Origin of the sequence: Limnovirga soli (assembly GCF_013106755.1) — a bacterium.
GTDB lineage: Bacteria > Bacteroidota > Bacteroidia > Chitinophagales > Chitinophagaceae > Limnovirga > Limnovirga soli.
The window spans coordinates 173,015-230,685 of sequence record NZ_WHPF01000001.1 but is presented as its reverse complement, the minus strand read 5'-3'; the positions used below and the strand labels follow the sequence as shown (position 1 = coordinate 230,685).

Genomic DNA, 57,671 nt, shown 5'->3' with positions numbered 1-57,671 from the left:
GGTATTCCAAACTCCACTAATGTTATTATTCAAAGCATAAGAACCAGTTGCGGTGTTGCCATAGCCAATTGTATTGTTTTCTAATGCATTACTGCCCATAGCTGTATTGGATATAGAAGCATTATTTTTCAATGCACTTACACCAAAAGCGCTACTGAAAGATGCAGTTTCTGAAACATTTAATAAAGCTTCATAGCCCCATGATGTATTAAATGATGCGGCGCTTAAATACCCGGCTTTAATATTATTTATTTTAAACACAAGCGGTTGGTTATCTGTAGTTCCTATAAAATTTGTTGAAGGATTAGTACCCGCATTTCCATTTAAACTCCATGATGTTTTACCGCTTAATGATTTCCAGGTACTCCCATCAAAACCTTCGAAATCTATACCGGTCCAGCGAATATTTCCATTAATATTTTGCAATGAATTGCTTATTTGTAACCCGCCACTTAAAAATCCCTGACCATTATCTGCATGTACATAAAATACCGGTCGTGCTGCTGCATCTAATAATTCATAACGGGTAAGTGTACTATTAAAAAACATACCATAATTTGTACTGTTGAACCTAAAAGCATATTTATTGCCACTTACACTATAGCCACCTGTGCCGGAGAATTTAAGTATACCACTTCCATCTACCTGTGCATAGTTGGTGGCGCTTCCCATTCGGGTTGTACCTATTACCTGTAAAGTTGTTGCCGGCGCAAGCGTACCAATACCCACATTACCGGTTGCGGGAAAAGTGTTTTGTGCTTTTGTGTTTATTATGCATGCTGCACAAATGGCTGTAGTAAGCAAAAGTTTTGTTTTCATGGTTAATTTTTTTTGATAGATACGGTGTTTTAATTGAAAAGTGAATTTCAAATAAAGGCAGAAGATATAAAGTGCGGTTTAACGGATGCATGCTATTAATTAACGCAAGGGATATTCTATCGGAGATTTCTTTGTTATTGGCCAGGGTGCAATACTGCTATTAAGCATCCGTTGCGTCGCACTCTTGTACGTTCGTCAGGAAATGGGCAATGAGCCACAGCAATAATTTACTTCAAACTTGTTGAAGGTCTGATTTCATTGCTTTGCGCTGTGCCACAATGTTCTGAAAGTACAAGTGAGTGACACAACCGGCGATGCTATATGCACAATTGTTTGTTACAAAAACTTCCCTGTTAAAGTGTGGGGTTACTACAAATATTTTTTTAGCCATGCATGCACTTCGCTGTACCAGAAGCGGCTATTCTCAGCATTTAAAATCCAATGGTTTTCATCGGGGAATACCAGCAATTTGGATGGCACTTTCATGCGCTGCAATGCACTCCAGTTTTCCAATGAATTATTGATAGGTACACGAAAATCATTTTCACCAACGGTTACCATCATCGGTGTTTTAAACCTGGCTGCATAGCGTATTGGGTTTTGTTCTTTCCATGTTTTTGTTTGCGTCCAGGGTGCGCCACCATTCATTACTTCGCGTTGCCATATTACATCGCTGGTACCAAACTGCGCTTCGCTATTTACTAATCCGGCATGGCTTAAAAGGCACTTATAATGCGAGGTAGTGGCTTCCATCCAGTTGGCCAAATGGCCGCCATAACTGCCGCCGCCTGCGGCTTGCCTGCTGCCATCAATAAATGAAAAACGTTTAATCGCATCGGCTGCTGCTTCATTTATTTCGTCGGCTGGTCCTTTAAATGGATCGTACTGAATATCCTGTGCGAACTTTTCTCCATAACCGGTGGAGCCTGTATAATCTGTCAGCAACAATACATACCCAGGTGCCGCCAGTAAATGCTGGTTCCATCTGTAGCCCCAGTTTTCTTTCCAGGCGCCAGCGGGGCCGCCATGCATTACTACAAATAATGGGTATTTTTTAGTGCTGTCAAAACCTGCAGGTCTTACCAAAAGGCTCCTTATTTTTTTCCCACGGCTGCTGGTAAACCATATTTCTTCAACAGCGGGTAAATCAAGGGTTTTTAGTTTTTCATCATTAAAATGAGTGAGTGATTCAATGGTGCCACCAGAAATTTTTACAACTACTGCGGGCATTACCGCATTCTCATAATTGCTAATAATTACACCAGCATCAGCAGAGGCACTAATAGCGCTGAAAGAGCCGCGCATATTTGTGATGGACTTTAAAGCACCGCCAGCTACTGGCATAGAAAATAATTTATCGTTACCCTGGTCTTCCACACTTAATAGTATGGTGTTGTTTTTTATGGTGTATCCATTTACCGGCCTGTCTAACGATGGGGTTAGCAATGTTTTGTTTTGCATGGATGGGTAATCGAAACGGGTAAGTTTATTAAGGTTGTATACTTTGTAATTGTTGTTTGCAGTGGCATAACATACCAGATATTTGCCATCATTGCTTAATTGCGGTGCACCATAATCAGCTCCATCGCTCGTTAATTGTATACCATTGCTATCCTGTAAATTAAGGCTGTACAGGTTGGTGGTGGGTTCCTGATAGGCAGCTGTATTGGCATCTGTGCTTGCGGCAAAAATGAGGGAGTTGTTATTTGGTCCCCAGCAAACACCGCTAAAACTAAAACCTTCTTTTGTTACGGCAGAAACCCTGGTAAAAGCATCAACGGCTGTTGTGCTGTCAATCGGTTGTACAAAAACATGGGTTTGTTTATTATCCAGCCATACATCAAAATTGCGGATAGGAAAACCTGTATACACCCTGGCCTTATATTTTTGTTTCTTTTTTTCTTCGGCTATTTTTTTATTGGCAGAGTCAGAGAAGGCGCCGGGGAAAACTTTACTGGTAAATAATATTTTGCTCCCATCGGCACTCCATTGTGGCGAGGATGCGCCGGTATAAATATTGGTAAAACGTTGTGCCTCACCACCACTTTTCATATTAAGTAGGTAAATCTGTGCGGCTTCATCGCCTTCCCTTTTGGCTGTAAATGCAATTGTGTTGCCATTAGGGCTCCAGGTATAACCGCTTTCTGCATTTTTTCCGGTGGTTATTTTGCGTGGGGCAATGGTTCCATCAGTGGAAGCTATCCACAAATCAGTTATCTGTTCGCCCTCTGTATAAGATGGTTCTGTTACATTAAACACCACCCATTTACCATCCGGACTTACCTGCGGCGCACCCACCCGTTTCATTAGGTATAAGCCTTCATGCGTGATGGGTTGTTTGGTTTGAGCTTGTACAGTAACAAAACTGAGGCAAAATAGTATACAGCTAATGGTTTGCTTTAACATAAACAGTGGTTTTATAAGCAATAAAATTAAGTGAATTAATAATTGGCTGTTGTGTTGTTTAACCCACAAATCATGATGCTGATTTTTATTACAGGCACCGTTAATGCTATCACGCCATAAAAATGTGGATTTTTTGTACCGGGCTATTTGCTGCTATTGAACTTTGGTTGTGTCACTCACTTGTGCGTTCGTCAAAAAATGGGCAGTGTGTAACAGTAGTTATTATCTTCCAAACTGTTACATCTTTAGGTAGCTTACTCCGCAATGCTGCTCAAAGTTCCTGACGTAGAAGTGAGTGACACAACCGACGATGCCTAAAGACCTGAAGCTTGATACACAATACTATTAAAGTGATACAAAATTTTCCATTTGCGTTAACCATACACCATCTACTTTGCGCCAGATGGCTGTATATAAACCTTCGTAATGATAGGATGGGTATTTGAGTATTCCTTTTTCCAGGGCAAGGTTTCCTGAGGCGTTAAATGATATCTGCTGAGTTTGTCTTTCAAAGCTAATTTTCGGATCGGTTTTATACATTTTTTCCCAATCGCTTATAACGGCCTGCCTGCCTGAAATTAGACTGCCATCGCTGGATATTTCTACATAATCATTCATCCAGTATTTTGCAACACCTGCAATATCCTGTTTGGCAATGGACGCATTGGATGCATTTCTTGCATCACGTATTGCTTGTTCATCAACCTTTGTATTTTTTTGAGCAAAAACTGTATTGATACTGCAAACCAGCAGTAAGAGCATAGCATAATGTTTCATTGTTTTCATGTTTTTAATTATTTGTTATCTCTACGGGGAAATCATTACCAAAACCATAGCTTGCCGGGAATTGCGCTGTGCCATGGTATTTTTTCATTAACTCCGGAACGGTTTGCTGTAAATAATTTTTTAAGTTATTTACAGTAATCATTTTATTACTTGATGCTGCACCTTTCAGCGCTTCAAGTAATACGTATGTAAAAGCCCCATGACCAAGTGATGAAAACTCATTGGCAAATTGTTGTGCGCCACTGGCTGCAATCCAATGGGTGCCTGTACTACGGGCTACAACAGCAATGCTTTTTTGTTGGTTGGCATCCGAAGTAAGCATTGTTTGAAATGCACCTGCACTTTGACATGCGTCAAGTATAAATAATTGCTTTTGTGCTTGTATATCAATGGCATACTGCTGTAATAATTTTGCCGCAATACCTTTATTTTCCAATTCAGCCTGTACATTTTTAAGATCACTTACATCTGTTGGCACCAAATAGAATTCATTGTTTTTACCAATAACGCCGTGGCCGGCATAATAGAAAATAAATACATCCTTTGGTTTGGCATTTTGCTGCACCTGTTTTAATGCTTTGGTAATACCAATTTTATCCGCAGTATTATCAGTAACAAAGTATGTTTTTATATTGGAGATAATAGTTCTGGCATCCTTCTCTACTTCTTCCTTAAAAGCAGTTGCATCTGCCAGGGCATAATTTAAACTCATGCTTTTGTTTTGATATGCATTGATACCTACTACAACTAAATGAAGTGTGGCGTTTTTATCAACAGAAATTATGGGTGCTCCGGCTGTATTGTTGATCACTGGTATTATATCGTTATTGTTCGTATTGGATTCCTTATATACAACCGTAATTTCATCTGGCTTACTTTCTGTACGTTGCGAGTTTAGCGCTATTGCCCGGAATGTATTTACACCAGATTGTAAATTGATGGTGTATTTTTTTGTTGCCGTGTTTGATTTGTCATCGTCCGCTACAATTAAATTTCTTGTGGTAAGCGTTACCACTTTGCCATTATGGAATAAACGTATTTCATCTACCGCATCATCCGGTGCATTGGCTGTAATGCTGATCTCTGCTGCACCAGTTGTGTTTTGATAAGTGGGCATATCCTCCTCTACTTCTAAATTTCTTTGAGCCGCTGCATAGTTCATTTTTACATTCGGCCTTATTTTGATGTTGCCGATATCAGGCACAGGGTCAAAGGTTTCTCCGGCAATTAATCGTGAAATTAATTTTGGGGTATAATACTGTTCATATAATGCTTCCAGCGGTAATACATCTTTTCCTTTTGTATAATACAGGGTTTGCAACGCGCCGGGGGATGCATCGAACCTGCCATCGGGTGTAATAAACACCCAATCGTTACTGTCTTCAAAAGTAATGAGTGTGCCCAGTTCTTTTTGTTTGCCAATATCCCAGATGCGGGTAGTATTATCATCCGAAGCAGAGAACAGAAAATTACTGTTTGCTAAAAATGAAAGTTCATCGGGAATATAACTGTGGCCTTTTAAAACAGCCAGGTTTTTATTGTTTACAATATCCCAAACCTGTATGTAGCTGTTGTCTGCTATTAAATTATAACCAACACTGGTAAAGGCCAATTTCTTTAGGTCATTGCTAATATTGGCCGCATATATTCTCTGGAACGGAAGTGTTTTTTCGGAAACAGTATTGCCGGTTAATGCATCCACTGTAACCATTGCTGGTTGGTCTTTCCGCACCATAAAAACCTGCTTATCGTTATTGATGAATTTAAAACAACAAGCGATGACGGATTTCTCCCATAATATATTTCCGGTGGCAATATCATAGCACAAAACAGATCCGTTTCCGTTACTGTTTTCTTTTATAGAATAGGTAACCAGTTTTTTTCCATCGCTTGAAATACTTTCAATTTTATAGTTGTTGCCAAACCATAAAGCATAATATCCCGTTTTAAAGTTATTGATCAATTTTTTATTGGCCACATCAAATACAAGTGCTTTACCTCCATCAAGGGCCACCAACCATTTTCCATTGTCAGAAAAGGCCATTTCGTGCGGGTCTATATTTTCTTCGAGGCCAATGGTCTCCGGCATTTCCTCCATGGTTTCGGTATTAAAGAAATGTAGTGTATGCTGGAATAAATAGGCACCCAATTTGCCATCTTTTGAGATGGCACTTTTAGAAAAAATATTGTTAATATGAATTCCCTTTGAAGTAAAATTTGTTTTTCCAAAACGCAGGTTATTGATGTTCCCGTTTTTGCTGTTAAGCAATAATTGAAAACTGCTGTCATTGGCGGCTTGAATAGATTCTGTTGCAAATAAAGAGCTTCCATAAATATGTTTAATGCTCTGGTTTGATAAACTGTATTCAAATACTTCAGGCAGGTTGTTGCCAATGGTTATATATTTTCCATCTTTTGCAATGGCCACACCTTTATTGAATTCTTTTCCGCCATATTTTAATTGGGCAATTGTTCGGGTTGAAAAGTTCAGCGTAAAAATGCGCTTTTGTGAAGCCACTATTAAATCATTGTTGATTGGGTTCCAAACACATTGCTTTTTAAGATCGGTATGTTCATACCCCAGATAGTCAAAAATGCCATCCTTCTCTTTTTGGTAGTTTACCACAGCATTCCATTTTGATTGCAGGGTACCAGGATCGAGCCAATCAAAATTAACGAGATAGGTATCGGTTCCTTTGGTTATGCCAAGCAGGTTTCCTTCGGGTGTAAACGCGATCACTCTTTTTTCTGCAGGTATCATTTTTATCAGTTCCCCTGAATTGCTATTGAGTAGTGCAGAGCCATCTTTATTCATGCACACCAATAATTGGTTTCCATCACCATTCAAACTTATATTGCTGATATCACTTTCTTCTTTCACTTTTTTAAAGGAAAAAATGGTTGACGTATTACCTGCAATTACATCCACCGCTGCAACTGTTTTTATATTATCGCCCATGGCAACAAACAAATGGCGGCCATCTTTGCTATACAATACTTTTTCAATTTCGTCAAAATGCATTTCCTTTATTACTGTGAAATCTTCCAGGGATAATAAATGAATATTGCGGTAAGTGGCTATGGCAATGGTTTTACCGTCAGACGAGGCGTCCATGTCTACTACCATGGGTACTTTTTCTCCCCATTTGCAAACAATGTTTTTCAATAGCCTGCCAGATGATTTTTCCCAAATTTTCACCATGTTTTCGCTAGAGGATAAAATGAATTTTCCATCGGTTGTGTACAAAACATTTGTAACCGTTTTTGCATGACCTGTGGGTATAATGAGTTCTGGCTTTTGAGCAAAAACAATATTTGTTACAATACCAAAGACAAGCACTAATATCTTTTTCATATACATTGTTTTATTGCCCTGAATTTTATTTTGATTGCAAGTATTCTTGTGTTGCACTCCTAAACATTTGTCAAGTAGTAAGCATTTCCCAATATTCTTTATTCTCCTCTAAACTGATGTATACTTGGGTTCTTTCCTTTGAGTTGCCCATTCATATTCCTAAAGTACAAATGTCCTGGCACGGAGGAGGGACGATGCCCAAAGATCTTCTTTTTCTCAGTTCGTAATTTTTCGTTGCCTTTTATTTAATCAGCTCCACAGGAAAATCATTACCCAATCCATAACTTGCCGGGTACTGTGCGGCACCATTGTATTTTTTCATAAGAAGCGGCACTTGTACCTGCAAAAAAGTTTTCAAACCATTTACGGTAATCATTTTATTACTTGCTGCTTCTCCTTTTAATGCCTGCAATAAAACATAGGTAAACACTCCATGCCCAAGCGAAGCAAACTCATTTGCAAATTGCTGTGCACCACTTGCCGCCATCCAGTGTGTTCCGGTACTGCGGGCTACCACAGCCAAAGACTTTTGCTGATCTCCATCGTTGGCCAGTAATTTTTCAAAGGCGCCGGCGCTTTGGCAAGCATCTAGTATAAATAATTGTTTTTGTGCCTGTATATCGATGGCATATTGTTGCAGCAATTTTGAAGCGATCCCTTTTTGTTCCAATTCCGTTTGTACATTTTTTAAATCACTCACGTCTGTGGGAACCAGGTAAAATTCTTTGTCCTTGCTGATGACACCATGACCTGCATAATAAAAAATAAAAACATCCTGCGCTTTGGCCTCCTGCTGTACCTGTTTAAAGGCATTGGTAATACCCGTTTTATCTGCGGTGTTATTGGTTACAAAATAAGTTTTAGTGCTGCCAATAACTGTCTTTACATCTTTCTCCAGTTCTTCTTTGAACGCTGCGGCATCTGCCATTGCATAATTAAGACTCAAGCTTTTATTTTGATACTCATTGATGCCCACAACGATCAAATACAGCGTGGCATTTTTATTAATTGTTGCCACAGTGCCGGTATTGCTAACAGGTTTTACCACTGGGGCATTGTCTGTCGGCTGGCTGTAGTTTACCACTATTTCATCAGTATTACTTTCTGTGCGCTGAGTGTTTAATGCAACCGCCCTTACGGAGTTGTTGCCTGGCAGCAAGGCCAGCTGGTATTTTTTTGTTTGCGAGCCGCCTTCGTTGTCTGCCACTATCAAATTGCGCGTGGTAAGCGTTACAATTTTACCATTGTGAAACAATCGGATTTCATCAATGGCATCATCTTCTGAAGTGGCGGTCACTACAATATCTGCATAGCCGGTTTTATTTAAAAAAGTGGGCACATCTTCTTCCACCTCGAGGTTGCGGGTGGCTTCGGCATAATTGATCTTTACCTTTGGGGTTCCTTTGATGATGATATTGATGGGGTCAAATATTTCTCCATTCAACAAGCGCTGGTAAAGATTGGGTGTATAAAATTTTTCATAAATTTTATCCAGCGTTACTACCTTCCTGTCTTTTACATAATACAGTTTTTTTATTCCTTCGGGGGTGCCGTCAAACCTACCTGTAGGGTCAATGAAAACATAATCTTTAGAATCTTTAAAAATATACAACGTGCCAATTAATTTGCCGGTGGCTGTTCTGAATATTTTGATTGTATTGTCGCCACCTGCAGTGTAAATCAAATCGTCGTTGCCGGAATAATAAAGTTTGTTGATGCCGCCATCATGCGCCTGTATTGTTTGCCTGGGTGTAAGCATCGTGTCCTCGAACGACATTTCACCGGTGCTGTTGACCTCTGTGATCAAAGTAGCATTGTGGTTGATCACAAAATCATTTTCCAACGAGAGCAACACTTCATCGGTGGAACGCAGCAACATTCCATCCGCCACATTATATACCTGCAGGTATCTCATGCCAAGCACGGCAATTTTCTTCTGATCCTCAAAAAACCTTGCCGCCAGTAATTTCGGTTCTTCTCCTTTAAGGGGTATGATTTTATTGAAGATTTGTTTCCCGGTTGAAAGCTGCCAGCATTTCAGCACAAATCCGGTTGTTGTTTTATCATATCCCGCAATAAGGTCCTGCTGAATATCTATTTCAAGATTGTGCTGAAATGCGGCAATTTTTTTACTTAGGTTGGTGGCCAGGTTAATTTGATAAACAGTTTGTGCATCTCCTCCGTTTTGGTTCATGTTTTTTATGGCGTAGGCGTATTTACCTTCTTTGCCAAAAAATAGGTTGGGCCTGGGTTTGCTCTCAAAGGGGGCATCGCCAAACAAAGCAGGACTGATGGGGGTTTTCTTGCCATTTTTGGTATTTAGAAAATAAGCCTTGCCATAGTCATTCACCGTAATGGTGTCTCCGGAATTACTAAAATTGATTTCAAGGTTTGCTTCATTGGGATTGCTGATCAGCAAATTTTTCTCCACCACCATCCTGTTCAGATCAATGGACACATAATTGGAATAATCGGTTACCATCCGCAATTGCTGGTTTTGCTCATTGTGTTCATAATTGATGCTGATAGGGAATCCTGCAATTTCTCTTTTGTAATTAGTGGCGGTTTTCATCGATTGCACATCCAGCTCCTTTACATTTCCATTACTGTTGAAAAAAATAGTTTTGCCTTTCGCATTTACCACACCGGCTGTGAGCTCTTCGCCTTCTAATAAGCCCAATATTGATTTTTTAAATTTTTTTACAGTGCCGCCCGTTTTTATATCTATCAATTCCAGGTCTTCTGTGTATGAACCTGCATTCAGTAAAATATTGCCACCTGGCATGCCTGGCTGGATGGTCCAGTTACTGCCCACCTGTTTGGAAAATATTTTTTTGCCCGACAGTGCATCATAAAAAATAAGTTGCGCATACAGTTCACCTTTTTTTTGCTCTGTTGCTGTGATCAAACCGGTATTGGGCACCGGTGAAAATGATTTTTCTCTTTCATCTCCAAACAGCGTGGTCTTGGTATCTACCTCAGCTGTAAAAATAATTTTTTGTGCATCAAGGTCGGCAATCTGCCATCCTGTTTGATGTTTTAGCATCACCAGCCCGTTTTTCAATGCACTAAATTGATTATAATTACAACTGCTCGCAGGAGGGCAAATAAAGATGGGTTTGCGATCTGCGGAAAGCAGGTCGGCAGCAAGTATTCCCTCCAGCCGGCTATAGGTTTGGGGATCCTGCATCTCACCGGTGAAATATATTTTTTTACTGTCGGCCGAAAAGGTAGCTGAATAATGCAGCCGGTCTAATTCCAGTACCGGTTTGCCGGTAACTGTAGAAAAGCACTTGATGCCAAAAGCTCCGGTGGCTGCAACATAGTTGCCATCATTACTGAGTATAAATGAGCTTAGTGCCGCCGTTACACTCATGTCTACTGCCAACCCAAAGCTGTATAATTGCATATGAGCCTTTACATCCCACATGATGATCTTTTGATTATTTGCGGTATAGAGGTACTTGCCATCTGGCGACAGCAGCATTTTTTCAACGCCTACTGCATGTCCGTCGGGGATAACTATATTGCCTATTTGTGCAAATACCGATGTTGAAAAAGCAAGACAGATCAATATAATGCAGAACCCTTTTTTCATAAATTCAATTTTATACCGCTCTTTTTTTAATAGAATCTATTGTCAAAAAACACTTACATTCTTATTTTATAATTATTATTGGAAAATCATTTCCATACCCATAACTCGCCGGATACTGAGGTGTGCCCTTGTATTTTGAAGTTACTTCCGGTACATGCTCTTGTAAATAAAAATCAATTTCTTTTACCGTTATTTTTTTATCGCCTGTATCTGCTTTACCACTTAATGCTTCTAATAACACATAAGTAAAAGTGCCATGACCAAGTTGAGAAAATTCAGATGCAAATTGCTCACTGCCCGAAGCGGTTAGCCAATGCGTGCCAGTTGCTCTGGCAAGTTGTGCTATCGCTTTTTCTTCGGCGGCACCACGGGCTGCAGCAAGTACTTCCAATGCTCCGGCAGACTGGCATGCATCTAATATAAAAAGCTGTTTTTGCGCTTTTATATCTTTTGAAAATTGTTGTAACTGTCCGGAACTAAATCCTTTTTGAGCCAAAGCTCCATCGGAACCGTAGAGTTGAGTAACATCGTGAGGCACCAGGTAAAACTCATTTTTATCGTTCATTACACCATGGCCTGCATAATAAAAAATGAATACATCATTGGCTGTAGCATTGATTTTTATTTTGTCTAATTCTAACGAAATATTTGCTTTTGTGGCATTTTCATTATTGATGAAAACTATATTTGTTTTAGTAAAAATGCCGGAGCCGCCTTTCTCAATCGCTTCTTTAAAACCGGCAGCATCTGCTATGGCGTAATTCAAATTGTATTTGGGATTTTTATACTTATCAATGCCAATAACAAGAAGATGCAGGTTGACGCCTTCATTACTTTTGTTTACAATATTTGATGTTTTAAGTGGCTTATAATTTACTATCAACTTAGCTGGTTGACTTTCTGTACGTTGGGTATTAAATGCCAAAGCTTTAAAATCATTCTCCCCTACTTCTAAGCTTACAGTAAATATTTTAGTCATTGTTTTTTCACCAGTATTTTCATCTTCTACAACCAGATTACGGGAGGTTTGTACCAATTTCCCATTATTATACAAACGTATTTCCGTAACGGCATCACTTGGGCAATCGGCCTTTACCAGTAAATTAATTTGCTCTTTTTCAACTGTTAGGCTTACATTATCATCTTCTACAACCAAATTGCGGGATGTGTTATCAACCGAAATGTTAACTATAGGTGGAGCTTTTATGTTATCTACATTAACAGGTACCGGTTCAAAAGTTTCGCCTTCTAACAAGCGGTTTAATAATTTGGGAGTATAAAATTTTTCAAACAAAGAACCAAGCGGTATTATCTGTCCTTCCTTTACGTAATACATAAACTCCTGTGCTGCCTGCGATGCATCAAAACGTCCATCGGGTGTAGCAACAACCCACTCGTTGCTGTTTCCAAAAACATAGATTTGTGCAACGTCTCTTTTTTTATCAATGTTTACAATGTGAATGGTATTATCCCCGGAAGTAGCTGCCAAAAAATTGTCCTTACGGATAAAACAAATATTGCTTATCCCTTTTGGTAAATTAGCAACTACAGCAATAGCTGTTTTATTGACCAAATCAAAAACTGTGATATTATTGTTTGCAATGCCTGCACATTTTGTGCCGTCAATAGAAACAGATTCAGAAATATTTACGCCACTTGAAACATTAGCTGCAAAAGTATTTTTTACCTGACCGTTTGCCATATTGATGTAATAAAAAGTTCCATCTTGGGCTGAAAGCGCAACTAAAGTCTGATCATTATCCAAAGTGGTAATGGGCGACAAACCTTTTTTTGTGGTTAGTGGGCTTTCCCAGATTTTGCTACCCGAAAAAGCATCATAACAAATAAGATAATTGTCTTCGGTACCGATGTACTTATTGGGGCCTAAATAGCGGTATTCATTTACAATGATGTATTTGCCATTTTTTGAATAGATATGCTTACGTTGATAACCCACTGTACCTATATAGCGGCTTGTGTAAGCTAAACTGGTTGCATTTACATCGCCTCTTTGAAAGAGCGGACCAAATGAAAATGTTTTGCTATCTGGTGTCCACACTAAGTTTTCTGATTCCAGACTAATGTGTACAGGCGATTTGCCTTTACGAGGCATAGCTCCCAAATTTTTTGTATCCAAAATGCCGAATGTATCCTGTATTCCACTAAAATAGGCCACTTTTGATCCATCAGGCGACCAATTGATACGGCCATAATCGTTTATGCTGGTCCCATTAACTTTTATCTGGCCCGATGCTCCACCCATATCAAAAAAACGGGCATAACCTAAATTACTTACTAAAAGTACATCGTGGTTTGCGTTGTAGCGGATATAATTGGCACTAAAAGGTGTTGTTTCACCTAATACAATATCGGTTTTTAGTGATTTTCCATCTATAACAGACACATTTTTACTACCTCCACACAATATTTTTTTAGATTTAGGTAAAACAGTTACACAGCCATAATATGGTTTTTCAACCGCATCGGGCAATGCTGTTTTTACAATTCTTTGATTGGTAAGGTCTAATTGTAAAATATTATAACCATCATTATGGTTTCCGGAGGGATATATGAAAGTATTGCTGCTTTCATCATACAGGTATTTTGGACTTTGATGAAAAAACATTGAAACACCTTTTTCTAATGCGAAAGTTTTTATTACATGAAAATCGGATGTGTTAATTTCCCGGACTGTTGTTTGGCTGGTTTTTGTAGACTCTGTGTACTTTACATCTAAAGCCAATATTTTTTTATCGTTTAAAAAGTAAAAATAAGATGGATATTGTTTTGAGTTGGATTCAACCGTTCCGCTTCGGGTATTTAAAATAAATGAATAATCTAATTTTGGCTGCCTTTCATTGGCCTGACTGAATTTCACCAACAACTTTTCTCCATCTGGCGAAACCTGTATTTCCCAAAACTCTTCAGAAATTTTGGTATCGTTACCAAAGGGTGGAATTTTATAAAATACATTGGCAACGCCTGTACTTAAATCAATTTTATAAATAAAAGCACAACGCATTTGCCCTTCAAAATTGCTACCTGCCAAAAAAACATATTTTCCATCTTTGGAAGCGTCAATACATCTTGGGGCAAAGCCATAAGGAACAGTTGCTACCAAACGAGGTTGAAATTTAGGCGCTTCTGCAATAAAAAATTTATTATCGGCAATATACCCCACACCCTGGAGTGTAGGAATAGACACCAATAAATTCATTTGGTTTGCTTTTGTTTCAATAGTATTTATCAACCTGCCTGTGGCAATATCCCACAGTTTAACAATGCCAGATGAGCCGGAAGCGATGATACGTTCATCGGCTGTGTAAGCAATTGTGGAAATATAATCACTATGCCCGATAGGAATGGCTAGTTCGGCTTTTTGAGCAATGAGTTTAAAAGAAATAATGAATAATAATGTTGCTGCTACGATTGTTTTCATTGTTAAATTCATTTTATTTTTTATACCGATACTTCCAACAAAAAAATTTTTAAGTGTATATAAATTGTTTTTATTGTAAAATAATTACCGGAAAGTCATTTCCAAAACCATAGCTTGATGGATATTGCGCAGCGCCATGGTATTTTTTCATTAGTTCTGGTACGGTATGTTGTAAATAATTTTTAAGATTATTTACTGTAATCATTTTGTTGTTAGCGGCTGCCCCTTTTAAAGCTTCCAGTAAAACATAGGTAAATGCACCATGGCCCAATGAAGAAAATTCATTGGCAAACTGTTGTGCGCCACTCGCTGCAATCCAGTGCGTACCTGTGCTTCGTGCAACAACGGCAATACTTTTTTGTTGGTTGCCATCAGAAGTTAACATAGTTTCAAAAGCACCTGCACTTTGGCAGGCATCCAGAATAAATAATTGTTTTTGTGCAGGAATATCTATGGCATACTGTTGTAATAATTTTGCGGCAATGCCTTTATTTTCTAATTCGGCCTGTACATTTTTAAGATCACTTACATCGGTTGGTACCAAATAGAATTCATTGTTTTTTCCAATAACACCATGACCTGCATAATAGAAAATAAATACATCCTGTGGTTTGGCATATTGCTGTACCTGTTTTAATGCATTGGTAATGCCTGTTTTATCTGCAGTATTATCTGTAACAAAATATGTTTTTATATTGGTGATTATAGTTTTGGCATCTTTCTCTACCTCTTCTTTAAATGAGGTGGCATCTGCCAGAGCATAATTTAAACTCATGCTTTTATTCTGATATGCATTGATGCCTATCACTACCAAATGCATTGTAGCATTTTTATCTACCGGTGCAATAGGTGCACCATTGGTATTATTGTTCACCGGTTTTTTATTTGCAGGTACTGCATTAGCGCCGCTATTATAATTAACCACAATGTCGTCGGGCTGACTTTCAGTTCGTTGTGTATTTAATGCAACGGCACGAATGGTGTTTACACCAGGCAATAAGTTAAGCTGGTATTTTTTGATATCGGTACCGCTGCCGGCATCTGCTACAATTAGGTTGCGTGTAGTAAGTGTTTGAATTTTTCCATTGAGGAATAAACGTATTTCATCCACTGCGTCATCCTCGGCTATGGCGTTTACGGTAATATCTGCAAATCCTGTTTTATTTTGGTAAGTTGGTACCTCATCATCTTCTACCAGTAAATTACGGGTAGCTTCTGCATAGGATATTTTTACAAGCGGCGAAGGTTTAATGGCTACATCAATGGGGTCAAATTGTTCTCCGTTTATTAAACGTTGGTATAGATTGGGTGTATAAAATTTTTCATACACCACATCCAGTGGAATTTTTTTCCTGTCTTTTAAATAGTATAATTTTTTTATACCTGCTTCACTTCCATCAAAACGGCCATATTGATCAACAAAAACATAATCATTTCCATCGTTAAACAAATACAATGTACCCAATAATTTCCCGCTTTTTGGCTCCCAAACTTTTATGGTTTGATCGGTAGAAATGGTATACATCACCTTGCTATCAGGAGAAAACAATGCCCGGCGAATGGACGATGTATGTGCATTATCGGTATAAATATCCTTACCATCGGCATTCATTGCGGTAATGCTGCCAAAGTTGCCGCATTTAATTAGCAGAGAAAAATCCGGCGTACAATCATAAGATTTGTAAAATCCAAGATTTGAAAATTTTGGTGAGGTTGATATCAAATTACCAGCACGTATATCGTAGATCTCTTCGTAGAAGTCATAACTGTCAGCTGTTTTACTGCGCACCAGCATTAGCCTTTCTTTATCGTTAGAAATGGAAATAAAATCACATTTGCTTTCTCCCAGGTTTTTATCAAACAATAATTTACCTGTACTTATATCCCATACTTTGGCATGTGCATATTGGTACCCTTTTTCTATGATAGCCAGCATGTCTTTATCCGGATGTAGAGAAGCCCCATCCGAACCTTTGAAACTTACTACCTTTTCACTGATGCCTGTTTTTAATGAGATGCGGTTTAGGTTATTCACTTGATTGGGAATAGAGAAGGTGGTATAATAAACCTGTGTACCATCCTTACTAAAAAAGAAGTTTACCCTTTCATTGCTGGAAGCTTCATCTGTAAGCTTTATGGCTGGCTGAATAAATTTCCCTGTTGCAATATTTTTAATGTATCCCTTTTTCTCAATAAAGACTGCAATCGTATCACCTGTGGCACTAAAGGTGGTCATATCAGTATGTATAGGCAATGCCTTATGCCTAAAGGCAAACAGTTTGGTAAGATTAATGCTTTTATACACCGAGTCATCAGTTATTAGGTTTAATATTCCGGTGCTGTAATTGTACTCCATCGAACTAAATATATCAGAAAAGCCCAAATCTGCCACCTGCCTTTTATAGCCCATATCAATGGTATTTGATTTTGTGTTTATGGCAAACACATCTGAATAGTTGGATGCGTATACTGTATTCGTATTACCCGAAAAGCAGGCCTCTAAATAATTGAAGTCTTTAATGTCTTTTAGTTTCTGTTTTGTGGTAAAATTCTCCCCATTATAAATGGTATAATTTTCGCCATTATACAATATGAATTCTTTGGAATTTATGGATGATACAAGTTGCCCGAAGGGAAGTGTTTTAACCACTTTACCTGTATAAATATCCCTGAATTCAAGCTGATCTGCTTTGGTGGCCAGGTATTTTAGAGAGGGCAGGTATACGCGGGTAAAAGGTTCTTTCTCAAAAGCATATTTAAAGTCTATTTTCTTTTCTGGTATATTCCATATTTGCCAGCCAGTTTTATTAAGAAGCATAATATGCGATGGATCTACCATGTCTAGCGTGGCTCCACTTTCATCAAATTGTGTATAATCCAGTTTTATAAATTTCGTTTCCTGTTGTGAAGCAATGTTAATGGCAATAATGCCCGATGATAAAGTTAAAAGGGTACGGTCATCAGTTGAAAATTTGATACAGTTGCCATAGTATTGTTTTTTAGCACTAAACAAAAGTTTGCCGTTTATGGTAGAATAACATTCTACAGATGTTTTAAAGTTGTATGCTATTTTGGTGCCATCATTGCTTAAGGCAACATTGCGTTTATCATCTGTGCCAATAGAAAATGTATAAAGTTGTGCGTGGGTTTTTATATCCCACATAATGGTTTTGCTTCTTTCTATTGTATAAAAATATTTACCCTGGTTATCGGGCAATACCATTTCTATTTTTAAGGAGTTGCCATTGGGGACAATTATATTTCCGGTTTGAGCTAATAGGGGCAAATACACAATCATTAACAAGAGGGCGAAGCATAATTTTCTCATGATATTTTTTTTACTGTTACCGGGCATTAGTTTTAATAATTAAACATCCTTGCGTCGCACTCTTGTACTGTTGTATTTGTGGCAGCTGTTAAATACCAGAAATTCCATGCTTCTAAAAAATCCTTACCCTTTTGCAACCAATGGTGCTATTGTTTTTGGCCTCCACTTACATGATACACAATATTGTAATTTGGGGTAAGCATTTGTTTTTGTAATTCCAGCGTAAACCAATTGGTAATATCAAGTTGTTTTTCTATTTCGTCGGTATTGGTTAAGTTGGCAGGTAACTGTATGGCTTTGTTGTAAAAATAAATAATATAACGGGGCTTAAAACCTTCCTCAGTTTCATCCTGTAAGGTAATAATAGATGTGTAGCCTAGCTGGTTTCCAAAAGCCAATTTAAAATAATCTACCTGTTTGTTGTAATAGGCTGTTAATGTGTCTTTGTAGTCCTTCCATCCTTTTTCAAAGGGTATACGAATAGTTTCGCTGCGTATCCTCATTTTATTGATGGTATAGGCTGCATCTTTTACCAATATAGAGGTAAAATCCTTTGTGAAAAAAAACTCTACATCTTTGATGCCTTCATATTTGGCTACAGCTTCTGGTTTTAGTTTCCAGCCAAAATTTCGGATAGTATCTGGCATAAATGAAGGAAACCCAATATTAGTTTCATTCATACCCTGAACAATGAGATTGGCAACGTTTTTTTGCTGCGCAACAGAAGTTTGGAAAATACAAGCCATCAATACAATTATTATGGCTGATTTTTTAATAATCCATTTCATAAAATACACATTGTTTATTATATAGGTTAAAAACTACTTTCTGATGCTTTGTATGCAGCTTCCTGAATACCAAGAAAGGCCGCCCATAAATTCCCTATATTGATTTTTCCACCCGAATCGTTGTATGTTTTAACGGTATCATCAATTCGATTGAAGTCGCTGCGTATATTCATAAAAGCATCCATTTGTTTTTTTATAAAGGCGGCATATGCCGTATTGTTGGCAACAACTGATTTTATTTTGCTTTCATTATCCAGAATATAGTTTTTTAGTCCTTTATAGGTGTTTTCCAAATCCTTTATTATGCCATCAATTTCAGTAAGGGAAGGAGTAGTAAAAGCATGTAGTTTTGAGTTATTGTATTTTGCCGATTCATAAATTCTTTTCATCCTGGTGGTAAATTCTCTTGCTATGCCGGCAAATGCTTCGTATTGTTTATTTTTTTCTTTGCCTTTTTTCTCCAGGGCTGCATCTCTTTCCGCAAAAATGCCATTCCATTCATCCACTACTTTTTTGTTGGCAGCATAGCCTTTTTCATCTGGTCTTTTGGTGAGGAACATATAGATGGTGGCAGGGTTTTGAGCCACATCATGAACAATATCAAATGCATTAATTGGGCCGGTAAAACTCACCCGATACAACCTGAATCCATTACTGTTAAAGGTTTTTGTAGATTCGGAGGGAAGCGTTACAAATTTGTAGGTGTATACAGTATTGATTTCGATATCTGCTGCACTGTCTTTTACCCCAATATATAATGTGCGGTTTAGTTTTTCATCAAATTCAGCATTTATGATGGTTTGATTGTAATTACCCGGCTTCATTATAATCGCCGTATCAATCAGTAGCTTTTCTCCAGGTATCATTCTGGTTTTTACCAGAGCACGGATGGTTGCCAAATCCTTAATGGCTGCTGCCACTGCACCTACAGAATCATTGTATGCTTTTTTTCGTGCGGCTGTTACAGGGCCGTTTGGATTGCTAAATAATAGCACGGTTACGGGCATAGTGGCGGTTGAATAGGCATAACTAAAATTTACCTGCACATCTTTTATATTTCCCGCATATAAAAGGTTGTAAGCACTAATATTGTTTTCTGTTGTAAGGGTACTATCCAGGTAAATAAAATTTTCGTTGCCTGGTATTGGCTTTGTGGCATACGACAGTAAACTATCTTCGGGAGTTAGGATGTAAACTGTACAATCAGCTTTATCGCTAAGGGATTTTGTGCCTTTTCGGTTTAAATTGAGTAATTGATTTTTCGCCGGCAGTAGCAAAGTGTCAAATCTGGAAATTAATGAAAAGCCTTTTGCTTTTTGTTCTTCTATACACCTGCTTGCATAGGTAGAAACATAAGCAGCCTTGCCTGAATAATCATTTTTTCTAAATGCTTCAGCAGGATGGATAATATATTTTACCGTATTCGTAGCAGCGTCATAAACCTCTACGGTGTTATTGTTTAATTTAATATAAGTGCCATTGGCTTGTTTGGGATCTATGCGGGTATTTATTTTATCGTACCAATCTCCGCCATCAGAATAGGTTACAAATTGCTCTCCTGTTTTAAGTTTATACTGGTTGTATTTTTCAAAGACCGTATTCATTAATTTGCCTGTTGATACTTCCCAGATGGATGTATAATCATAATATTCAAAAGCGGGAGGATTGAAACCGGCTTTGTGATGAATGAGAATATAATTTCCCTCGTCGCTGTCATAAAATGCACGGTCAAAATCCCAGCCATTAAATAATGACTGGGATTTTATATAGTTGTTCTGCAACAGCAACATGATTATAAGTGCACATTTTATTGCGCTGTGCAAGTGAAATGCTTTCATACATTTCCTGTTATTGATTGAACTAAAGTTGAATGCAATGCTTTGTTTGATGTACTTTTTATGGGTATTACTATTGTTATGGTAAATCGCTTATTGCCGCATATTGAACCGAACGTACAAGAGTGCGACGCAAGTGATGCAACATTATTATTGCGCAGCCGGGCCAAACAATATATTAGTTGTGGCTTAACTCAACCATAATAGGTACTACCGTGCCACCACTGGTGGTATTGTCATTATCATCAGCTACATTTAAATTGCGTGAGCCATTGCCTGCCACACTAAAGCCGGGCTTGGTAGCATCGTATTTTATTTTATCGGTATTAATTAATTTATTACCCAGGGCAGATTTTATTTTTTTACTAAAACTACCTTTCATGCTGTTCATGGAAGCAGCAATATCAGCTGCATCCAGTTTTTCTCTGGAATAAAGAATTAATAAATAGTCGGTACCTTTTTGATCATCCATTTTGATAATTTTCTTATCAGATGGAAATGCCACAATACTATTGGCACCAATATGAGTAGAAATAAGATCGTCAAATGGTAATATCAGGTTTACTTTTCCTGTAAGATCACTGGCAAAAGCATAGATATAAGCCTCTTGTTCTGCATTTATATAAAACCTGAATTTTGTGCCTGAAGTATAGGTTTCGTTCATTCTGTATGCCACCAGGTCTTCTTTTTTATCGGTATCAGGTATGTCTTCATCTACTACCAGGTTGCGGGTAGAAATTTTATTTACTTCCATATTGCTGCCATCGTTTAACCTAAATTCTACACTACCACCAAGGGCCACATTGTTTTCTGGTTGTGGTGCAGGCTTTGGCTCAGGCTTTGGTTTTGGATCTGGTTTTGGGTCTGGCTGTGGGGTAGGTGTTGGGTCTACATGGTGTTTCTCGGCAGGCTCTCTGGTATAAGGGTCTGCATATACCTGTAAGGCCATAGCGCACCATTGGGCATAATCGTTATAACGTATCCATACATAACCATGATCGGCCCAATCGGTACCCCAGCTGTTTAATACCCTAAAAGCACCACCGGCTTTATTATCGTCATAGCCTACAATGGCCATGGCGTGGCCGCTGTGTTTCCAATCGCTTAAAGTATCTTCTGGTTTGGTATACCAAACATCAGATGTAATGTGGAAGAATGTTTCGGGCAAAAAGAAACCGGTTGACACGGGAGTGCCTTCTGATATTGCTTTTTTGGTAAGCTCAATTTTTTCGGCAGTGGTTTTCTCATATTTGCTGTCGCCCATCATATCGGTACTGGCAAATAAAATGGCTGCATCCTGAATTTTATAATTCACCGCTTCGGCTTTAGCTACATCGGTTAAAGTGGCACCACATTGGTAAGGTACCGTTGAAAATAAGGCATCGCCACCTTTTATCATTGTTACCAAAGCATTTATTGGATCACTACCATTTTGGCAGTCAACGTCGGATGCATCTTTTATTTGTTCGTACAGGTAAGTGGGAGAAAATGCATATTTATCAATCAATGCTTTATCGGTAAGGTCATGTGTTTGGGCATATAAAATGGTAGCTACCCCATAGCCATTGGCAAACGCCACACAGGTGCCGTGGTTGCCCTGGTTGCCTGGTGTTGGACAGTATTTTTCCAGTGAATAACTGGTAGGCAGGCTTTTAAAACTGCGAAACGATAGTTCTACTTTTCTGGGCGTTTTGGCAACGGTAGCCGGGTTAAAAATGGCGCCGGTTGAATATTTATTTTGTGCCTGTACCGATATGGTTAGGCCAAATAGTGCAATGGTTAATGCAGCTTTTATTGTGTTCATTGTATTACATTAAGGGAGTTCTTAAAATATACTGCAATATGAAGATTCCAGTACAGCAACGCAATACCCAATGGTACGTATTTTTTTAAAAACTAAAATCGTATTTCTAAAAACCTAATTCTTAATGCTGTATTTTTAGTGCTATGAAAGCCATAGCATTGATTATTACTGGTATAACATTTACCTTTTTTTTGAATGCCCAGCAGGTTAAACCCTTTGGGCCTGTTCCCAGCCCTATGCAACAGGCCTGGGCAGATAAAGAGTTTTATATTTTTACGCATTTTGGCCCCAATACATTTACCGATCTGGAATGGGGTAAGGGTACCGAACATGAAGAAGTCTTTAATCCCACCCAACTGGATTGTATGCAATGGTGCCGCATAGCCAAAGCCGCCGGCGCCAAAGGCATCATTATTACTGCCAAACACCACGATGGCTTTTGTTTATGGCCCAGCAAATACTCCACCCATACAGTAGCCCAAAGCAAGTGGAAGAATGGCAAAGGCGATGTATTGCAGGAGCTGGCAACGGCCTGTAAAAAATCAGGATTGTCTTTGGGAATCTATCTCTCCCCCTGGGACCGTAACCACCCCAAATATGGCACCGATGAATACAATGAGGTATTCATTAATATGATGAAGGAAGTAGTAAGCAGATATGGCCCGCTGTTCGAATTTTGGTGGGATGGCGCTAACGGCGAAGGCCCCAATGGTAAAAAGCAGGTGTATAACTGGCAGCGTTTCGAAGCCACCTTGCGCAGTATTGCACCCAACACCCCTGTGTTTAGCGATATTGGCCCGCACATACGTTGGGTAGGTAACGAAAGTGGCTTTGCTGGCAAAACCAACTGGAACCTGCTGGATACCGCCGGTTTTAGCCGTGGTGCCGGTGGCCCATCTACCGATACCCTTAACCAGGGTAACCAAAATGGTAAAGTATGGATACCTGCCGAGTGTGATGTAAGTATCCGCCCGGGCTGGTTTTACCATGCTACAGAAGATAATCAGGTAAAATCACCTGCAGCTTTGTTTAATCTGTATCTAAAATCGGTAGGGCGTGGTTCAAACCTTTTATTAAATGTGCCGCCCGACAGGCGTGGGTTGCTAAATGAAAACGACTCAGCCGCATTGGTTGGTTTTCGGGCTTTGTTAAATACCAATTTTGCTACCGATTTGCTGGCACATGCTTCATTTGCGTTTACCAGTAATAACAAAGCCTATCACAATGCGCTTATCAGCGATGGTAAGGCCAATACCTATATTCAACTGCCTGTAAATTCTGGCAATGGTGCCCAAATTACTTTTGCTGCAAACACAACACTAAACTGTATTATATTGCAGGAGCCAATACAAATGGGTCAGCGTGTTCAGTCATTTACCATCAACTTACAAAGCGGCGGTAAAACCATTGCTACTGTAACGGGCACCACTATTGGGCATAAGCGTATACTTACCTTCCCGTCGCAAACGGTAGACGGTTTTACGCTGATTATTAACGGGGCCAAAGCAACACCACTTATTAGCGAAATAGCAGCTTATCATATAGCTGAGTCGTTGGTAGAGCAGCCATAAATTTTTTAGGAGGCGGGCTATAGCAATGCTATGCAACTTCCCTTGTGTCACTCACTTGTACTACATCAAATAAAGCAGCAAAAAATGAACAGCAGGCAGCAACCTTACAGCACACTTAGTAATGGTATTCAAATGCCCTTATTGGGACTTGGTGTGTACGACATGTATAATGCGGAAGCAGAACAAGCCGTAACAGATGCTTTGGAAATTGGCTACCGGTTAATTGATACCGCCTCCCTGTACAATAACGAAACAGAAATAGGCAATGCCGTAAAAGCAAGCGCCCTGCGACGCAGCGATATTTTTGTAACCACAAAAGTGGGTAATCCGGATCAGGGTTATGATGCTACCCTAAAAGCATTTGAAGTTAGCCTTAAAAAGCTGCAAATGGATTATGTAGATCTTTACCTGGTACACTGGCCCATAAAAGGTAAAAGAAAAGATACATGGAAAGCACTCGAGCAATTATATGCAGATAAAAGGGTAAAAGCCATTGGTGTGGCCAATTATTTAGTGCCATTTCTGGATGAATTATATGGCTATGCTTCAACAGCACCCGTACTAAACCAGATAGAATTTACTCCCTGGCTGTATCAACAGCAACTGGTGAATTATTGCAAAGAGAAAAACATTCAACTGCAATCTTATTCACCCATTACAAGAGGCAAAAAATTAAACGATCCAAGGCTATTACAGCTATGCAGCAAATATGGAAAAACACCTGCTCAAGTTGTGTTGAGATGGAATATAGAACAGGGCATTTCTACTATACCAAAGTCATCCAAAAAAATACGACTGCAGGAAAATTTTGATATACTCGATTTTCAACTCTCCCCCGACGATGTTTTGTTGATGAACAGTTTTGATGAAGGTTACCGCATTTGCGATAACCCGATGGATATGTTGTAGGCGTTACAGTTAGCGTATCAGTATTATTGTTCCTTTTAGTTGATGTGTTTGACCTGCTTTTTTGTAGCTGCAGTACCATATATAACTACTGGCAGCCGGTTGCAGTTTGCCATTAATAGTGCCATCCCAGCCAACTGATGGGGTATTGGTTTCAAATACTTGTTGCCCCCAACGGTTATACACTTTAAAGTGGTATGCTTCAAAGCTGTAACTGGTTAATACTTTAAAATAATCATTCCTGCCATCCCCATTGGGCGTAAATGCCGTTGGAAAATTAATCTGGCAATCCTTGGCCAACACCTCTGCTGAAATACTGCTAATGCCACATGCATTAGAAACGGTAACCGAATAAATGCCGCTTTTCTTAACCGTAAAATGATGTTGGGTAGAACCATCCTGCCATAAATAACTAAGAAAATCACCGGGTGATAATACCAAAGAATCTCCCTCGCAAAATCCTTCATTGCCATTGAGTACAGGCTTGGGTAAGGATTCGGTGATTAAATGCAGGGTACGTATACTATCGCAACCATTGATGGTTGTGAAAGTATCTGTATAGGTGCCGGCTGTGTTATAACCCAAATAACTGCCTCCTTCGCATATAGATTGATTGATGGTGGTTGTAGCCCTTGCTTTAATAAATAGGTTAAGCGCTATGGTAGAATCGCAGCCGGATGAAGTATGGATGGTTTCAAAACTATAACCCGGCTTGCTAATATTGCTATTGCCCAACAGGTAGGTAGAGCCTTCACAAATGGTATCGGCAATATAGGTAGCAATGTTTTGGGGAAATACGGTAGATGCCTGTATTAGCACACCCGTTTGTGGCCCGCTGGAAGCTACTTCTATTACAATGGAATTATTGCCTGCCTTCCAGTTGTGGCATAAAGAAACAGATACCATGCCTTCTAACTTTTCTCCTACTGCATGGTATGGGTCATTCACAGGAAATAAACCGCCCAATGCCCTGCTTTGTGGTATGCCGTTTACATAAATTTCATAAACTGAGTTGTCGCATAAAATATCCAGACTAAGGCAAAAGCTGCCTTCATCGTTATAGCTTTTATTACAGGGTGTAAAACAGGGCAGGTCAAAATTCATTTTGTAAAAATAATTATGATCGCCACCATGTGCACCCGATTGGTTTATGGAAATCCAGGAACAATCCGTCCAGGTACTTACATAATAATCGGGTGGTAAGGTAGACATTACAATGGCTGGTAAGTAAGGGCCGTTTATATTGTCTTCGGCAACCTGCCAGTTACGGTCTGCCAATGCACCGGCCAGCTTGCCGCCAATACCATTGGAAGCAGTATTAAATAGTTGATTGGATGGTGGCGGCCCGTTTTGAACTGTACATTGCCCAATAGCATGTATGGCTGGTATTTGGGCCAGCAACAGAAAAGTGAGAAATATACTTATTTTATATGGCCAGCTCATTTAATGATAAAGTTATAGTTATGTAATCTAAGCGCAGCCTTTAATTATACAAACGGCTTAAAGGCTTTTGTGGCTTTATATACACTATTTTAAAAGCCGCATACACAATCAGAACGTACAAGTGTGCGACGCAAGTAAAGCTGCAATAGGTTAAATAGCCGGGTACATAATGGTATTTAAAAAGTGCAGGTTTCTACCGCCTGTAATAGTGCGGCAGATGCTGTGGTGGTGTATGTAGATTGTTCATTTCCCATTTATATCCCCAGTGCTTTCACGCCCGATTACGATGAACTAAACGATGTGTTTCGCTTACTTAATTTGCACAACCAGCATTTATAAGTATGGCAATTTTTAACCGCTTTGGCCAAAAAATATTTTATGCCAAAGACCCCCACAACAGGTTGGAATGGCACCAACAATGGTACCATGCAACCCAATGGTACCTATATTTACATGGTTGTCTATTCCGATATTAGCGGCCGTTATCACGAACAAAAGGGTACGTTGTTGTTATTGCGTAAATTAATGCATTGGTATGTTACCGGCACGGTAATGCTACCAGGCTTTACTTGTGTCACTCACTTCTACGTCTGCCACTTTACGCAGCTAAGGCAATCAATTTTTTTGCAGCCTAATTCAATATGTACTGAATTCAATAGAAAATAAGTTTGCTTTCGGCCGATAGTTGTACATTTAAAACGCCTCTACACATTTCTCAAACCAGCATTGTTATATGAAATTTTTTGCAGTAATATTATTGGTAGCCGGCTATTGTATGTGCGCCAATGCACATGCACAACAACCTGCTCCAAAGCTCGATAACATTAACCGCTCTTATAATGCCCTTGTAGAAAATACAAATACAGAAAAAGTGGTATTGCAAACCGATCGTAAGGTATATATAGCCGGTGAAAAAATTTGGTTTACCGCAAAAACCGTAAACACACTCACCCAAAAAATAAGCCAGCAAAATAAAAATCTGTTTGTAGATCTTGTAGATGATAAAGACAGTGCTATCGCAAAACTGGTATTAGATAACCGGCAGGCTACCACCAATGGCGCTATCAACCTTCCTGAAGATATCATCACCGGATTTTACTGGATGAGATCCTATACCGCCGCGATACTGGCCACAGATACCGGCAATATTACCATACAACCAGTATACATTCTAAACACCCGACTGCACGACGAAGCTGTGTATAACAAACAATTTATCAGTAAGGTGAATAAATCAGCATCGCAGCCGCCCATTATTCATTTTTTTCCTGAAAGACTAACAGCGCTTCCCGGCATTATTTCAACAGGTGTATTACAAATTACTGATGAAAATAACAGCCCGTTAATAGTTGCCGGGTCACTGGTAAACAGCAATAATGTAGCAATTGCCAACTTTACCACCAATCAGCTTGGGCTGGCCCGTATTAATTTTTTAAACGAAGCCAATGAAAAATACACAGCAATTTTTTCTGTAAATGGTAAAGCCATCCCATATGCATTGCCGCCTGCAGAAAAAGCCGCTGCGCAACTCTCTGTTGCCAACCAAACCGCTAATAGTATCAAGTTGTTTATTACACTTGAAGAGGGGTTGCCCGAAAATGCAAAAGCCACTGTGTTAGGGGTACATGGCGATAGCCTTTGTTATGCGGCCATAGGCGCTGGTACTTACGGTACCACCATTTCATTAGATAATTTCCCTGGCGGTATTGCTTCTTTCCTATTATTTAATGAGCAGCAGGAACTGCTTGCCGAAAGAAAAATCTTCATCAATAAAAACAATTATCAATTAAATATCCAAGCCGATAAATTGAACTATGGTGTAAGAGATAGCGTCAACCTCGCCATCAGCCTCAACAAACCGGACGGGACACCCATTCAAACTTCACTGGCAATTGCTGTGCAGGATGCCCGGCTTACTGTTTTTACCGATAGTATTGGTGTGCATCATTTGCCGCCTTTAGATCAATCCCAACTGGCCCAATGGCTGGCAGCCAACCACAACAATTATTCCGCTGCCGATATTGATTTGCTCATGATGGCTATTCCAGCGCTGCAAAAAAATGCTATAGCAACAAAAAACGCCAATACCACATCAGGTTTGGATGATGATACAAAAATCCTCAGCCTGATAGGTAAAATCACTACCAAAAAAGGCAAACCCGAACCCAACCTGGTGGTAACCGTATTAACAAAAAACACCAATAGCTTTTTTACCGATTTTGATATTACCAAACCAAATGGAAGTTTTGAAATTCCCTTACCGCAAAACATGGATAGCTTATTATTATCCATGCAGGTAATGGACAAATACAAATTTGTACGTACAGATGAATATATTACCCTCGATACATTTAATTATCCTCAATTTGCCACGCCTGTTTATCTAAAGCAACAATTTATGGCGGCCAATAGTAATACCCTTATTGCAATGCGTAAACGCAATATCGATACCGTGTTGGCCTATCAGGGCAGGGGTTGGTTAAAGCCTGTAATCGTAACGGCCGTGGCCAAACCAGAGCTCAATTACGATGCCTCCAAACGCATAAACTCTATTTCTCAAATTCTTACCAGCGATAAATTTAGGTATGGCGGCAAGGATGCCGTAACTAATGCCTTGCTAATGGTGCCCGGCGTTTCATTAATGAGTGATGGAAACATTACCATTTTTGGTGCCATGTCTATGGGCCCTAATGCCGATACCCGGCCCTTAGTGGTAGTGGATGGTATTGCCCAGGGCCCATTGGGCGCCGGTAGTTTGGATCTGAACCCCGCTGACATTGATTTTATAGAAGTGTTGCGTGGTGGCGAAGCAGGTATTTTTGGCAACAGGGCCGGCAATGGCGTTATATCCATAAATACCCGTCATGGGCCGCCGAGGGTATTAAATGCAAAATCTAATTTTCGCATTATTGCGCCTTTAACCTATCATCTTAACGCGGCTTTTTTTATGCCCGATTATACCAGCAGCGAGCAAAAAAATAATACCCAGCCAGATCCCCGTTCCACCATTTATTGGAACAGCGATTTGGCTACAGATACTGCCGGCAAGGCAACAGTGCATTTTTACACGGCAGATAATACAGCAACTTATACAGTAACGGTTACAGGGATTACTGCAGATGGAGAAATGATCTATAAGCGCATCACCATTAACAGAAATTAGCAGGGCTAGTAATTTTTTGTACCCGGCTGTAGAATAAAGAATAAGCTTCCCTTGTGTCACTCACTTGTACGGCAACAAAAAGGGCAGCTTATTTTTTTAAATAATTCATTTGCCCCAGGTGGTAGCTTTGGTGAATGGTTCTGCTAATAATCACATTTAGTTTATTGCGGTGTGGTTCTTTGGCAAAATCCTCGGCCGATACGGAATTGTGTCGCTCCATCCAATCCGTTGGCTGCATCGCATTAAAAATGGCAGAAAGCCCAGCGTTAATCTCATTCCAATAGGCTTTTAATTCAGTAGCAGAAGGCATGGGTTTACCCGATTTGTCTTTGCTATGCAAAAACACCACATCCAGCTCGGGGTGTAATCTTTCGCTGCTGGTAAGCAGTTTAAATAAATTATCGTTTACCGCAGCAAGATGGCCTAATAAATACATGCCCGTATTTCTGCCGGGTGCAGTTTCAGCTGCCAATTGCTCATCGGTAAGGTTGGTTATTAAATCGGTAATTCTTTTATTCTCGTTATGCCATGCGTTTAGCAGCATTTTTATTACAAGTGCATCGGGTGTTGTGGTATTCATTGCAGTACATTTTAATAAAAGTAAAAATATGCAGCAATGTAGCCTATTTTACCAGCTGACCGCTGTTAATGATTGTTGAAAAGCGAAAGAATTTTCAATCATATTTATTTTTCATAGCTTGTTTCAGCTCAGATTATTAAGGTTGCGCATTATGGCAATAGGGTATCAGCAAGGAAAAAAATAAATGAAGCCCTTTAAAAATTGTACAATTGCAATACAAACAAATTGTCTTTTCCTTTAACAGCTAAACTGCCTGCCATGAAACAAGTAAGCCTGCTTCTTTTTTTAAGTATTTTTTCTACGGTATTATTTGCCCAGGATTGGCGTTACGATAAAGCCAGAAGAGAATCACAAGGCGAGGCCCGTAAAGCCAAATTTGATGATTTGGATAAAGAATACCTGGCCTATATAGGCACCAGTAAATTAAATGCTGCACTATACAAAGAGGGCATTAGCACAAAGGATAATGACCTGCGGTTGGTTGGCCTTTTGTTTAGAAATAATAACCTGGATGTTAGTGAACTATATATTGTTATTGAAAGAGACGGAAAGGTGGTCGATTCATCTACCGTATCCTGTGGGGCGGATAAAAAATGGAAGGATTTTTATATCACTTTACCCAATGTGGTAGCCAGCGAAAATTATAACCTGTTGGTATATGCCGCCGCCGACAGAAAGTTACTGGACAATAAATTGTTTTATATTAGAAAAGAATAAGGCTTTTAAAACTTACCTGCTTTTTTTGATGCCATAATTATCCGCAGTACAAGAGTGCGACGCAACGGATGCCTCCCATTACTACAATAGTTTGGCTCAAAAAAATGGATCGCTTTTTTACACGCAACATACCTATTGGCTTTCACTTACATTTGTACAAAACCTGATAAACGATTGCATATGAAAATAAGGATGCGTTACTTTTTTACTCTATTGTTTTTTTCTGTGCTGGGTTGTGCTAAAAGCAATGGCGGCACTACTAACAATGGCAATACCGGCAACAACGGCAATACCGATACGGCTAAAAAAGGATTGCCCCTAAGTTTTTGGGTAACCACCGGTAACCAAACTGCGCTGCTGCAAAAACATACCGATATTTATTTTGGTACTACTGCCAATAATTTTCCTTTTATTGATGTAGATTCCACCAAAACCTTTCAAACCATTGATGGGTTTGGGTTTACCCTTACCGGTGGCAGTGCTGCCGTTATAAATAGCCTGAACGCTGCCGATAAAGCCGCCCTGTTGCAGGAGCTGTTTGCCACCACCGGCAATACCGCTATTGGCATTAGTTATTTGCGTATTTCTATTGGCGCTTCTGATTTGAATGCCACCGTTTTTTCTTACGACGATATGCCCGCCGGACAAACCGATGAAACCATGGCCCATTTTAGTTTGGCGAATGATGCTACCGATTTAATCCCCTTGCTTAAAGAAATTCTGGCCATTAACCCAGCTATAAAAATTATTGCCACACCTTGGTCGGCACCGGTGTGGATGAAAGACAATGGCAGCACCACCGGTGGTAGTTTGCTGCCGGCCTATTATGCAGCTTATGCCAGCTATTTTGTAAAATATATTCAGGCCATGCAGGCGCAGGGCATTGGCATTACAGCCGTTACGCCACAAAACGAGCCCTTAAACCCCAATAATAATCCCAGCCTGTACATGACGGCCTTGCAACAGGCCGCTTTTATAAAAAACAACCTGGGGCCGGCTTTTCAGCAGGCGGGTATTAGTACCAAGATTGTAGCGTATGACCATAATTGCGATGTGGCTGCTTATCCATTGGCCGTATTGGCCGATGCTGCTGCCAATGCCTATACCGATGGCAGCGCCTTTCACCTCTATGCCGGCGATATTAGCGCCCTAAGCAGCGTACACAATAGCTACCCTGATAAAAATATTTATTTCACTGAGCAGTACACGGCCTCCTCCGGCGATTTTGGTGGCGATCTTAACTGGCATATTAAGAATGTGGTAATCGGCTCCATGCGCAACTGGAGCCGCAATGCCCTGGAATGGAATTTAGCCAACGATGCGGCTTATGGTCCGCATACACCCGGTGGTTGTACTACCTGCAAAGGGGCATTAACCATTAATGGCAATGTTACCCGCAATGTGGCGTATTATATTATTGCCCATGCCTCCAAATTTGTACCGGCCGGCTCGGTACGTATAGAAAGTACTATTAGCGGCAACCTGAATAATGTAGCATTTCTAACCCCCGCCGGTAAAAAAGTATTGCTGGTGCAGAATACGGGTAGCGAAGTAGCCAGTTTTAATATACGCTATAAAAGTAGTTGGGTACCCACCACCCTTGCCGGCGGCGCCGTAGCTACCTATACCTGGTAAATAAACAATACAAATTATTGGCCCGGCATTGATCACCTCATGAAGCTTTACTTGCGTCGCACTCTTGTGCGGGGGGATGGGGTGGGGGCTGTTGCTTAGGGGGAGAGTATGAAAAGCCGTTTGGAATTATATAGTCAAGTATTATTACTTTTACTTTAAAATAAATAATTATGGTTTTGGTTTTGAAAAAAGGCGCTTCCAAAAAAGAGATTGAGTCAATTGAAAAGAAACTAAAGAATAAAACCGGCGTTGACACAGTAAAATATTGCGGCTTAATAAAGCTAAAGGAAGATGCATTAACAATACAAAAAGCGTTGAGAAATGAATGGCAATAGTTTACTATTAGATACCAATGCGGTTTTATATGTTTTGGCCGGAGATGAAACTTTAGCGGCATTTTTAAATGGCAAGGATCTTTATCTTTCCATCATTTCTGAGCTAGAACTGCTTTCTTATAAAAAATTAACCCAAAAAGAAACCAAAGCAATTACCTCCTTTTTAAAAGAGCTTAAGATTGAGGGTATTTCAGAAGAAATAAAGCATATTACCATCAATATCAGAAAAGCAACAAGTTTAAAACTTCCCGACTGTATCATCGCAGCAACTTCAAAAGCACTCAGTATACCTTTAGTTACTTCAGATAAACAGTTAGGCGCTGTTGAAGGTTTGGATGTAATACTCTATGAAAGATAAGTCCAATTGAAAGTTTATTGAGGAATGAAAGATGTTTCCCTAAATTCATCAAAGTTCCAAAGACTATTTTCTCTGTCCCCGAAGCCGGTTAATATGCTGCTGGCATCACCATAATTTTGTTAGCCGCAGTTGTGCTTACTTTGAAATTAAGCTTGCTAAAAATTTCTGTTTTCTTTTCGTATATCGATATCTCAATAAGCAGCCAATCAATAAAAGAATCCCAAAAATAATTTTTGTACCACCTTCACTAACTGCAGGGACTAAATAGCGAGATGAAATTCCAACTGTTACTGTTGAATTAAGCAATTGAATTATTCCACCAAGTACAAAGGCAAAAGCTATAAACAGTAAAAAAGGAATAATGTATTTTGATTGCTTAAACTTAGGATGTGCCTTGCTATAAAAAAAATTAAGCAAGTTTTTATTTTTGATGTAATGAATAATAGCATCATCTATATTTTTTGGCAAACGATTTGAAAAATTATTTAATTTATACAAGCCACCAAGCATATAAGCTGTTTCTTCGTCATTATCAGCATATTCGATTATATCAGTAAGGAGTTTATCAAAATCCTTATTGGATTTTATAAAATTTGTTGCTCTTAATTTTTGAAGTATATCTTTAAAAGTATCAGGCATATAATTATGGCTAACTCAAATATAATAGCAATATCCAATAATTTTAAGAAATAGTTCCCTTCCTTATTGTAACCTTCCCCGTTTTGATGAAGTATGCAGCTGCCGTTGCGTCACACTCTTGGGCGGGGGGATGGGGTGGGGGCTGATATTGTGGGGTATTGAAATGGCTGGTTAGTTATTCCTTGTAAATGAGCAGTACAAAAACAAACCGCAGAGTCTTGTACAAATCTATTAGTACTAGACTCTGCGGAAAAGGAAAAATAGAGGCTAATTAAATCCATTAACTGTATTAAGTGGAAGTGGAGTTTTCTTCCAAACGAAGAATCCTCCTTTAACTAATTTTGATACCGGTATTCCATAAGCTAACGTGTAAAAAAAGCGATTTTCTTTTGTTGAAATTGTTCCTAGTTCATAGCCGCATCCAACTTGAAAGTTTAGTAGGCTTACGGAAAATGTTGGCGCAAAGATGTTTGTATTGTTTTCGGTACTGGAATTAGCAGCAAATAATAAACCCAATTGTAATCCAAAAGTGTTATTCATTTCACGGTTAATGATTTTTTTGTCAGCATCGGTAGTTAGCTCTAATCTGCCCCAATTAATACTTATTCCTGCTCCAATTGAATTAAAAAATGAAATATTCCCTTTTTGATTATTGTCAGCCCCATCTTTTGAAACTGTGTTAAACCGGATAATTGGAACTACAAAATTTGTATTTATAACTGTAGCCGCATAAGTTGAAGTTGTTGATCTTTCAAGTTCGCTAGTATTTTCCCGAAGAGATTTAATTAGTTTTTCTTCTTTTGTGGTCAGCGTCATTTTTTCGTCAGGTTCTTTTTGAGCAATACTGAAAAGCGGCAGTAGAAATAGCAAATAAAATAAAACTCCTTTTGTTTTCATGATTCTTATTTTTAGTGTGTATAAAGAAATTTAGACTACGGTTTATCCCCCCCCACACAAATCTCCCCAATCCCCCACCGCCCACCACAAGTAAAAACACCCATTCTGCACCCGTGTTTTCACGGTATATGGAATTGGGGGGAGTCAATAAAATATTGGATGATGGTGTGGGCAATAACTACCTGGTTGGTTTGCGTTTTACAGGTATATTAGTTGCCCTATTAGTGCTGTATGTTGGCTGCGTTTGGTTGCTGTTGTACAAGTGTGCGACGCAACGCAGGCCTCATAGTATTGCTGCTGTTCGGCTCAAAAAATTTCTGCATCATTAGCTCTCAAACCCGGCCCTTACTACTACGTTTATCGTTCCATTATTGGTGAACTGCATATTGGGCTTGCTGGTATCTAACGACATTTGCAATAGCGTATCCTTATACGTGGTTTCGGGCTGAGCCGTAAATCCGCTGCCCGGTGTGCAGGGGCTGGCGGGTGAGTCGGCCGTGCATACAATTATGCCATTGCCGCCAATTACCCGCAGGTATAATTTTTTAGCAGGGTCAAGCGTGCCGGTAAAAAAGTTGATAAAGCCATTGGCCGGTACGGTATAGTTCTGTACTGCAAAGCCGGCACTATCGCTGCCGCCGCCGCTGTCATCAATGGCGCGGCTTAGTTGCCAGCCCAGGTATAGTGGGGCATTGGTATATTCAAATACCGCCATCTGATCGTCGCAGCTGGCCAACAGGGCATCGGTGGTGGTAAACAACGCGTCTACCGTTGTGCCGGCTACCTGACTGTTTATTTGCTCGCTACGGGGCTTTTGCAGCCAATCCCTAAAGGCGTTTATCTTGGTGTTAAGGTCGGTAACCATTACGGCGGTTACGCCCCAGGGGGCCAGCAGGGCTTTAATGGGCAGGGCAATATCCAATACCCTGTCGGCAATTACCAGCAGGTCCGCATCGCGGCTGCTTAGTACATCTGTTTTAGTAAATGTTGCCAGCATTTTTTTGGCCGTATCGGCATGGGTGGTATAATAGCCCCGGCAGGCGGCGCCAATGGTAAGTATGCTGGTTTCGGCATCGCTGCGGCTATTGCCCTTGCTGGTGGTAAAACCGGTAAGGTTGCGGGTAGCGGTGCTATCTGCATCTACAATGGCAGTAATATTGGCATCAATACTGGTTACGGTAGTGGCAAAAAATGGGTTAATAGCCAGTGTGGCGGCATTGGAGTTTAGATACAACTGACATTTCACAAACATGCCAAGTTTGTCTTCTTTAGAAGCGTTCATGGGTACGATTTTTAGAGGCTGGTTAAAGTTTAATTACGGATTAGAGCAGTAAATTATAATAATAATTATATATGCAAAATTAAATTGAGGGTATTTTATATTAAATTTTTGTAGTGTATAAACTGTTGTTTACTAATTTATATATGGGTAAATATGGCTACTGTTTACACCTGCAAATACGCTGATGATATGTGTAAATATGCCGTATACAATGGTTAACCTGCTATATGTACATATTTATACGCCACCCGTACAAGTACATCAGCCATATGTATGGATACATGCGCTATTTGTACGTATTTATACGCCATTTGTACGGTTTTATATGTTATTTATACGTATTTTTAAAAGGTAATTAGTTCAAAACACCCACAACATCAATCCCCCCTAATATGTTAGTACTAAATATTAAAAATCTGTGCCGCTTACGTGGTATTCCGCACCCCCAAAAAGCATTAATACAGGCAGGTATTAGCGATAAAGTGGCCACCCAGTATTTAAAGGGTAATAAAAGCACCATTTTATTGGCCCATATAGAAATACTTTGCAAGCTATTGAATTGCCGGCCCGACAATTTGTTTGCCTGGCAACCCGATACCCCTGCCGACGACCAACCCAACCACCCCTTACAAGGCATACGCATACGCCCATTGGCCAATGCCCTGCACCACCTGCAACAAATGACGGTGGAAGAAGCCGAAGCCCTGCTACGCAGCCGGGAAATGTAAGGGCATAACCTGTTGAAAATTATGTATGAGCCGGGCTAAAGATGAAGCATTAAGCTGCCGTTGCGTCGCACTCTTGTGCGGGGGGATGGGGTGGGGGCTGTTATTGGTGGGGAGTAATGAACAATTAATTATTTCACGTGCTGCAGAGTTACTGCTTGGCTAAAAGCTAGTTGGATTAGTGATTGCGGAAAAGGAAGAAACTGATAGCGTAGGGTGCCTTTATTCTTCATTGTCATTGTAACCGATCAAGTCTATATGTGGCAGGTTGCCCAGGTTATATTTCCTTCCTTTGAGTTGCTCAACAACTTTTTGTCTGTCAATTCCAAATTTGTCAGATATATAATGATAGTGAGGTTGTCCATTTTTCCAAGTTTCTTTTCCTTTTAAACTATCAAAAGTTAGAAAAAAGCAATGCCAAGAAGTTTTATTGTCAAAAAATTTTGCAACAATTACTTTTCTATGATCAACAGCTTGTTTTAATTGACCATCTGTTAATGACGTATCTCCAATTTTAAAAACCGTATCTCCTTTTATTTCAACAAGTTTGGGCATTTTACTTTTGTCAAGTCCATTCTGGTAATATTCAGATGTATATTGGCTAAATCTAAAACCATAATCAGTCCAAGCCTTGAAAATAAACCCAATTAATTGGTCAGGTGTTATTGATAAATTTTTTAAAAGTTTTATTTGGTCTTTCTTCGTGTTTGCAGTCAATAAAGCAATCAAATTGTCAGGAATTTTTGTATCATTAATATCCTTTAATTTTTTGAACCAATCCTTTAAGGCTTCCTTATGGATAAAATTTTCAATAAATTCTAAAGGAATTGGTGGTTTTTTTAATAGTATTAAATCTCTCATCATTGAAACATTAGTCACAATAAAACTTTCTGCAAAATGTTGGGTCGGGTCTACAAATTCAAAATCTGGTGAATTAAAAATTGTATATGAACCTTGTCCACTTTCCAATGGTATTGTGTGTTTTCTAATCATTTTGTTTCAGTGTTGTAATTGTAACGTTGCCTAAAATTTAAATATAGTCGCAATCTCCAATAATTTTAAGAAATAGTTCCCTTGTTTATTGTAACCTTCCCTGTTTTTATGAAGTATGTAGGTGCCGTTGCGTCGCACTCTTGTGCGGGGGATGGGGTGGGGGCTGTTATTTTTGGGGAGTTTAGTTATCTGTATTTCTGTAAAATAAGATAGATCCTTTTTTGGCATTTCCGTTTGCAATGCTATTCCTAAATGAGGCTGTGTAATGTAAAGAGGTAACAAACTGCCTGAAGTCCTAAGTTTTTTAAACATTAGGATTTTGGGGGATTATATTTTTTATGTTCTTGTGGCCTACTTTTCTTCGCATCATATTTTTATTATTTGGTTTAAAATGTCTCGAAATTTCAAATGTGATATCCCTAAAATTATTTGTACCTGATTTTGTTTCGTAAAAAAATATTTCTATTGCTTTACAATTTGGATGCTCGAATATTTCATTCAATAATATTCTGTCTGATAAGCCGCAAGAATGCCCAACTATAAATGCAGTGAAAGGAGCAGAATCAATATAGTTAAGAACCTTATGGTAATTTTCTGTTTGAAAATATCCAAATGATTTTATATGCTCTAAGTATATGTTTTCCCCGGAGTCTTCAATGTTTTGATATACTGGATCGCTTTCATCCCCATACCCAAAAATAATAGGATTGTTTATAAGGTCGGCGGCCCTGCCATGTATATAAATTATGTCATCTTCCTTGGCATACTTTTTTGCTACTAGAGTTTCTGTATAATTAAAATTTAAAAATTTTATTTCTTGGCCTTTTTTAGCCCTCTCAAATGCAATGGATAAATTTTTACTACCCTGCTTAATTTCAAGAGGAGATACATCTTTAATTGTACTATTTACATACTTAATATATTCTGAAAGTTCATTAATAATGCAATTAAACTGATTATTTAATTCCCTAACCATTTTGATTTTATTATTATAGCTAGTTTCTGAAAAAAAATATTGCTTTAATTGTTTGTAATAATAATATTCAATATCAACCCAATTTTTTGATTTAAGTGAATTTATTATGCTCTGAAAAAAAGGTGAATTGTATTTAATTTTTTGTGGGGAGTTGCCTTTAAAGAAGTTTAGCACTTCTTCCATCGTTTTAGGTAATGTAGTATAATGGATATTCATTCCAATGAAAATGTTATCTATTTCAATTAATGAGTCATTATATTTATTATTTGAAATTGATTGTTGGAATGCTTTACTCAAATACCAATCTAAATAGTCTTTGTAACTAGTTTTTAGGCCATGTGCTAAATCAAAACCATTTCCAATAAGTATAAGTTTATTCGTTTCTTCCATATTTGTTGAGAATAGTTAATGAATTAATAGGATTTGTTGGCACGATGCAACACGACAATAGTAATTTCAAAAATCGTTATTGCTATCAGCATTTAGAGTTCTAATGGGATGAAATAATTATAAACATCATTTGTTGATTTAATTTGTATATCAGCACTTAATTCAAATTGATTTTTTAGAAAATCTCCTGTTTTAGTTTTGTCTTGATAGTAAATCTTTTTGTGTTTTGAATTTGCCTTAAAGCCTGAGAAAACTTCTTTATCAATTTCCCTGTTAAAAAAGGGAAATGTATATCCAATTACAACTAGGATGTCTGTTTCAGCCATGATTTTTTTTGCATGTTTTACCGCTAATGAATCCTCTACTTTTTCTTCCCATCCAAATTTCATCAATGCGTTTGCATATCTAGTTTCATGAATATGAGTTAATAAATCATTTAAGTTTTCAGGCTTAGATTTACGAAAAATATGGTCGTTGATTGACCAATTTTGTGCGGTGGTATTGTATGCTCCCGCAATTCCATTTAGATGCACTAGAGAACATTGCTCGTTTATGCTTGTGCTAGTGTGTCCAAGGCTTGGATGGTATTCTATGAGTGGAGGTAAATGTTTTGCACCAGTCCTTGTGTTTTCAAATTCTTCTTTCACAAAATGTTTAGCAGCAATTTGTATCTGAAAATCATAGTTCCAAGTAATTATTTTGATGTTGGGAGGGAAAATCTTATCATATTGTAATATTGTAGTTAAGAAAATTAACGCTCTTTTATCAAAACAATTATTCAGTAATTGTTCATATAAGAAGTAAAAAGATAGGGTCTCCTTTAAGTTGAGTAGACTCATACGGTCTTTCAGGTGGAGATATTTGGCGTAAGTGTCTATTGTGCCAAATTGCTCTGCTTTATCCGCTAAATTTATCAATGATTTAATTTGTTTATCCCTGTAATTTTTATTGTCATTTTCTAAGTCTGCATCCTTTTCAATTTTTTTTGAAAGAAGTCTGAAATTTTTGGGTAGTGTATTTACCACTGGTAGAGCTTCAGCGCTTGCCCCTGCGCCTAAATAATATGTTATGTTGAAGGGGGAGGTTCTGTATTTCTCCATTTTGCAGGATTTAAAATGCTTTAATTAATTAAAAGATTTAGATAAAAATATCTGCCGAAGCAAGGAGACAATGTTCATAAATTTCGGCTTTATAAACTAAATATAAAAGTAAAACTTCATAATAATTATACCTTTTGTTTGTGGTGTCCTGAATTTATTCTGTGGCAAACTTCTACATTGTTTGTAAAGGATTTAATCAAGACAAATAAGTTTCAATTTTGAAAAATTATTAGAGGCATTTTACTGTGGCTGTTGGCTTCCACACCAACAGCCACTTCTCCAACTATGCCCAACCGTTATTAGCGGTTCTTATTACTATTTCCTCGTTAATCTATATCTTAAATGAGTAGTTAGAGTAGAAGGCACTACTTCTTCAATTGCTATGTGGTAGGTATTATTATCAATGCCTTCAAAAAGCCGGATACCGGTACCTAAAAAAACCGGCGCAATATGTATAAAAAATTCATCTACCAGTCCTGCCTGTAAATATTGTTGAATGGTGTTGGCTCCACCTTGTATTCTTATGTCCTTACCTTTTGCGGATTGTTTGGCCTTGTTTAAAGCGCTTTCTATACCATCATTGATAAAGTAGAAAGTAGTGGTGCCTTCCTGTACCCAGGGTTCCCGTTCTTCGTGTGTTAATACATACACATCGGCTTTATACAGGTCGTTTGGCCAACTCGCTTCGCCTTCCTCAAACATGCGTTTTCCCATAATGTAGGCACCGGTGCGTTCAATGGTGGCTCTGATAAACTTTCCATCCGGTCCATCTTCCTGGCCTGCTTCCATTCCCAGGTGTTCCCAAAAAGCTTTTTGTTGAAACATCCACGCATGTATTTGCCCGGATACACCACCCATGGGGTTGTTTGGGCCTCTGTTATCTCCTGCAAAAAAGCCATCAAGTGATATGCCGCTGTCAAAAATAATTTTGCTCATAATTTTTGTTGGTTGGTTTTATTGGTTAGAACAGTTGCGTTGCAATTACTGCGTTCTCAAATATAGCCGCAATATCAGTTAATTTTAAAAAAGGGTTCGGTTTTTTACCGGTGTTATTGTCCTCAACAACATTCATTTCTTCCATCAAAGCCCCACAAAGTATCCAACCGTACAAGAGTGCGACGCAAGTACGGCCGCCATGCAATCCCCCTGCCCGGCTCATAAAAAAATATTTTTAAAACCTTCTAACATTTGCCAATGCACCGCCGTAAGCTATTATGAACACCATTGTTTACTTAAATTTTTATGCGATGAAAAAATGGCTTTTTGGTTTGGCAGCGGCAACTTATATAATGGTTGCCTGTAATAAAGAAGCAAGTGTAAGCAGCAGCTTACCGGCAAACAGTATTTCGGTTACCGCAACCAGTGCACTAATGAATGTAAGTGCCAGCGCCCTTAGCGCGGATGACTCGCTGGTAATTTATTTTGAAGGCAGTGCCGAAGACAGCATTTGCTGGTTATTTGATGGAGATAGCAGCTATGGCCATCATGAGGACCACCATGGGCACGATACCACCGGGCATGATAGTACCTGGCATGGTGATGGGGATTCTATCCATATTTTTGATGGCGATAGTCTGAACCATTTTGAGGATTCGCTACACCACCCGTACGACAGTAGTTTTGTACACAACGATTCTACCAATTGCCGTAATCTGGATAGTGCCGGGTACCATAAAAAAGGCCATTATATGCAGCCTGGTTTTACCATTACCGTTAATGGCAATAAAGCCACTTTAAGGGTATTGCGTACCGGTAATTATATGTTAACCGCCAAAGCCTATGCCCGCAGCAGCGATGGTAGTTATACCTTAATAAAATCGGGGTTTATAAAATTAACGGCCCGCTAAATTATTTTTGTACCAAAAGAAAGCTATGGCTAACACTATAGCTTTCTTTTTAACGTTATAAAGGCAGCGTATGTAATATTTGTACACCAACCTTTTTTCTTTTTTTGCAGGATAATAGCTTAATACAAGGCTGTAAGGCCAACGATAGAAAGGCTCAGTTTGAGTTTTATCAAAAGTACTTTGCTTTTGTATCGGGTATTTGTTTGCGTTATCTTTCCTCGGCCGCTACGGCACGTGAAGTTACCAATGATGTTTTTTTAAAGCTGTTTACCAAAATAGCCCTGTTTGATGCAGCACGCGGTTCTATGATGGCCTGGATAAAAACCATTGCCGTAAATACCTGTTTGGATAAACTAAAACTAACATCGTTTGAACAATTTCATACCGAGCTGGAAGAAAAACACGAAGCATTTGCCGATGCAGTACCCGAAGAAAGGCTTACTACAGAAGACCTGCTGCTATTTTTACAAAAGCTGCCCGAAAAGCAATCAGTAATTTTTAATTTATTTGTGGTAGAAGGATATTCGCACGATGAAATTGCGGCCATGCTGCATATCTCATCCGGCAATAGCCGTTGGTATGTAAGCGATGCAAAACAAAGATTGAAAAAATTAATTACCGCCAGTGGATACCTGGTAAAATGACAGAGGAACAGGAGCCATATAAACACATTCAGGAACAACTGCAAAAAGCACAGTTGCCCCCCGAACAGCAGGACTGGGAAGCCATGAGCCAGCTGTTGGATACTGCTATGCCTGCAGGTAATGGCGGCGGCACAGGTGGTGGCAGCCAGTTGTTACAACGTTTTGCCGGCTGGATGGGTGGTGGTGTTGTGGTGCTGGTAATTACGGCTACTGTTATATGGTTGTCAAACACAAACCAAAATACCAGTTCCCCGGCTACAACTAATACCTCTGTTGTGGCCACAGAAAAAATGACTGATACGGCCGCAACCATTGCAACAACCCCCAATAGCCAACCAGCCATACCAACCACAACAGCGGATAATAATGCTATAGTTACAACAGATAGCCCAATAGCAGCAGATAATAACACCATTACACGGCAGGTGGGTGGTGATCAAACACTTGCCCCAACAACCGCCAGCGCAAAACCAAATACCAAAGCGGCAGCGCAGTCGACTGCAAACACAGTAAAGCAGCAACACCCGAAAGCACCAGCTACAACAGGCAACAACAACCCATCAGCTAAACAGGTGCAGGTAAAAAATAAAACAGGTAAAACAGCTGGTGCGGAAAACACAGTCAGCAAAGAATTCAACGCTAATCCAAAAAATAAAACAGCCATCAATAAAGTTGCCCAACCAGCGCCGTCGACACAACAGGATTTTGCCAGTTTATTACCCGATCAGTTACCGGCTGACAACAATGCTAACAACGATAAAAAGGAAGTTCCAAATAATCTGGCATCCAATACAACAAACCAACTACCACCTACAGCCATCAACAAGGTGCAGCAGGATAGTATTGCTGTTGTACAAACTGTGGTGTACCAAAATGCGAATCAGTTAAGTAAGGGCTTGCTTATAGCAGATGATGATAAAGTAAAAGACAGTATCAGCCGCCAATCCACCCTTGCCAAACAGGGTAACCAAAAACAGTCGGCCACCTTACAGCCAGGTAAGAATATATTGGTGCCCTTTCAGTTTGGCTTGCAGTTATCGCCCATACAATTCAATTCGGGTATTGGTACATCGCCGCAGTTTAATGTGGTGCCGGGTTTGTTTGCACAGGTTAATTTTAATAAGCAGTTTTTTGCAGGCATCAATATGCAACCCTATTTTAAATACAATTTGGGCAATAGCATTATTCATAAAGATTCCACGGTACGTATCGATTCTGGCCGCATAGAACTATCTACCAAACAAACCATTGCCAATAGCCTCTCTGCTTTTAATTTGTATGGCTATGCCGGTTACAGGTTTAACCAACATATCTCCATTCAATTTGGCCTGGGCAGCGATTTGGTATATGCCAGAAATATTACCGATATAAAAAGAGATTTTGTAAACAACCAGTTACAATCCGAGCACCGCGACAGGCAATCGGTTTCTCCCCGCCACAATGCCTACCAGCAATTTGCCCGGTCTGCCGGCTTTTACAATATCTATCTGTATTACCATACCGGCCGTTTTGATGTGGGGGCGGGTTATATGCAGCATATCAATAGCTGGTTCAACAAATCGCCGCAGCAGCCGGCCAATATAAATGGGCAGTTGCAATTATCCCTTCGCTACCGCTTGTTTAAATAAATCATCGCTAATAATGTATTGCAATATTTTGTTACCGGCAGCGGTACCCATGGCATCGCCGCTTGCGTCGCAGTACGTTCATCGTTCGGGGCAGTGGTCAGCAATGGCAAATCAAATACAGTAAACGCAACAGCCTTACCTGCCGATGCTTATTTTTGCAGCATGAAGTCATTACAGGATCTAAGAATAGTTTTCATGGGTACCCCCGAATTTGCAGTGGCCTCCTTACAGGCATTGGTAAACGCAGGTTGTACCATCGTAGGCGTTATTACCGCACCCGATAAACCCGCCGGTCGCGGCATGAAACTTACCCAAAGTGCCGTAAAAAAATATGCCGAAGAACAAGGCCTTCACATATTACAACCCGAAAAATTAAAGAATCCCGATTTTATCACTTCCCTGCAAGCCTTACAAGCCGATGTGCAGGTAGTAGTAGCTTTTAGAATGCTGCCCGAAATAGTGTGGAGTATGCCACCCATGGGCACCATTAATGTGCATGGCTCATTATTGCCCCAATACCGTGGGGCAGCACCTATTAACTGGGCTGTTATAAATGGGGAACCCTTTACCGGAGTTACTACTTTTAAATTACAGCACGCCATAGATACCGGTAATATTCTGTTGCAGGACACCATTGCCATTGATGCAGATACCACTGCAGGAGAACTGCACGATACCATGAAAGAAACAGGTGCCGCATTGCTGGTAAAAACACTCACCCAACTGGCAGCAGGTATTGTAACCGAGCTTAACCAATCATCCATTGTAAACGAAGCCGTCCTACGCCATGCCCCCAAAATATTTACTGATACCTGTCGTATATCATGGGAGCAACCTGCATCGCAAATACATAATCTCATCAGGGGTTTATCGCCATACCCCGGTGCTTTTTGTTTGCTGAATGACAAAATGCTTAAAATATTCCGCAGCAAAAAAGAAATAGTGGCGCATGGCCTAACACCCGGTACCCCGCAAACCGATGGTAAAAACTTTTTAAAATTTGCCTGCACTGATGGGTTTATTCAAGTATTGGAAATGCAGCTGGAAGGTAAAAAACGCATGCAAACTGAGGAGTTTTTACGCGGCTACCGCTTTGCTTAATGGTTTAAAATACTAATTGCTGCGGTGCATTCAGGCGTACAAGAGTGCGACGCAAGTAAAGCCGATTATCTGTTCTTTGCCCTACCTCCAAAAAATTGGCTTTATGCATTTCACTGCATCTGCTCTACATTTGCGCCATGGATTTGATTGCAAGAGACCGGGCATTTGTGTGGCACCCCTTTACGCCGCAAAAAGATATGGCTAACCCCATTGCCATTACCAAAGCCAATGGCACTATTTTATACGATGAACAGGGCAATACCTATATTGATGCCATAAGCAGCTGGTGGGTTACTTTGCACGGGCATGCACACCCCTATATTGCACAAAAAATATATGAACAGGCTTTGCAGCTGGAGCAGGTAATATTTGCCGGTTTTACCCATGCCCCCGCTGTAGACCTTGCCGAAAAATTACTCGATATTGTACCCGGCAACTGCAGCCGCATTTTTTACAGCGATAATGGCTCAACCGCTACCGAAGTAGCCCTTAAAATGGCTATACAATACTGGTGGAACAAGGAAGGAGATTATGCCGCTGGGCAGCTGCCAAAACGCAATAAAATACTGGCGTTTAAAAATGCTTACCACGGCGATACTTTTGGCGCCATGAGTGTTAGCGACCGCAGCGTATTTACACTGGCTTTTCATAACCTTTTATTCGAAGTTGTTTTTATTGATACCCCCACTGCCGAAAATATTGCAGCCTTACAAACCACAGTGCAGCAAGCTGCACCGGAAATAGCCGCTTTTATTTACGAGCCCCTGGTACAGGGAGCCGGCGGTATGAAAATGTATGAGGCTGTTTACATGGATGCCTTATTGCATACCGTAAAGGAACAGGATATTATTTGTATTGCCGATGAAGTGATGACCGGCTTTGGCCGTACAGGTAAATTTTTTGCCAGCGATTACCTGCAACATACACCCGATATTGTTTGTCTTAGCAAGGGCCTTACCGGCGGCACCATGGCATTGGGCGCCACCGCATGCACCGACCGTATTTACGAGGCCTATGTAACGGATGATAAGTTAAAAACGTTTTTTCACGGCCACTCTTTTACTGCCAATCCGCTGGCCTGTACTGCCGCCCTGGCCAGTTTGGATTTATTGCTGCAGCCCCAAACATTAAACGCCATTGAATGGATTGCCGCTGCCAACAAACATTTTATTACACAGCTGGAAAATGCTTTTGCACAGCAAACAAAACCTTATAGAAATTTACGCACACTTGGCACCATACTGGCTTTTGAAATTGCCGAAGGCAAAGATGAATACCTGAACAATGTAGGCACCCTAATTACCCAGTTAAATTTGGCACAGGGCGTATATATGCGCCCACTGGGCAATACAGTGTACATTATGCCGCCTTACTGCATTACCCCTGCCGAGTTGGAAAAAGTATATGCTACCATCAACCAGCTGCTTACAAATTGGAATAAGTAGAGTGGGTGTACCCAACCGTATCGCAAGGGGCGGCATTAGTTGCGTCGCACACTTGTGCGTTCGGTTAATAATGGGCAAAGCAACAGCAAGTAAGTTATCTTAGTGAAAACTTATCATTTGCACATATTCTTTTAGCTATTGCCTGTAGGCATGCTTGCTTCAATTAACTTTAACTGAAATATTTTCTCAATACACATTATTGCACTGCCATGGTAAACCGAAGAGCCGCGTTAAAACAATTTCTGTTAATAGGTGCAGGTGCAGCCATAGTGCCCGGCTGTCTACCCGGTAATGATAAAGCTTTACAAGCGCTTAATAATATTAGTATTACCCGCCAACAGGAGCAAACCATTGAAGCCCTTGCTGGTATTATTTTGCCTGCAACCAAAACACCCGGCGCCAAAGAAATACAGGCACCTGCATTTGTACTAACCATGGTAGATGATTGTTATAAAAAAGAAGACCAGGCATTATTTATAAAAGGCCTGGAAGCATTTGAAGCATTTGCCAAAGAAAAAGCTGGCAAGTCTTTTTTAGAAGCAGATGCAGCAGCACAAAACAATATCATCAGTGCCTTGCAAGCAAAACAGGGCGAAACTGCCACAGACAGTCTGTTATATTTTTATACCAAAACAAGGGCATTAACTATACAGGCATATACTTCCTCTAAATTTTATATGACGAATATTAAAGGGTACAAAATGTTGCCAGGTACTTTCAAAGGCTGTGTGCCATTACAAAACGCTTAATACACTATCGTATGGGAAATAATAATACTGCCGGTAACACATTTGATGCTATCGTAATTGGCTCTGGCATAAGTGGTGGCTGGGCAGCCAAAGAACTTGCTGAAAATGGCCTGAAAACATTAGTGCTGGAACGTGGCCGTGATGTAGTGCATTTAAAAGATTATCCTACCACCAATATGGAGCCCTGGGAATTTGCCCACCGAGGAAATATTACCGCAGCCGAAGCGGAAGCCAACCCCGTGGTTAGTAAATGCTATGCCTTTAAAGAAGATGCCAAACATTTCTTTGTAAAAGATCAGGAGCATCCCTATATACAAACCAAACCATTTGATTGGATTCGTGGATACCAGGTAGGCGGTAAATCATTGCTTTGGGCCCGCCAAACCCAGCGCTGGAGCGACTTTGACTTTGAAGGTCCGGCCCGTGATGGTTTTGCTGTTGACTGGCCAATACGGTATAAGGATATTGCCCCATGGTATAGTTACACCGAAAAATTTGCCGGTATCAGCGGCAATAAAGATGGGTTGGCCACATTACCCGATGGTGAATTTCTGCCACCACTTGAATTAAGCTGCGTAGAAAATTATTTTAAAGAAACGGTAGCAAAAAATTATAAAGACCGTCATGTAATTTATGCCCGGTGCGCACATTTAACCGAGCCGCAACCCATTCACCTGCAGCAAGGCAGGGTGCAATGTCAAAACCGCAATTTATGTCAGCGCGGATGCCCTTTTGGAGGATATTTTTCCAGTAATGCAACAACCATTCCCTGGGCGCAAAAAACGGGTAATCTTACGCTAAAGCCTTTCTCTGTTGTACATTCTATTATTTACGACGAGCAAAAAAATAAAGCCACCGGCGTAAGGGTGATAGATACCAATACCAAGGCAATTACGGAGTATTATGCCCGTATTATTTTTGTAAATGCAGCAGCTATAAATACCAATATTATTTTATTAAACTCTATATCTCACCGTTTCCCTAATGGGTTGGGCAATGATAGCGGCGTATTGGGAAAATATGTAGCATTTCACAATTACAGGGCCCGTATTTCGGGTACTTATGAAGGGTTTATGGATACCAAAACCGAGGGTGGCCGGCCAACCAGCGCTTATTTGCCCCGTTTTAGAAATGTAGAAAAACAGGAAACCAATTTTCTTCGTGGCTATGCTTCCGGTTTTTATGCTGGCCGTTCTCCTTATAGTAAACAGGATGGTTTTGGTGCCGATTTAAAAAATAATCTGGAAAAAATGGAATGGGGTCCATGGCGTGTAGGCTCGCACATGATGGGCGAAACCATTCCCAAAGAAACCAATACCATTACCCTCGATGCCAATGCTAAAGACCCCTGGGGTATACCGCAGGCTGCAATCAATATTAGTTACGACGATAATGACGATAAAATGGTGGCCGATTACCAGGAGCAGCTTACCGAAATGTTTACCAAAGCAGGGTTTACCGATATTAAAACCACCGATAACAAACAGGCGCCAGGATTGGATATTCATGAAATGGGTGGTTGCAGAATGGGCAACGATCCTAAAACATCCATGCTAAACAAATGGAATCAATTACATGCATGCCCCAATGTTTTTGTAACCGATGGTGCCTGTATGACATCCACTTCCACACAAAACCCATCTTTAACCTATATGGCATTAACGGCCCGTGCCTGTAATTATGCCATATCACAAATGAAAAAGGGAGAACTGTAATTGGCTTTAATTGGGTAGCCAATCGATAGTATATGCATCAGGCATCCGTTGCGTCGCACTCTTGTACGTTTGGTACACTATGCAGCAACTGGCAGGTTTGTAATAGTGTATACTACCAGTGCGGTGTAAATATTACCAACTCTTTTTTGTAATATTTACCCATAATACCGTACTAACAGCATGAAACAATTTAGCTTTTATGCAAAACTTATCCCGCCGTTCTTTTCTGCAAAACCTGAGTAGGGGCGCCAGTGCTGCTGCACTAAGTTTACCCGTACTCCATTCCGCAGCCCAAATCAAACAACCAATATATACCGGCAAAAAACTGAATATAGCTTTATGCGGTTTAGGCAATTATGCAGAGGCCCTGGCATATGGCTTAGAAAATAGCCAATACTGCCGGCTGGCGGGTATTGTAACTGGTCACCCTGCCAAAGCAGAAGCCTGGCAAAAGCAATATGCAATTCCAGAGAAAAACATATACAATTACCAGGATTTTGATAATATCAAAAACAATGCTGATATAGACCTGGTGTATGTGGTGCTACCCAATGGTTTACACAAAGAGTTTGTGTTGCGTGCTGCCAAAGCGGGCAAACATGTAATTACTGAAAAGCCAATGGCTACCTCAGTAGCAGATTGCGATGCCATGATTGCTGCCTGCAAGCGTGCCGGTGTGCAATTGGCGGTGGGGTATCGCCTGCATTACGAGCCTTATCATTTGGAATTGAAAAGACTGGGGCAAGAAAAAGTGTTTGGCGAAGTACGTTATATTGAAGCAGCACTGGGATATAAAACTTATGATGAAGCCAAAGCATTGGCTGGTGTAGATTTTAATGACCAGCAGGAATGGCGTTTAAATAAAAGCTTATCCGGCGGCGGGCCTTTAATGGATCTGGGTATTTATTGTATTCAAAGCAGCCGCTATGTGTTGGGGAAGGAGCCGGTTGCGGTAACTGCACAATTTAGTAAGGCAAGAAGTGCAAAGCTTTTTGCGCAGGTGGAAGAATCTATCACCTGGCAAATGGAGTTTCCGGGTGGGGCAGTTTGTAATGCTGCCAGTTCTTACGGATATAATATTGACCGCTTTTTTGCTTCGGCGGATGAGGGAACTTTTGAGTTGAGTCCGGGACTAAGCTATGGCCCTTTTGCAGGTAAAACCAGTAATGGTATTTTACATTTTGAGGATATAAACCAGCAGGCAACCCAATTGGATGCTATTGGAAAATTAATTTTGGAAAATACACCATTACCTGCACATATAACCGGCGAAGAAGGAAGAAAAGATATACGTATTATTGAAGCTATTTACCGGGCTGCCAATACTGGCCAAAGAATTGAATTGTAGACATAAACCTAATTATGGGCAGGCAAAAAAACGAGTGGTATGACACTGTGGTTTGTATTTTTTGCTGCATAAAGTATCTAACCGTACAAGAGTGCGACGCAAGTAAAGCTGATAGTTGCGTTATGCCGGGCTCACAATTTCCTGCTCCAGATAATTAAGGTCTTTGCCAAAAGTTTCCTCGGTGAAGTAGGCGGCAATAACAGCAATTACCATTACAATAATACCGGTAATCCAGCCGCTGGTAATATAGTCGAACCTCCCCTGCAAACTGGTGAATAGTAGTGCAACCAATGGTAAAGAACCGCGAACCATATTGGGTACGGTGGTGGCTACGGTGGCGCGTATATTGGTGCCAAACTGTTCTGCCGCCATTGTTACAAATATGGCCCAGAAACCTGTGCCAAAACCAAGTAAGGCGCTGGCCAGATACAGCATATTTACGCTGGCACCTTGCAGATTAAAATATAGCACCATACTAAGTGCGGTAAATGCATAAAAAAGATAGAGCGCTTTTTTGCGGCTGCGCAGCCATTGACTTACCAGGCCGGCAAATACATCGCCAATTGATATGGCAACATAGGCAAACATAACAGATTTGCCGGGGTCGATTGTACCCTGAATATTCATTTTGGTACCAAACTCTTTGGAGAAGGTGATAAGAATACCAATTACAAACCAGGTAGGTAAACCAATTAAAATGGCTTTCAGGTATTTTTTAAAACGCCCTCCGGTAAAAAGCATTAAGAAATTGCCTTTGGATACATCGGTATTTTGAATGGTTTTAAACATGGTAGATTCTAATACACCCACACGTAATAAAAGCAACATAAAACCTAAACCGCCGCCAATAAAATAGCAGGTTCTCCAATCAAATTGTTCTTTCATGAAAAAAGCTACTACTGCGCCGGTTAGTCCAAGCCCTGCTACCAGTGAAGTGCCAAGGCCACGTTTGTCTTTTGGCAATAGTTCTGCAACAAGTGTAATCCCTGCACCCAGTTCTCCGGCAAGGCCAATACCGGTAATAAAACGCACCAACGCATATTGATCAACCGTTTGAACAAAGCCATTGGCAATATTGCCCAGAGAATATAAAATAATAGATGCGAATAATACTTTCAATCTTCCTTTTTTGTCGCCCAAAACGCCCCAAAGAATACCGCCTACTAATAAGCCAATCATTTGTATGTTGATGATAAAAAGGCCGTCGTGGGCTATTTGATCATCGTTCAATCCCAAAGATTTTAATGAAGGAATGCGGATAATACTAAAAAGCAGCAGGTCGTAAATGTCAACGAAATATCCCAACGCCGCCACAATAACAGGCAGAGAAAACACCGTGTGTTTTTGTTGATTCATGGCAAAACGGTTAGATATTTAAACGGTTGGTTTATTTTTTTCTTTTGTAAATATTTTCACTAAAACCGGGGCGGTAGTAATAAACACAATACCAAGTACAATTATTTCGAGGTGTTGTGTAAGGTCGAACTGATAATGTTCTAAAAAGAATTTATATAGGTAATGCCCGGCCATTAACATAGATGATACCCAGGCAATAGAGCCAATAATATTAAATGCTACAAAGGTTTTCTTTTCCATGCCCACAATACCTGCCACAATAGGTGCAAAAGTTCGTACAATGGGTAAAAAACGGGCAAACACAATGGCGCCGCCACCATGTTTATCGTAGAATTCTTTGGCCTGCACCAGATAACGGTGTTTGAATAATAATTTATCGGGCCAGCTAAACATGGCGGGGCCAATTTTTCTTCCAAACCAATACCCGGCAAAATTGCCTACTATACCAGCAATAGAACAGAGTGCTACTAAAATCAGGAGGCTTACAAAATCGGATACATGGGTGGTATCGTACAAATAATCAATGAGTTTATTGCTAAAAATGCCAGCTACAAAAAGCAGCGAATCGCCTGGGAAAAAGAAGCCAACCAATAAACCAGTTTCGGCAAAAATGATAAACAACAGTAGCCAAAGCCCACCATTTTCAATATAGAACTGTGGTTGCAGCAATTCATGCCAATCGAACATTAATAAGTGTATCATAAAATTTGATGCTATTATTGGTGTACTATTCTAAACTGCTTTAATGTTTTTAATACCTAACTGCAGGCAAGAATACGCTATATTTTAAGCAATATACTGTTTAGAAAATTAATCATGCAGTTATGCACAGCAAAATTGTTTTACGGATAATACAAATTGGGTTAAGATATTTCAGCCATTGTAGTATCTGCATTTTCCAGTGAGCCTTCCCATTTGCTTACTACGCTGGTGGCAAGTGCATTGCCCAGTACATTCGTCATACTGCGAAACATATCGCAGAAATGATCAATTGGTAAAATAAGTGCAACACCCTCAGGCGGAATTTTAAACATGCTGCAGGTGGCCAGCACAACTACCAGGGATGCCCTTGGTACCCCGGCAATCCCTTTGCTGGTAAGCATTAGTACCAGCAGCATGGTTAGCTGGGTACCCATGTCTAGATCAATGCCATAAGCCTGTGCAATGGCAATACTGGCAAAAGTCATATACATCATACTGCCATCCAGGTTAAAAGAGTAGCCCAGTGGTAATACAAAGGCAACTATTTTGTCTTTACACCCAAAACGTTCCAGTTCTTCTGTTAGTTTTGGAAAAACGGCTTCGCTACTGGTAGTGGTAAAAGCAATAATTAATGGTTGAATAATATGCTCTAGTAATTCGGGCATACGTTTTTTCAGCACAAGAAAACCAACTGTAATTAACACAGCCCATAAAGCAGCAATACCTATAATAAAATACAGAAAATATTTGGCAAAGAATATAAATATACCCAGACCATTAATAGCTATAACGGCAGCTATGGCGCCAAAAACTCCTACAGGGGCGAATTTCATTACATAGTTTACCATGGTAAGAATAATATGTGCCACTGCATCCAGCCCTTTTACCACTACTTTACCTTTTTCGCCCATGGCAGCAGTAGCTATACCAAAGAAAATACTGAAGATAACTATCTGCAATATTTCATTGTTGGCCATGGCTTCCAGCAGGCTTTTGGGAAATACATGCTCCACAAAGTTTTGAAGGGTAAATGTTTGTGTTTTGCCTGCCAGGTCTTTTACACTTTCGGCACTGGCACTGCTAAGGTCTAAACCGGCGCCGGGTTTAAACAGGTTTACCAGCAACATGCCCAGCAATAAACTCATTAACGAGGCAGAAATAAACCATAACATGGCTTTGCCCCCCACGCGGCCTACCGTTTTTAAATCGCCCAGTTTGGCAATACCTACCACCAGAGTTGAAAATACCAACGGGGCAATAATCATTTGTACCAAACGCAGAAAAATGGTAGTAAGCAGTTTAATATTGGTGGCAAAGGATTGTATAAAATCATCAGCAGCATAGGTATGTACGGTATAGCCCAACACTGCACCTGCTAACATGGCAAAAATAATATAGACAGTAAGTTTTCCGGATGATTTCATAAAATGGTGTATTTATCCATCCGCAATATATGATTTAAAATTATTCAGCTATGCGGGAAACACATTCATAAAAGATTTGCAGCCGAACAAAAAGAAATCCTTATTTTGCCAAATCGTAATTACAAAATTTTAACCAACTGTATATGAGTTTATTTGTAAAAAAATCAATGTCATCGCTGATGTCGCAGGCGGGTGACTCAGAGAAGGGCTTAAAAAGAACACTTGGAGCAGGCAATTTAATTGCATTGGGTATTGGTGCCATTATTGGAGCCGGCCTTTTTGTAAGAACCGCAGCTGCTGCAGGGGAGCATGCTGGTCCTGCCGTAACGCTTTCCTTTGTAGTAGCCGCAATTGGTTGTGCCTTTGCCGGTTTATGTTATGCAGAGTTTGCTTCCATTATTCCAATTGCAGGTAGTGCTTATACTTATGCCTATGCCACTATGGGCGAGTTAATTGCCTGGATTATTGGTTGGGCCCTAATATTAGAATATGCTTTAGGTGCTGCCACTGTTTCTATTGCCTGGAGTGAATTTTTAAATAAACTGGTTGGAGGCAGTATTCCCTATGAATGGTGCCACTCGCCTTTTGAAAGCGCTTTAGATGCCAATAATGTGTTGCATACCGGCTATATGAATGCACCTGCATTACTTATATTATTAATGATTTCTGCCTTACTTATCAAAGGCACACAGGAGTCTGCCACTGTAAATGCAATTATTGTAATTATTAAAGTATCCATCGTATTGGTATTTATTGCTATTGGCTGGGGCTTTATCAATCCTGCCAACCACACGCCTTATCTTATTCCGGCAGATGCACCTGCTGCATTAAAACCGGATGGCAGCATGTACTCTTATTCTGGATTTTTTAACCATGGATGGGGAGGTGTATTAACCGGGGCCGCCGTTGTATTCTTTGCATTTATTGGTTTTGATGCGGTATCTACAGCAGCGCAGGAGGCAAAAAATCCTAAAAAAGATATGCCAGTTGGTATTTTGGGTTCATTGGTAGTTTGTACCATTTTATACATTTTGTTTTCTTATGTATTAACTGGTGTAGCTCCATATACCGATTTTATTAAAAGTGGTAAAGAAGCTTCAGTAGCATATGCTATCGAAACCTATATGACGGGTTATGGCTGGCTGGCTAAATTGGTTACCGTTGCCATTCTTGCAGGTTTCTCATCTGTAATTCTGGTAATGTTAATGGGCCAATCAAGGGTATTTTATACCATGAGCACTGATGGCTTATTGCCAAAAGCTTTTGCAGCATTGCATCCAAAGTTTAGAACACCTTACAAGTCTAATATTATACTATTTGTATTTGTGGGTTTATTTGCAGCTTTTGTTCCGGGTAGCGTAGCAGGCGATCTTACCTCTATTGGTACCCTGTTTGCATTTGTGCTGGTATGTGCCGGCATTATGATTCTGCGTAAAAAAGATCCAAATCTGGTGCGTCCGTTTAAAACACCATTGGTGCCATTGGTACCCATTTTAGGTATGGTGGTTTGTACTGCAATGATTATTAGCTTACCAAACGAAACCCTTTTCAGCGCTTTTGTTTGGATGTTGCTGGGTTTAATTGTGTATTTTATGTACAGCCGCCACAACAGTAAATTGAAGAATATTGGCGAAATTTTGCCAAAAGCCAACGATTTTGAATAATTGAATTAAATGCATAGCAAAAACGCCTGGTAAAAGCCGGGCGTTTTTTTTGGTTGGCAGGCTCGTTGCTAAAAGCTAATTTTGCAGCCGCTTAAGCAGGTAATTGTGTAACAGGCAGTAGATTAAGCATGAGGCGGCGGTTGTGTCACTCACTTGTACGGCAACAAAAATTGCAGCTAACATTTGGGTATTTACTGGCAATTGTGCAGGATATTTAATTGCTGCCATAAAAGTGGAACCCTAAACCGAGCGTGGCAAGCGGCGATGCCATAGTATTAAAAAGCCGGTAACATAAATTGTATTATAAACTATAAACATACATCATGGGAAGGATATTTGAAGTACGTAAAGCCACCATGTTTGCCCGTTGGGACAGGATGGCAAAACAGTTTACCCGTATAGGTAAAGAAATTGTAATTGCTGTAAAAGCCGGCGGACCAGATACTGCTACCAACCCCGCTTTGCGTCGTTGTTTTCAAAATGCCCGTAGTGTGGGTATGCCAAAAGACCGTGTAGAGGCCGCCATTAAAAGGGCCATGGGCAAAGAAATGATTAATTACGATGAAATACTTTACGAGGGCTATGCTCCGCATGGTGTGGCTTTGCTGGTAGAAACCGCTACCGATAATCATGTACGTACCGTAGCCAATGTAAAAAGCCATTTTAATAAGGGCGGCGGTGCATTGGGTAATAGCGGCAGTGTAAGTTTTCAGTTTAAGAAAATGGGTGTGTTTAAATTAAAACCAGAAGGACTGAATATTGAAGAGCTTGAATTTGAACTGATAGATTTTGGTTTGGAAGAAATGGGAGAAAGTGCGGATGATGAGGGTAATACTATTGTGGTGTTACGCAGTGCTTTTGTAGATTTTGGTAAATTGCAAAAAGCATTGGAAGACAAGGGTTTAACACTGGTAAGTTCTGAACTGGAATGGATTCCCACCACCACCGTACCCGTAACCGATGAACAAGCAGAAGATATAAGTAAGCTGATTGACAAGCTGGAACAGGATGAAGATGTGAGCAAGGTGTTTCATAATATGGGTTAATGGTATTTACTTTATGATATTGCTAAGAGGTTGATATTACAGTCAGCCTCTTTTTTATATATAACTTTGCCATATGTTAGCTTCTACAGAAACACAAACAAACCCGGTTATATTATTTGATGGTGTATGCAACCTTTGTAGCAGCAGTGTGCAGTTTATTATAGAACACGATCCGCAAAGGAGGTTTAGATATGCTTCGCTGCAAAGTGCTTACGGACAAAAGGTAATGCAGCAATTTGGTTTACCCGCAGGGGAGTTGAATTCTTTTATTTTATACCAGCAGGGTAAAATATACACCAAATCTACAGGTGCATTAATGGTAGCCAAACAGCTAAATAAGTTATGGCCAATATTGTATGGGTTTATTATTATTCCGCCATTTATACGCAATGGGGTGTATGGCTTTATAGCGAATAACCGTTATAAATGGTTTGGTAAAAAAGATGCCTGCTGGCTGCCCACCCCTGAGCTTAGAAAATTATTTCTAGATACCGCTGCTTAGCACTTAAGCTTCAATGCCAAAACTCGCAGTAAGTGTTTCTATGGCGTTGTTTGCATTAAAAAAGCCTGCCAGTTTTTGAATTACTTCTTCTACCAATGCATCGGGGCAACTGGCGCCACTGGTAATTAATATTTTTACAGGGGTATTTGCCGGTAAGAAATTATGGGTAATATATTCTTCTTTGGTTTGCCAGTTACAGTGCATAATAGATGATGCGGATAAAATTTTATCAGCACTATTAATAAAATAGGTTTGCAGTTTTTGCTCGCACAATTCTACCAGGTGCGATGTGTTGCTGCTATTATAACCGCCTACTACAATCGCCAGATCGGCAGGTGTTTCCAGTAAACCGCTTACCGCCGTTTGATTATCGTTAGTGGCATAGCAAAGAGTATCTCTGGTATCGGCAAAGCGTTCTCCAATAGTAGCATCGGTTAGGCCAAAATGTTGTTTAATGGTTTGTTTAAGAAAATCGGCTATGGCTTGTGTATCGGTAGCCAGTTGGGTGGTTTGGTTTACCACACCTATGCGCTGCAAGTCTTTGGCGGCATCAAAACCATCTGCATAGCGGCCTTTAAATTCTCTATAAAAATCAGCACTATCTTTTTCGCCGGTAATATAGGCGGCCAATG

At 39.9% G+C, this 57,671-nt stretch carries 44 protein-coding genes (2 of these 44 running past the window's edge); 20 read left to right on the top strand and 24 right to left on the bottom strand.

Going from position 1 to position 57,671, the window contains the following annotated elements:
- The 10 genes from GD597_RS00860 to GD597_RS00815 form a co-directional block, all read right to left on the bottom strand.
- Nucleotides 1-819, bottom strand: partial view of a tail fiber domain-containing protein gene (locus GD597_RS00860; RefSeq protein ID WP_171605901.1) — the start only. Its footprint begins 1,296 nt before the window's first position; 819 of the gene's 2,115 nt are visible here — the first part of the coding sequence; it begins with the start codon at nt 817-819; the stop codon falls past the left edge of the window.
- A 369-nt stretch (nt 820-1,188) separates the two neighbouring features.
- Complete coding sequence (locus tag GD597_RS00855) at nt 1,189-3,225, bottom strand: S9 family peptidase (RefSeq protein WP_171605900.1); 2,037 nt, start codon at nt 3,223-3,225, stop codon at nt 1,189-1,191.
- 345 nt (nt 3,226-3,570) lie between these two features.
- Nucleotides 3,571-4,011, bottom strand: a complete 441-nt coding sequence (locus GD597_RS00850) for a YybH family protein (RefSeq protein WP_171605899.1) — start codon at nt 4,009-4,011, stop codon at nt 3,571-3,573.
- Between the two features lie 4 nt (nt 4,012-4,015).
- Nucleotides 4,016-7,366, bottom strand: a complete 3,351-nt coding sequence (locus GD597_RS00845) for a caspase family protein (protein WP_171605898.1) — start codon at nt 7,364-7,366, stop codon at nt 4,016-4,018.
- Between the two features lie 241 nt (nt 7,367-7,607).
- Complete coding sequence (locus tag GD597_RS00840) at nt 7,608-10,964, bottom strand: caspase family protein (protein ID WP_171605897.1); 3,357 nt, start codon at nt 10,962-10,964, stop codon at nt 7,608-7,610.
- A gap of 61 nt (nt 10,965-11,025) precedes the next feature.
- Entirely contained in the window at nt 11,026-14,403 is a 3,378-nt protein-coding gene (locus GD597_RS00835; RefSeq protein WP_171605896.1) for a caspase family protein, read from the bottom strand.
- 70 nt (nt 14,404-14,473) lie between these two features.
- Nucleotides 14,474-17,731, bottom strand: a complete 3,258-nt coding sequence (locus GD597_RS00830) for a caspase family protein (RefSeq protein WP_171605895.1) — start codon at nt 17,729-17,731, stop codon at nt 14,474-14,476.
- A 146-nt stretch (nt 17,732-17,877) separates the two neighbouring features.
- Entirely contained in the window at nt 17,878-18,519 is a 642-nt protein-coding gene (locus GD597_RS00825; protein WP_171605894.1) for a hypothetical protein, read from the bottom strand.
- Between the two features lie 26 nt (nt 18,520-18,545).
- On the bottom strand, nt 18,546-20,309 hold the full coding sequence (locus tag GD597_RS00820) for a hypothetical protein (protein WP_171605893.1): 1,764 nt from the start codon (nt 20,307-20,309) through the stop codon (nt 18,546-18,548).
- Between the two features lie 223 nt (nt 20,310-20,532).
- Nucleotides 20,533-22,158, bottom strand: coding sequence for a C1 family peptidase (locus GD597_RS00815; RefSeq protein ID WP_171605892.1), 1,626 nt, complete (start codon nt 22,156-22,158; stop codon nt 20,533-20,535).
- A gap of 143 nt (nt 22,159-22,301) precedes the next feature.
- Here GD597_RS00815 and GD597_RS00810 point away from each other — a divergent pair, with 143 nt between their 5' ends.
- Nucleotides 22,302-23,729 (top strand): alpha-L-fucosidase, encoded by a 1,428-nt coding sequence (locus GD597_RS00810; protein WP_171605891.1) that lies wholly within the window; start codon nt 22,302-22,304, stop codon nt 23,727-23,729.
- An 84-nt stretch (nt 23,730-23,813) separates the two neighbouring features.
- The gene (locus tag GD597_RS00805) at nt 23,814-24,638 is read left to right on the top strand and encodes an aldo/keto reductase (protein WP_171605890.1); all 825 of its coding nucleotides are present in this window, start codon (nt 23,814-23,816) and stop codon (nt 24,636-24,638) included.
- 9 nt (nt 24,639-24,647) lie between these two features.
- On the opposite strand, the gene GD597_RS00800 is transcribed toward GD597_RS00805, so the two are convergent.
- Nucleotides 24,648-26,078 carry a gliding motility-associated C-terminal domain-containing protein gene (locus tag GD597_RS00800; protein WP_171605889.1) on the bottom strand — a complete coding sequence of 477 codons (1,431 nt, stop codon included), beginning with the start codon at nt 26,076-26,078 and terminating at the stop codon, nt 24,648-24,650.
- A gap of 183 nt (nt 26,079-26,261) precedes the next feature.
- Between GD597_RS00800 and GD597_RS00795 the strand changes: the two genes are divergently transcribed.
- Together GD597_RS00795 and GD597_RS00790 are read left to right on the top strand one after the other, a co-directional pair.
- Nucleotides 26,262-26,417 (top strand): hypothetical protein, encoded by a 156-nt coding sequence (locus tag GD597_RS00795; protein ID WP_171605888.1) that lies wholly within the window; start codon nt 26,262-26,264, stop codon nt 26,415-26,417.
- Between the two features lie 394 nt (nt 26,418-26,811).
- Nucleotides 26,812-29,241 (top strand): TonB-dependent receptor, encoded by a 2,430-nt coding sequence (locus GD597_RS00790; RefSeq protein ID WP_171605886.1) that lies wholly within the window; start codon nt 26,812-26,814, stop codon nt 29,239-29,241.
- 88 nt (nt 29,242-29,329) lie between these two features.
- Here the strand turns inward: GD597_RS00790 and GD597_RS00785 are convergent, their stop codons facing one another.
- On the bottom strand, nt 29,330-29,821 hold the full coding sequence (locus GD597_RS00785) for a DinB family protein (RefSeq protein ID WP_171605885.1): 492 nt from the start codon (nt 29,819-29,821) through the stop codon (nt 29,330-29,332).
- 258 nt (nt 29,822-30,079) lie between these two features.
- Between GD597_RS00785 and GD597_RS00780 the strand changes: the two genes are divergently transcribed.
- From GD597_RS00780 to GD597_RS00765, 4 genes are all read left to right on the top strand, one after another.
- The gene (locus GD597_RS00780; protein ID WP_171605883.1) at nt 30,080-30,538 is read left to right on the top strand and encodes a hypothetical protein; all 459 of its coding nucleotides are present in this window, start codon (nt 30,080-30,082) and stop codon (nt 30,536-30,538) included.
- A 180-nt stretch (nt 30,539-30,718) separates the two neighbouring features.
- Nucleotides 30,719-32,173 (top strand): glycoside hydrolase family 30 protein, encoded by a 1,455-nt coding sequence (locus GD597_RS00775; RefSeq protein WP_235954139.1) that lies wholly within the window; start codon nt 30,719-30,721, stop codon nt 32,171-32,173.
- 170 nt (nt 32,174-32,343) lie between these two features.
- On the top strand, nt 32,344-32,508 hold the full coding sequence (locus tag GD597_RS00770) for a hypothetical protein (RefSeq protein ID WP_171605882.1): 165 nt from the start codon (nt 32,344-32,346) through the stop codon (nt 32,506-32,508).
- Nucleotides 32,495-32,866: a type II toxin-antitoxin system VapC family toxin gene (locus GD597_RS00765; RefSeq protein ID WP_171605881.1), complete on the top strand. Its 372-nt coding sequence runs from the start codon at nt 32,495-32,497 to the stop codon at nt 32,864-32,866. Before GD597_RS00770 ends, GD597_RS00765 begins: the two co-directional genes overlap by 14 nt.
- A gap of 135 nt (nt 32,867-33,001) precedes the next feature.
- On the opposite strand, the gene GD597_RS00760 is transcribed toward GD597_RS00765, so the two are convergent.
- The 3 genes from GD597_RS00760 to GD597_RS00750 all read right to left on the bottom strand — a co-directional run bounded on the left by GD597_RS00760 (nt 33,002) and on the right by GD597_RS00750 (nt 35,684).
- On the bottom strand, nt 33,002-33,505 hold the full coding sequence (locus GD597_RS00760; protein WP_171605880.1) for a hypothetical protein: 504 nt from the start codon (nt 33,503-33,505) through the stop codon (nt 33,002-33,004).
- Nucleotides 33,506-33,772: 267 nt separating this feature from the next.
- Nucleotides 33,773-34,402 (bottom strand): hypothetical protein, encoded by a 630-nt coding sequence (locus tag GD597_RS00755; RefSeq protein WP_171605879.1) that lies wholly within the window; start codon nt 34,400-34,402, stop codon nt 33,773-33,775.
- A 325-nt stretch (nt 34,403-34,727) separates the two neighbouring features.
- A complete protein-coding gene (locus tag GD597_RS00750) occupies nt 34,728-35,684 on the bottom strand; it encodes a hypothetical protein (protein ID WP_171605878.1) in 957 nt (318 codons plus the stop codon).
- A 392-nt stretch (nt 35,685-36,076) separates the two neighbouring features.
- Between GD597_RS00750 and GD597_RS00745 the strand changes: the two genes are divergently transcribed.
- Nucleotides 36,077-36,412: a helix-turn-helix domain-containing protein gene (locus GD597_RS00745; protein WP_171605877.1), complete on the top strand. Its 336-nt coding sequence runs from the start codon at nt 36,077-36,079 to the stop codon at nt 36,410-36,412.
- 219 nt (nt 36,413-36,631) lie between these two features.
- Here GD597_RS00745 and GD597_RS00740 read toward each other — a convergent pair whose 3' ends face one another.
- From GD597_RS00740 to GD597_RS00720, 5 genes are all read right to left on the bottom strand, one after another.
- Nucleotides 36,632-37,402 carry a hypothetical protein gene (locus GD597_RS00740; RefSeq protein ID WP_171605876.1) on the bottom strand — a complete coding sequence of 257 codons (771 nt, stop codon included), beginning with the start codon at nt 37,400-37,402 and terminating at the stop codon, nt 36,632-36,634.
- A gap of 304 nt (nt 37,403-37,706) precedes the next feature.
- On the bottom strand, nt 37,707-38,768 hold the full coding sequence (locus GD597_RS00735) for an AbiH family protein (protein ID WP_171605875.1): 1,062 nt from the start codon (nt 38,766-38,768) through the stop codon (nt 37,707-37,709).
- A gap of 92 nt (nt 38,769-38,860) precedes the next feature.
- Nucleotides 38,861-39,868 carry a hypothetical protein gene (locus GD597_RS00730; protein ID WP_171605874.1) on the bottom strand — a complete coding sequence of 336 codons (1,008 nt, stop codon included), beginning with the start codon at nt 39,866-39,868 and terminating at the stop codon, nt 38,861-38,863.
- 315 nt (nt 39,869-40,183) lie between these two features.
- Nucleotides 40,184-40,804, bottom strand: a complete 621-nt coding sequence (locus GD597_RS00725; RefSeq protein ID WP_171605873.1) for a dihydrofolate reductase family protein — start codon at nt 40,802-40,804, stop codon at nt 40,184-40,186.
- Between the two features lie 25 nt (nt 40,805-40,829).
- Nucleotides 40,830-41,027 (bottom strand): hypothetical protein, encoded by a 198-nt coding sequence (locus GD597_RS00720; RefSeq protein ID WP_171605872.1) that lies wholly within the window; start codon nt 41,025-41,027, stop codon nt 40,830-40,832.
- A gap of 88 nt (nt 41,028-41,115) precedes the next feature.
- Between GD597_RS00720 and GD597_RS00715 the strand changes: the two genes are divergently transcribed.
- The 8 genes from GD597_RS00715 (at nt 41,116) to GD597_RS00680 (ending at nt 50,345) form a co-directional block, all read left to right on the top strand.
- Nucleotides 41,116-41,715, top strand: coding sequence for a hypothetical protein (locus tag GD597_RS00715; RefSeq protein ID WP_171605871.1), 600 nt, complete (start codon nt 41,116-41,118; stop codon nt 41,713-41,715).
- Nucleotides 41,716-41,819: 104 nt separating this feature from the next.
- Complete coding sequence (locus tag GD597_RS00710; protein ID WP_171605869.1) at nt 41,820-42,359, top strand: RNA polymerase sigma factor; 540 nt, start codon at nt 41,820-41,822, stop codon at nt 42,357-42,359.
- Entirely contained in the window at nt 42,356-43,987 is a 1,632-nt protein-coding gene (locus GD597_RS00705) for a hypothetical protein (protein WP_171605868.1), read from the top strand. Before GD597_RS00710 ends, GD597_RS00705 begins: the two co-directional genes overlap by 4 nt.
- Before the next feature lie 162 nt (nt 43,988-44,149).
- A complete protein-coding gene (fmt, locus tag GD597_RS00700) occupies nt 44,150-45,088 on the top strand; it encodes a methionyl-tRNA formyltransferase (protein WP_235954137.1) in 939 nt (312 codons plus the stop codon).
- A 137-nt stretch (nt 45,089-45,225) separates the two neighbouring features.
- The gene (bioA, locus tag GD597_RS00695) at nt 45,226-46,533 is read left to right on the top strand and encodes an adenosylmethionine--8-amino-7-oxononanoate transaminase (RefSeq protein WP_171605867.1); all 1,308 of its coding nucleotides are present in this window, start codon (nt 45,226-45,228) and stop codon (nt 46,531-46,533) included.
- A gap of 209 nt (nt 46,534-46,742) precedes the next feature.
- Nucleotides 46,743-47,282, top strand: a complete 540-nt coding sequence (locus GD597_RS00690) for a gluconate 2-dehydrogenase subunit 3 family protein (RefSeq protein WP_171605866.1) — start codon at nt 46,743-46,745, stop codon at nt 47,280-47,282.
- Nucleotides 47,283-47,293: 11 nt separating this feature from the next.
- On the top strand, nt 47,294-48,997 hold the full coding sequence (locus tag GD597_RS00685; protein WP_171605865.1) for a GMC oxidoreductase: 1,704 nt from the start codon (nt 47,294-47,296) through the stop codon (nt 48,995-48,997).
- A 199-nt stretch (nt 48,998-49,196) separates the two neighbouring features.
- Nucleotides 49,197-50,345 carry a Gfo/Idh/MocA family protein gene (locus GD597_RS00680; RefSeq protein ID WP_171605864.1) on the top strand — a complete coding sequence of 383 codons (1,149 nt, stop codon included), beginning with the start codon at nt 49,197-49,199 and terminating at the stop codon, nt 50,343-50,345.
- A gap of 120 nt (nt 50,346-50,465) precedes the next feature.
- Here the strand turns inward: GD597_RS00680 and GD597_RS00675 are convergent, their stop codons facing one another.
- The 3 genes from GD597_RS00675 to GD597_RS00665 all read right to left on the bottom strand — a co-directional run bounded on the left by GD597_RS00675 (nt 50,466) and on the right by GD597_RS00665 (nt 53,827).
- Nucleotides 50,466-51,701: an MFS transporter gene (locus tag GD597_RS00675; protein ID WP_171605863.1), complete on the bottom strand. Its 1,236-nt coding sequence runs from the start codon at nt 51,699-51,701 to the stop codon at nt 50,466-50,468.
- Nucleotides 51,702-51,719: 18 nt separating this feature from the next.
- Nucleotides 51,720-52,403: a DedA family protein gene (locus GD597_RS00670; protein ID WP_216368483.1), complete on the bottom strand. Its 684-nt coding sequence runs from the start codon at nt 52,401-52,403 to the stop codon at nt 51,720-51,722.
- A gap of 161 nt (nt 52,404-52,564) precedes the next feature.
- On the bottom strand, nt 52,565-53,827 hold the full coding sequence (locus GD597_RS00665; RefSeq protein ID WP_171605862.1) for a dicarboxylate/amino acid:cation symporter: 1,263 nt from the start codon (nt 53,825-53,827) through the stop codon (nt 52,565-52,567).
- 143 nt (nt 53,828-53,970) lie between these two features.
- Here GD597_RS00665 and GD597_RS00660 point away from each other — a divergent pair, with 143 nt between their 5' ends.
- From GD597_RS00660 to GD597_RS00650, 3 genes are all read left to right on the top strand, one after another.
- The gene (locus GD597_RS00660; RefSeq protein ID WP_171605861.1) at nt 53,971-55,491 is read left to right on the top strand and encodes an amino acid permease; all 1,521 of its coding nucleotides are present in this window, start codon (nt 53,971-53,973) and stop codon (nt 55,489-55,491) included.
- A gap of 323 nt (nt 55,492-55,814) precedes the next feature.
- Nucleotides 55,815-56,537: a YebC/PmpR family DNA-binding transcriptional regulator gene (locus tag GD597_RS00655; RefSeq protein ID WP_171605860.1), complete on the top strand. Its 723-nt coding sequence runs from the start codon at nt 55,815-55,817 to the stop codon at nt 56,535-56,537.
- Nucleotides 56,538-56,610: 73 nt separating this feature from the next.
- Complete coding sequence (locus GD597_RS00650; RefSeq protein ID WP_171605859.1) at nt 56,611-57,039, top strand: thiol-disulfide oxidoreductase DCC family protein; 429 nt, start codon at nt 56,611-56,613, stop codon at nt 57,037-57,039.
- A gap of 3 nt (nt 57,040-57,042) precedes the next feature.
- Here the strand turns inward: GD597_RS00650 and GD597_RS00645 are convergent, their stop codons facing one another.
- On the bottom strand, nt 57,043-57,671 hold the 3' portion of the coding sequence (locus GD597_RS00645) for a 4-hydroxy-3-methylbut-2-enyl diphosphate reductase (RefSeq protein WP_171605858.1). It continues 607 nt past the right edge of the window; the window shows 629 of its 1,236 coding nt (coding positions 608-1,236); its start codon lies off the right edge, out of view; it ends in the stop codon at nt 57,043-57,045.

Bases quoted from the DNA above. Each gene is read 5' to 3' on its own strand.
- GD597_RS00855 (WP_171605900.1), bottom strand. From the start codon at position 3,225: ATGTTAAAGCAAACCATTAGCTGTATACTATTTTGCCTCAGTTTTGTT.
- GD597_RS00850 (WP_171605899.1), bottom strand. From the start codon at position 4,011: ATGAAAACAATGAAACATTATGCTATGCTCTTACTGCTGGTTTGCAGT.
- GD597_RS00845 (WP_171605898.1), bottom strand. From the start codon at position 7,366: ATGAAAAAGATATTAGTGCTTGTCTTTGGTATTGTAACAAATATTGTT.
- GD597_RS00840 (WP_171605897.1), bottom strand. From the start codon at position 10,964: ATGAAAAAAGGGTTCTGCATTATATTGATCTGTCTTGCTTTTTCAACA.
- GD597_RS00835 (WP_171605896.1), bottom strand. From the start codon at position 14,403: ATGAAAACAATCGTAGCAGCAACATTATTATTCATTATTTCTTTTAAA.
- GD597_RS00830 (WP_171605895.1), bottom strand. From the start codon at position 17,731: ATGAGAAAATTATGCTTCGCCCTCTTGTTAATGATTGTGTATTTGCCC.
- GD597_RS00825 (WP_171605894.1), bottom strand. From the start codon at position 18,519: ATGAAATGGATTATTAAAAAATCAGCCATAATAATTGTATTGATGGCT.
- GD597_RS00820 (WP_171605893.1), bottom strand. From the start codon at position 20,309: ATGTTGCTGTTGCAGAACAACTATATAAAATCCCAGTCATTATTTAAT.
- GD597_RS00815 (WP_171605892.1), bottom strand. From the start codon at position 22,158: ATGAACACAATAAAAGCTGCATTAACCATTGCACTATTTGGCCTAACC.
- GD597_RS00810 (WP_171605891.1), top strand. From the start codon at position 22,302: ATGAAAGCCATAGCATTGATTATTACTGGTATAACATTTACCTTTTTT.
- GD597_RS00805 (WP_171605890.1), top strand. From the start codon at position 23,814: ATGAACAGCAGGCAGCAACCTTACAGCACACTTAGTAATGGTATTCAA.
- GD597_RS00800 (WP_171605889.1), bottom strand. From the start codon at position 26,078: ATGAGCTGGCCATATAAAATAAGTATATTTCTCACTTTTCTGTTGCTG.
- GD597_RS00790 (WP_171605886.1), top strand. From the start codon at position 26,812: ATGAAATTTTTTGCAGTAATATTATTGGTAGCCGGCTATTGTATGTGC.
- GD597_RS00785 (WP_171605885.1), bottom strand. From the start codon at position 29,821: ATGAATACCACAACACCCGATGCACTTGTAATAAAAATGCTGCTAAAC.
- GD597_RS00780 (WP_171605883.1), top strand. From the start codon at position 30,080: ATGAAACAAGTAAGCCTGCTTCTTTTTTTAAGTATTTTTTCTACGGTA.
- GD597_RS00775 (WP_235954139.1), top strand. From the start codon at position 30,719: ATGAAAATAAGGATGCGTTACTTTTTTACTCTATTGTTTTTTTCTGTG.
- GD597_RS00770 (WP_171605882.1), top strand. From the start codon at position 32,344: ATGGTTTTGGTTTTGAAAAAAGGCGCTTCCAAAAAAGAGATTGAGTCA.
- GD597_RS00765 (WP_171605881.1), top strand. From the start codon at position 32,495: ATGAATGGCAATAGTTTACTATTAGATACCAATGCGGTTTTATATGTT.
- GD597_RS00760 (WP_171605880.1), bottom strand. From the start codon at position 33,505: ATGCCTGATACTTTTAAAGATATACTTCAAAAATTAAGAGCAACAAAT.
- GD597_RS00755 (WP_171605879.1), bottom strand. From the start codon at position 34,402: ATGAAAACAAAAGGAGTTTTATTTTATTTGCTATTTCTACTGCCGCTT.
- GD597_RS00750 (WP_171605878.1), bottom strand. From the start codon at position 35,684: ATGAACGCTTCTAAAGAAGACAAACTTGGCATGTTTGTGAAATGTCAG.
- GD597_RS00745 (WP_171605877.1), top strand. From the start codon at position 36,077: ATGTTAGTACTAAATATTAAAAATCTGTGCCGCTTACGTGGTATTCCG.
- GD597_RS00740 (WP_171605876.1), bottom strand. From the start codon at position 37,402: ATGATTAGAAAACACACAATACCATTGGAAAGTGGACAAGGTTCATAT.
- GD597_RS00735 (WP_171605875.1), bottom strand. From the start codon at position 38,768: ATGGAAGAAACGAATAAACTTATACTTATTGGAAATGGTTTTGATTTA.
- GD597_RS00730 (WP_171605874.1), bottom strand. From the start codon at position 39,868: ATGGAGAAATACAGAACCTCCCCCTTCAACATAACATATTATTTAGGC.
- GD597_RS00725 (WP_171605873.1), bottom strand. From the start codon at position 40,804: ATGAGCAAAATTATTTTTGACAGCGGCATATCACTTGATGGCTTTTTT.
- GD597_RS00720 (WP_171605872.1), bottom strand. From the start codon at position 41,027: ATGAGCCGGGCAGGGGGATTGCATGGCGGCCGTACTTGCGTCGCACTC.
- GD597_RS00715 (WP_171605871.1), top strand. From the start codon at position 41,116: ATGAAAAAATGGCTTTTTGGTTTGGCAGCGGCAACTTATATAATGGTT.
- GD597_RS00705 (WP_171605868.1), top strand. From the start codon at position 42,356: ATGACAGAGGAACAGGAGCCATATAAACACATTCAGGAACAACTGCAA.
- fmt (WP_235954137.1), top strand. From the start codon at position 44,150: ATGAAGTCATTACAGGATCTAAGAATAGTTTTCATGGGTACCCCCGAA.
- bioA (WP_171605867.1), top strand. From the start codon at position 45,226: ATGGATTTGATTGCAAGAGACCGGGCATTTGTGTGGCACCCCTTTACG.
- GD597_RS00690 (WP_171605866.1), top strand. From the start codon at position 46,743: ATGGTAAACCGAAGAGCCGCGTTAAAACAATTTCTGTTAATAGGTGCA.
- GD597_RS00685 (WP_171605865.1), top strand. From the start codon at position 47,294: ATGGGAAATAATAATACTGCCGGTAACACATTTGATGCTATCGTAATT.
- GD597_RS00680 (WP_171605864.1), top strand. From the start codon at position 49,197: ATGCAAAACTTATCCCGCCGTTCTTTTCTGCAAAACCTGAGTAGGGGC.
- GD597_RS00675 (WP_171605863.1), bottom strand. From the start codon at position 51,701: ATGAATCAACAAAAACACACGGTGTTTTCTCTGCCTGTTATTGTGGCG.
- GD597_RS00670 (WP_216368483.1), bottom strand. From the start codon at position 52,403: ATGATACACTTATTAATGTTCGATTGGCATGAATTGCTGCAACCACAG.
- GD597_RS00665 (WP_171605862.1), bottom strand. From the start codon at position 53,827: ATGAAATCATCCGGAAAACTTACTGTCTATATTATTTTTGCCATGTTA.
- GD597_RS00660 (WP_171605861.1), top strand. From the start codon at position 53,971: ATGAGTTTATTTGTAAAAAAATCAATGTCATCGCTGATGTCGCAGGCG.
- GD597_RS00655 (WP_171605860.1), top strand. From the start codon at position 55,815: ATGGGAAGGATATTTGAAGTACGTAAAGCCACCATGTTTGCCCGTTGG.
- GD597_RS00650 (WP_171605859.1), top strand. From the start codon at position 56,611: ATGTTAGCTTCTACAGAAACACAAACAAACCCGGTTATATTATTTGAT.